General features: G+C 73.9%; 52 protein-coding genes and 1 riboswitch. Of the genes, 20 read left to right on the top strand and 32 right to left on the bottom strand.

Going from position 1 to position 55991, the window contains the following annotated elements:
• Nucleotides 1-55 precede the first annotated feature (55 nt).
• The 5 genes from AQJ30_RS19800 to AQJ30_RS19780 are packed head-to-tail and all read left to right on the top strand — an operon-like array spanning nucleotide 56 to nucleotide 4461.
• Nucleotides 56-1351, top strand: coding sequence for an MFS transporter (locus tag AQJ30_RS19800; RefSeq protein ID WP_067235685.1), 1296 nt, complete (start codon nucleotides 56-58; stop codon nucleotides 1349-1351).
• On the top strand, nucleotides 1348-2169 hold the full coding sequence (locus AQJ30_RS19795; RefSeq protein WP_067235682.1) for a putative hydro-lyase: 822 nt from the start codon (nucleotides 1348-1350) through the stop codon (nucleotides 2167-2169). The genes AQJ30_RS19800 and AQJ30_RS19795 overlap by 4 nt, the downstream gene beginning before the upstream one ends.
• A 20-nt stretch (nucleotides 2170-2189) precedes the next feature.
• On the top strand, nucleotides 2190-2948 hold the full coding sequence (locus AQJ30_RS19790) for a LamB/YcsF family protein (RefSeq protein WP_067235678.1): 759 nt from the start codon (nucleotides 2190-2192) through the stop codon (nucleotides 2946-2948).
• A 2-nt stretch (nucleotides 2949-2950) separates the two neighbouring features.
• Nucleotides 2951-3595: a 5-oxoprolinase subunit PxpB gene (pxpB, locus tag AQJ30_RS19785; RefSeq protein WP_067235676.1), complete on the top strand. Its 645-nt coding sequence runs from the start codon at nucleotides 2951-2953 to the stop codon at nucleotides 3593-3595.
• Nucleotides 3592-4461 (top strand): 5-oxoprolinase subunit C family protein, encoded by an 870-nt coding sequence (locus tag AQJ30_RS19780; RefSeq protein ID WP_067235673.1) that lies wholly within the window; start codon nucleotides 3592-3594, stop codon nucleotides 4459-4461. The genes pxpB and AQJ30_RS19780 overlap by 4 nt, the downstream gene beginning before the upstream one ends.
• A 91-nt stretch (nucleotides 4462-4552) precedes the next feature.
• On the opposite strand, the gene AQJ30_RS19775 is transcribed toward AQJ30_RS19780, so the two are convergent.
• The 5 genes from AQJ30_RS19775 to AQJ30_RS19755 all read right to left on the bottom strand — a co-directional run bounded on the left by AQJ30_RS19775 (nucleotide 4553) and on the right by AQJ30_RS19755 (nucleotide 10106).
• On the bottom strand, nucleotides 4553-5434 hold the full coding sequence (locus AQJ30_RS19775) for an SGNH/GDSL hydrolase family protein (RefSeq protein ID WP_067235671.1): 882 nt from the start codon (nucleotides 5432-5434) through the stop codon (nucleotides 4553-4555).
• Complete coding sequence (locus tag AQJ30_RS19770; RefSeq protein WP_067235668.1) at nucleotides 5431-6603, bottom strand: glycosyltransferase; 1173 nt, start codon at nucleotides 6601-6603, stop codon at nucleotides 5431-5433. The genes AQJ30_RS19775 and AQJ30_RS19770 overlap by 4 nt, the downstream gene beginning before the upstream one ends.
• Nucleotides 6600-7727, bottom strand: coding sequence for a glycosyltransferase family 4 protein (locus AQJ30_RS19765; protein ID WP_067235665.1), 1128 nt, complete (start codon nucleotides 7725-7727; stop codon nucleotides 6600-6602). The genes AQJ30_RS19770 and AQJ30_RS19765 overlap by 4 nt, the downstream gene beginning before the upstream one ends.
• Nucleotides 7728-7933: 206 nt before the next feature.
• Entirely contained in the window at nucleotides 7934-9352 is a 1419-nt protein-coding gene (locus AQJ30_RS19760) for a hypothetical protein (RefSeq protein ID WP_067235663.1), read from the bottom strand.
• Nucleotides 9353-9713: 361 nt separating this feature from the next.
• The gene (locus AQJ30_RS19755) at nucleotides 9714-10106 is read right to left on the bottom strand and encodes an ankyrin repeat domain-containing protein (RefSeq protein ID WP_067235661.1); all 393 of its coding nucleotides are present in this window, start codon (nucleotides 10104-10106) and stop codon (nucleotides 9714-9716) included.
• Between the two features lie 266 nt (nucleotides 10107-10372).
• Here AQJ30_RS19755 and AQJ30_RS19750 point away from each other — a divergent pair, with 266 nt between their 5' ends.
• Both AQJ30_RS19750 and AQJ30_RS19745 read left to right on the top strand, forming a co-directional pair.
• Nucleotides 10373-10567 carry a hypothetical protein gene (locus AQJ30_RS19750; protein WP_007380617.1) on the top strand — a complete coding sequence of 65 codons (195 nt, stop codon included), beginning with the start codon at nucleotides 10373-10375 and terminating at the stop codon, nucleotides 10565-10567.
• A gap of 64 nt (nucleotides 10568-10631) precedes the next feature.
• On the top strand, nucleotides 10632-12323 hold the full coding sequence (locus AQJ30_RS19745) for a hypothetical protein (RefSeq protein ID WP_067235658.1): 1692 nt from the start codon (nucleotides 10632-10634) through the stop codon (nucleotides 12321-12323).
• A 123-nt stretch (nucleotides 12324-12446) separates the two neighbouring features.
• Here the strand turns inward: AQJ30_RS19745 and AQJ30_RS19740 are convergent, their stop codons facing one another.
• On the bottom strand, nucleotides 12447-13949 hold the full coding sequence (locus AQJ30_RS19740) for an SCO1417 family PLP biosynthesis transcription factor (RefSeq protein ID WP_067235656.1): 1503 nt from the start codon (nucleotides 13947-13949) through the stop codon (nucleotides 12447-12449).
• A 99-nt stretch (nucleotides 13950-14048) separates the two neighbouring features.
• On the opposite strand from AQJ30_RS19740, the gene yczE reads away from it, so the two are divergent.
• The 4 genes from yczE to AQJ30_RS19720 all read left to right on the top strand — a co-directional run bounded on the left by yczE (nucleotide 14049) and on the right by AQJ30_RS19720 (nucleotide 17560).
• On the top strand, nucleotides 14049-14714 hold the full coding sequence (gene yczE / locus AQJ30_RS19735; protein ID WP_067235653.1) for a membrane protein YczE: 666 nt from the start codon (nucleotides 14049-14051) through the stop codon (nucleotides 14712-14714).
• A complete protein-coding gene (locus tag AQJ30_RS19730) occupies nucleotides 14711-15478 on the top strand; it encodes a glycerophosphodiester phosphodiesterase family protein (RefSeq protein ID WP_067235650.1) in 768 nt (255 codons plus the stop codon). Before yczE ends, AQJ30_RS19730 begins: the two co-directional genes overlap by 4 nt.
• 64 nt (nucleotides 15479-15542) lie before the next feature.
• Complete coding sequence (locus tag AQJ30_RS19725; protein ID WP_067235648.1) at nucleotides 15543-16907, top strand: MFS transporter; 1365 nt, start codon at nucleotides 15543-15545, stop codon at nucleotides 16905-16907.
• Nucleotides 16908-17185: 278 nt separating this feature from the next.
• Nucleotides 17186-17560 (top strand): RNA polymerase-binding protein RbpA, encoded by a 375-nt coding sequence (locus AQJ30_RS19720; protein ID WP_020128921.1) that lies wholly within the window; start codon nucleotides 17186-17188, stop codon nucleotides 17558-17560.
• Nucleotides 17561-17737: 177 nt separating this feature from the next.
• On the opposite strand, the gene fxsA is transcribed toward AQJ30_RS19720, so the two are convergent.
• The 4 genes from fxsA to AQJ30_RS19700 all read right to left on the bottom strand — a co-directional run bounded on the left by fxsA (nucleotide 17738) and on the right by AQJ30_RS19700 (nucleotide 21912).
• A complete protein-coding gene (gene fxsA / locus AQJ30_RS19715; RefSeq protein WP_067235645.1) occupies nucleotides 17738-18313 on the bottom strand; it encodes an FxsA family membrane protein in 576 nt (191 codons plus the stop codon).
• Between the two features lie 104 nt (nucleotides 18314-18417).
• Nucleotides 18418-19221, bottom strand: a complete 804-nt coding sequence (locus AQJ30_RS19710; RefSeq protein ID WP_067235643.1) for a polyprenol monophosphomannose synthase — start codon at nucleotides 19219-19221, stop codon at nucleotides 18418-18420.
• Between the two features lie 598 nt (nucleotides 19222-19819).
• Entirely contained in the window at nucleotides 19820-21421 is a 1602-nt protein-coding gene (locus AQJ30_RS19705) for an amidohydrolase (RefSeq protein WP_067235641.1), read from the bottom strand.
• A gap of 50 nt (nucleotides 21422-21471) precedes the next feature.
• Nucleotides 21472-21912, bottom strand: a complete 441-nt coding sequence (locus AQJ30_RS19700; RefSeq protein ID WP_067235638.1) for an Lrp/AsnC family transcriptional regulator — start codon at nucleotides 21910-21912, stop codon at nucleotides 21472-21474.
• 264 nt (nucleotides 21913-22176) lie between these two features.
• On the opposite strand from AQJ30_RS19700, the gene AQJ30_RS19695 reads away from it, so the two are divergent.
• From AQJ30_RS19695 to AQJ30_RS19685, 3 genes are all read left to right on the top strand, one after another.
• Nucleotides 22177-22632: a hypothetical protein gene (locus AQJ30_RS19695; protein ID WP_067235635.1), complete on the top strand. Its 456-nt coding sequence runs from the start codon at nucleotides 22177-22179 to the stop codon at nucleotides 22630-22632.
• 222 nt (nucleotides 22633-22854) lie between these two features.
• On the top strand, nucleotides 22855-23118 hold the full coding sequence (locus tag AQJ30_RS19690) for a hypothetical protein (protein WP_067235632.1): 264 nt from the start codon (nucleotides 22855-22857) through the stop codon (nucleotides 23116-23118).
• A gap of 160 nt (nucleotides 23119-23278) precedes the next feature.
• Nucleotides 23279-24517: a glycoside hydrolase family 18 protein gene (locus AQJ30_RS19685; RefSeq protein WP_067235630.1), complete on the top strand. Its 1239-nt coding sequence runs from the start codon at nucleotides 23279-23281 to the stop codon at nucleotides 24515-24517.
• Nucleotides 24518-24632: 115 nt separating this feature from the next.
• On the opposite strand, the gene AQJ30_RS19680 is transcribed toward AQJ30_RS19685, so the two are convergent.
• The 3 genes from AQJ30_RS19680 to AQJ30_RS19670 form a co-directional block, all read right to left on the bottom strand.
• The gene (locus AQJ30_RS19680) at nucleotides 24633-25292 is read right to left on the bottom strand and encodes a TetR/AcrR family transcriptional regulator (protein WP_107119628.1); all 660 of its coding nucleotides are present in this window, start codon (nucleotides 25290-25292) and stop codon (nucleotides 24633-24635) included.
• Nucleotides 25293-25353: 61 nt separating this feature from the next.
• On the bottom strand, nucleotides 25354-25497 hold the full coding sequence (locus AQJ30_RS37985; protein WP_107119636.1) for an SCO1431 family membrane protein: 144 nt from the start codon (nucleotides 25495-25497) through the stop codon (nucleotides 25354-25356).
• A gap of 163 nt (nucleotides 25498-25660) precedes the next feature.
• Nucleotides 25661-27064 carry a peptidase C39 family protein gene (locus AQJ30_RS19670; protein WP_079084151.1) on the bottom strand — a complete coding sequence of 468 codons (1404 nt, stop codon included), beginning with the start codon at nucleotides 27062-27064 and terminating at the stop codon, nucleotides 25661-25663.
• 254 nt (nucleotides 27065-27318) lie between these two features.
• On the opposite strand from AQJ30_RS19670, the gene AQJ30_RS19665 reads away from it, so the two are divergent.
• Entirely contained in the window at nucleotides 27319-27927 is a 609-nt protein-coding gene (locus tag AQJ30_RS19665; protein WP_079084150.1) for a uridine kinase family protein, read from the top strand.
• Nucleotides 27928-28372: 445 nt separating this feature from the next.
• Entirely contained in the window at nucleotides 28373-30241 is a 1869-nt protein-coding gene (locus tag AQJ30_RS19660) for an AAA family ATPase (protein ID WP_067235623.1), read from the top strand.
• A gap of 38 nt (nucleotides 30242-30279) precedes the next feature.
• On the opposite strand, the gene AQJ30_RS19655 is transcribed toward AQJ30_RS19660, so the two are convergent.
• From AQJ30_RS19655 to AQJ30_RS19615, 9 genes are all read right to left on the bottom strand, one after another.
• Complete coding sequence (locus tag AQJ30_RS19655; RefSeq protein ID WP_067235620.1) at nucleotides 30280-31371, bottom strand: hemolysin family protein; 1092 nt, start codon at nucleotides 31369-31371, stop codon at nucleotides 30280-30282.
• Entirely contained in the window at nucleotides 31368-32693 is a 1326-nt protein-coding gene (locus AQJ30_RS19650; protein ID WP_067235617.1) for a hemolysin family protein, read from the bottom strand. The genes AQJ30_RS19655 and AQJ30_RS19650 overlap by 4 nt, the downstream gene beginning before the upstream one ends.
• 220 nt (nucleotides 32694-32913) lie before the next feature.
• Complete coding sequence (locus AQJ30_RS19645; RefSeq protein ID WP_067235615.1) at nucleotides 32914-33378, bottom strand: PH domain-containing protein; 465 nt, start codon at nucleotides 33376-33378, stop codon at nucleotides 32914-32916.
• Nucleotides 33379-33426: 48 nt separating this feature from the next.
• A complete protein-coding gene (hisG, locus tag AQJ30_RS19640) occupies nucleotides 33427-34275 on the bottom strand; it encodes an ATP phosphoribosyltransferase (protein ID WP_067235612.1) in 849 nt (282 codons plus the stop codon).
• Between the two features lie 70 nt (nucleotides 34276-34345).
• Complete coding sequence (locus AQJ30_RS19635) at nucleotides 34346-34618, bottom strand: phosphoribosyl-ATP diphosphatase (protein WP_019983911.1); 273 nt, start codon at nucleotides 34616-34618, stop codon at nucleotides 34346-34348.
• A gap of 34 nt (nucleotides 34619-34652) precedes the next feature.
• On the bottom strand, nucleotides 34653-35138 hold the full coding sequence (gene ribH / locus AQJ30_RS19630) for a 6,7-dimethyl-8-ribityllumazine synthase (protein ID WP_067235609.1): 486 nt from the start codon (nucleotides 35136-35138) through the stop codon (nucleotides 34653-34655).
• Nucleotides 35139-35193: 55 nt separating this feature from the next.
• Complete coding sequence (locus tag AQJ30_RS19625) at nucleotides 35194-36483, bottom strand: bifunctional 3,4-dihydroxy-2-butanone-4-phosphate synthase/GTP cyclohydrolase II (RefSeq protein ID WP_067235607.1); 1290 nt, start codon at nucleotides 36481-36483, stop codon at nucleotides 35194-35196.
• On the bottom strand, nucleotides 36480-37127 hold the full coding sequence (locus AQJ30_RS19620) for a nicotinamide mononucleotide transporter family protein (protein WP_067235604.1): 648 nt from the start codon (nucleotides 37125-37127) through the stop codon (nucleotides 36480-36482). The genes AQJ30_RS19625 and AQJ30_RS19620 overlap by 4 nt, the downstream gene beginning before the upstream one ends.
• A complete protein-coding gene (locus tag AQJ30_RS19615) occupies nucleotides 37124-37756 on the bottom strand; it encodes a riboflavin synthase (protein ID WP_067235602.1) in 633 nt (210 codons plus the stop codon). The genes AQJ30_RS19620 and AQJ30_RS19615 overlap by 4 nt, the downstream gene beginning before the upstream one ends.
• 144 nt (nucleotides 37757-37900) lie before the next feature.
• Nucleotides 37901-38031: riboswitch (FMN riboswitch) on the bottom strand.
• Between the two features lie 232 nt (nucleotides 38032-38263).
• Here AQJ30_RS19615 and AQJ30_RS19610 point away from each other — a divergent pair.
• Nucleotides 38264-40681: a chitinase C-terminal domain-containing protein gene (locus tag AQJ30_RS19610; RefSeq protein ID WP_067235599.1), complete on the top strand. Its 2418-nt coding sequence runs from the start codon at nucleotides 38264-38266 to the stop codon at nucleotides 40679-40681.
• A gap of 116 nt (nucleotides 40682-40797) precedes the next feature.
• Here the strand turns inward: AQJ30_RS19610 and AQJ30_RS19605 are convergent, their stop codons facing one another.
• Nucleotides 40798-42123 (bottom strand): ROK family transcriptional regulator, encoded by a 1326-nt coding sequence (locus tag AQJ30_RS19605; RefSeq protein WP_067235596.1) that lies wholly within the window; start codon nucleotides 42121-42123, stop codon nucleotides 40798-40800.
• Between the two features lie 137 nt (nucleotides 42124-42260).
• On the opposite strand from AQJ30_RS19605, the gene AQJ30_RS19600 reads away from it, so the two are divergent.
• The gene (locus tag AQJ30_RS19600; protein WP_067235595.1) at nucleotides 42261-43472 is read left to right on the top strand and encodes an MFS transporter; all 1212 of its coding nucleotides are present in this window, start codon (nucleotides 42261-42263) and stop codon (nucleotides 43470-43472) included.
• Here the strand turns inward: AQJ30_RS19600 and AQJ30_RS19595 are convergent.
• The gene (locus AQJ30_RS19595; RefSeq protein ID WP_067235592.1) at nucleotides 43432-43890 is read right to left on the bottom strand and encodes an acyl-CoA thioesterase; all 459 of its coding nucleotides are present in this window, start codon (nucleotides 43888-43890) and stop codon (nucleotides 43432-43434) included. The two genes, AQJ30_RS19600 and AQJ30_RS19595, sit on opposite strands and share 41 nt — an antisense overlap.
• Nucleotides 43891-44015: 125 nt before the next feature.
• Between AQJ30_RS19595 and AQJ30_RS19590 the strand changes: the two genes are divergently transcribed.
• Both AQJ30_RS19590 and AQJ30_RS19585 read left to right on the top strand, forming a co-directional pair.
• The gene (locus AQJ30_RS19590; protein ID WP_067235588.1) at nucleotides 44016-45428 is read left to right on the top strand and encodes a uracil-xanthine permease family protein; all 1413 of its coding nucleotides are present in this window, start codon (nucleotides 44016-44018) and stop codon (nucleotides 45426-45428) included.
• Between the two features lie 92 nt (nucleotides 45429-45520).
• Nucleotides 45521-46207, top strand: a complete 687-nt coding sequence (locus AQJ30_RS19585) for a DUF5995 family protein (RefSeq protein WP_067235586.1) — start codon at nucleotides 45521-45523, stop codon at nucleotides 46205-46207.
• A 39-nt stretch (nucleotides 46208-46246) separates the two neighbouring features.
• Here the strand turns inward: AQJ30_RS19585 and AQJ30_RS19580 are convergent, their stop codons facing one another.
• The 8 genes from AQJ30_RS19580 to rpe form a co-directional block, all read right to left on the bottom strand.
• Nucleotides 46247-47944 carry a flavin monoamine oxidase family protein gene (locus AQJ30_RS19580; protein ID WP_067235584.1) on the bottom strand — a complete coding sequence of 566 codons (1698 nt, stop codon included), beginning with the start codon at nucleotides 47942-47944 and terminating at the stop codon, nucleotides 46247-46249.
• Between the two features lie 55 nt (nucleotides 47945-47999).
• Nucleotides 48000-48788, bottom strand: a complete 789-nt coding sequence (locus tag AQJ30_RS19575) for a carbon-nitrogen hydrolase family protein (RefSeq protein ID WP_067235581.1) — start codon at nucleotides 48786-48788, stop codon at nucleotides 48000-48002.
• Nucleotides 48789-48898: 110 nt separating this feature from the next.
• The gene (locus AQJ30_RS19570; protein WP_067235580.1) at nucleotides 48899-50083 is read right to left on the bottom strand and encodes an MFS transporter; all 1185 of its coding nucleotides are present in this window, start codon (nucleotides 50081-50083) and stop codon (nucleotides 48899-48901) included.
• Nucleotides 50084-50205: 122 nt separating this feature from the next.
• A complete protein-coding gene (locus tag AQJ30_RS19565) occupies nucleotides 50206-50658 on the bottom strand; it encodes an Lrp/AsnC family transcriptional regulator (RefSeq protein ID WP_067235577.1) in 453 nt (150 codons plus the stop codon).
• Nucleotides 50659-50668: 10 nt separating this feature from the next.
• The gene (locus AQJ30_RS19560) at nucleotides 50669-52144 is read right to left on the bottom strand and encodes an amino acid permease (RefSeq protein WP_067235574.1); all 1476 of its coding nucleotides are present in this window, start codon (nucleotides 52142-52144) and stop codon (nucleotides 50669-50671) included.
• Nucleotides 52145-52396: 252 nt separating this feature from the next.
• Complete coding sequence (locus tag AQJ30_RS19555) at nucleotides 52397-53848, bottom strand: GuaB1 family IMP dehydrogenase-related protein (RefSeq protein WP_079084149.1); 1452 nt, start codon at nucleotides 53846-53848, stop codon at nucleotides 52397-52399.
• Nucleotides 53849-54103: 255 nt separating this feature from the next.
• Nucleotides 54104-55147, bottom strand: a complete 1044-nt coding sequence (locus AQJ30_RS19550; RefSeq protein ID WP_079084148.1) for a sugar-binding transcriptional regulator — start codon at nucleotides 55145-55147, stop codon at nucleotides 54104-54106.
• Between the two features lie 92 nt (nucleotides 55148-55239).
• Entirely contained in the window at nucleotides 55240-55926 is a 687-nt protein-coding gene (gene rpe, locus AQJ30_RS19545; RefSeq protein ID WP_067235568.1) for a ribulose-phosphate 3-epimerase, read from the bottom strand.
• Nucleotides 55927-55991: the final 65 nt, after the last annotated feature.

Raw genomic sequence — 55991 nt, 5'->3', positions numbered from 1 at the left:
CTGCACGGCCCGGCTCACTCCCGCACCCTCCGTCATCCCTCTGCGAGGTGCTTCCATGAGCACGACCCCTCCGTCCCCGACCGTGACCTCCCACCCACCGGCTGGCGAACACGCCGACGCACCAGGCGCGTTCGGCTGGCTGCGCGCCCTCGGTCCGCGCGGCCGGCGCGCCTTCGCCGGCGCGTTCGGCGGCTATGCGCTGGACTCGTACGACTACTTCACCCTGCCGTTGAGCATGGTCGCCCTGGCGGCCCACTTCGGGCTCGACAGCGGTCAGACCGGCCTGTTCACCACCGTGACCCTCGTCGTCTCGGCGATCGGCGGCGCCCTCGCCGGTGTGGTGGCCGACCGGATCGGCCGGGTGCGGGCCCTGATGATCACGGTGGTGACCTACGCCGTCTTCACCGTGGCCTGCGGCTTCGCCCCCACCTACGAGACCCTGCTGGTCTTCCGCGCCCTTCAGGGCCTCGGCTTCGGCGGCGAGTGGGCGGTCGGCGCGATCCTGGTCGCCGAGTACGCGAGCGCGCGCCACCGCGGCCGTACCCTCGGGGCGATCCAGAGCTCCTGGGCCGTCGGCTGGGGGCTCGCGGCGATCGTGTACACGCTGGTCTTCTCGTTCTGCGGCGACGACCTCGCCTGGCGGGTGATGTTCTGGACGGGCGCGCTGCCCGCGCTGCTCGTCGTGTGGGTCCGACGGCGCGTCGAGGACGCGCCGGAGGCCACCGCCGCGCGCGAACGGAGCGCGGAGAAGGGCTCGTTCACGGCGATCTTCCGCGGGCCGCTGCTGCGCACGACCGTGTTCGCGGGACTGCTCTCCACCGGCGTCCAGGGCGGCTACTACACGCTCGCGACCTGGGTGCCGACGTACCTGAAGTCCGAGCGCGGCCTGTCCGTGGTGGGCACCGGCGGCTACCTCACGTTCCTGATCTCGGGCGCCTTCCTCGGCTACCTGACCGGCGGGTACCTCACCGACCGGCTGGGCCGGCGCCGCAACATCTGGCTGTTCGCGCTGCTGTCGGCGGTGTGCGTCCTGGCGTACGCGAACATCCCGGCCGGTGCCGACTCGCTGCTGCTGGTGCTCGGCTTCCCGCTCGGGTTCTGCATGTCGGCGATCTTCAGCGGGTTCGGGTCCTACCTGAGCGAGCTGTACCCGACCGCCGTGCGCGGCACCGGTCAGGGCTTCACCTACAACACCGGGCGCGCGGTCGGCGCCGTCTTCCCCACCACCGTCGGTTTCCTGGCCGACAGCTGGGGCGTGGGCGGCGCGCTGGTCTTCGGCGCGATCGGCTACGCGATCGCCGCACTGGCGCTGCTCGGCCTGCCCGAGACGCGCGGGAAGGAGCTGGTGTGAACCGCACGGACGACCGCCCGGTGACCCTCGTGGACGAGCACGCGCACGCGTGGAGCCCCAAGGACGCCCGGGCCCGCTTCCGGGAGGGCCTGACCGGCCCCACGGCCGGGGTGGCGGCGGGCCACACCCAGGTCAACCTGATCTCGGTGCCCCAGGACTGGGCGTACGACATGCTGCTGTTCTGCCAGCGCAACCCCAAGCCCTGTCCGGTGCTCGACGTCACCGACGCCGGTTCCTGGTCGACCGTGCTGGCCGACGACGCCGACCTGCGCACCGACCTGCCGCGCTACCGGGTGTGGCGGGACGGCCGGCTGGTGGACGAGCCGACGGACGTGCGCGCGTACTGGCGGGACGACCTGGTGACGTTCCTGCTCGGGTGCAGCTTCACGTTCGAGTGGGCCCTGGGCCGGGCCGGCGTGCCGGTCCGGCACGTCGAGCAGGGCCGCAACGTCCCGATGTACGTGACGGACCGTCAGTGCCGTGCGGCGGGGCGGCTGCACGGCCCGATGGTGGTCTCGATGCGTCCGGTGCCGCCGCGGCACCTGGAGGCGGCGATCCGGGAGAGCAGTCTGCTCCCGGCGGTGCACGGCGGCCCCGTGCACTGCGGCGACCCGTCGGCGCTGGGCATCGAGGACCTCGGCCGGCCCGACTTCGGCGACCCGGTGGACGCCGAGCCGGACGACATCCCGGTGTTCTGGGCCTGCGGTGTGACCCCGCAGGCGGCGGTCATGGCCTCCCGGCCGCCGTTCGCCCTCACGCACGCGCCGGGACAGATGTTCCTCACCGACGCCCGCGACGAGCAGTACCGCGTCGCCTGAGCAGGAGACACGATGACACCATGAGCGCGATCGATCTGAACGCCGACCTCGGTGAGGGCTTCGGCCGCTGGCGGCTCACCGACGACGAGGGGCTGCTGTCCGTCGTCACCAGTGCCAACGTGGCGTGCGGCTTCCACGCCGGGGACGCGGCCACCATGCGCCGGGTGTGCGCGCTGGCCGCCGAGCGGGGCGTGACGATCGGCGCGCAGGTCTCCTACCGGGACCTGGCCGGGTTCGGGCGGCGCGCCATGGACGTGCCGTCCGCCGAGCTGGCGGCCGAGGTGGCCTACCAGATCGGCGCCCTGGAGGTGTTCGCCCGCGCGGCCGGCGCGCGCGTGGCGTACGTCAAGCCGCACGGCGCGCTGTACAACCGGGTGGTGCGCGACGAGGAACAGGCCGCCGCCGTGGTCGAGGGCGTGCTCCTGGCCGGTCCGGCGCTGCCGGTGCTGGGGCTGCCCGGCTCCCGGCTGCTGGACCTGGCCGGGAAGGCGGGCCTGGGCGCCGTCCCGGAGGCGTTCGCGGACCGCGCGTACACCGACGCGGGGACGCTGGTGCCGCGCGGGCAGGAGGGCGCCGTCGTCGAGGACCCGGCTGCCGTGGTGGAGCGCTCGGTGGGCCTGGCGTGCCACGGCCGGGTCACCGCCCGGTCGGGCGCCCCGGTCGAGGTACGCGCGCGGTCCCTGTGCGTGCACGGCGACACGCCCGGCGCGGTGGACCTCGCGCGCCGGGTGCGGCGGCGGCTGGAGGAATCGGGCGTACGGGTCGAGGCGTTCGCATGAGCATGAGGGTGCTGCCCGTGGGCGACGACGCGCTCCTCGTGGAACTGGCCTCCGGCGCCGAGGCGCAGGCCCTCCACGCGGAGCTGGTGCGGCGCCGGGGCGAAGGCCTGCTGGCGGCCCGGGAGATCGTCCCGGCCGCGCGCACGGTCCTGCTCGACGGCGTCGCCGACCCGGCCCGCCTCGCCCGCGAACTGCTCGCCTCCGACGTACCGCCCGCCCCCGCGCGCGAGGGCGACGTGGTGGAGATTCCCGTGCGCTACGACGGACCGGACCTGGCCGAGGTCGCCGCGCACTGGGGGGTCGCCGAGGAGGAGGTGGCGCGGATCCACGCCGGTCACGAGTACCGGGTCGCCTTCTGCGGCTTCGCGCCCGGCTTCGGCTACCTGACCGGTCTGCCGCCGCGCTACGACGTGCCGCGCCGCTCGACTCCGCGCACCGCCGTGCCGGCCGGCGCGGTGGCGCTCGCCGGGCCGTACACGGGCGTCTACCCGCGCTCCTCCCCGGGCGGCTGGCAGCTGATCGGCACCACGCACGCGGTGCTGTGGGACGTCGCGCGCGTACCGGCGGCGCTGCTGTCGCCGGGCACGCGCGTGCGGTTCGTCGGCCGGGCGGCGGATTCCGCGGCGGAGCGGGGGGCGGGCGGATGACCGACCGTGCGCTCGCCGTCGTCCGCGCGGGGGCCCTCACCACCGTCCAGGACCGGGGCCGGCCCGGCCACGCGCACCTGGGCGTGCCGCGCTCCGGCGCCCTGGACGCACCGGCCGCCGCGCTGGTCAACCGGCTGGTGGGCAACCATCCCGGGGCGGCCGTCCTGGAGACCACGCTCACCGGCTGCGCCCTGCGCCCGCGGTGCGAGGTGACCGTCGCGGTGGGCGGCGCGCCCTGTCCGGTCACCGTGGACGGGCGTCCGGTGGCGTGGGGCGCGCCCGTCCGCGTGCCCGCCGGGGCGCTGCTGGACGTGGGCACGGCGACGTCCGGGGTGCGCGCTTACGTCGCCGTCGGCGGGGGCGTGGCCGTCGAGCGCGTGCTCGGCAGCCGCTCCACCGACCTGCTGTCGGGGCTCGGGCCCCCGCCGCTGTCCGACGGGGCGGTGCTCCCGCTGGGGTGCCGGGTGCCGTCCCCCGCGCGCGTGGACGTCGCACCCCAGCCCGCTCCCCCGGCCGAGCTCGTCCTGCGCGTCACCCTCGGTCCGCGCGACGACTGGTTCACGCGGCGGGCGGTGCGCGACTTCACCACGCGCGCGTACCGCGTGTCCTCCGCCGGCAACCGCATCGGGCTGCGCACCGAGGGCCCCGCGCTGGAACGGGCCCTGACCGGCGAGCTGGCCAGCGAGGGCATGGTCCTGGGCGCCGTCCAGGTGCCCCCTGACGGCCGACCCGTGGTGTTCCTCGCCGACCACCCCACGACCGGCGGCTACCCGGTGATCGGCGTGGTCCGCGCCGCCGACCTGCCCGCGGCGGCCCAGGCGGCCCCGGGCACCCCGCTCCGCTTCGTGGCGGTGCGCCACCGGTGAGCGGCCGAACGGCGAGCCCCGGGCCACCCGGCCACCCGGCCACCCGGCCACCCGGCCACGGTCCCCGCCCCGACGCGCCCCTCCGCCTCTCCTACGCCACCCCCGTCGCCGCCCCCCTCCGCCGCGCCCCCCGCTCCGGCACCGTCACCGCCGCCAGCGCGGCCGACACCGCGGCGCTCGCCCGCAGGTCCAGGTGAGCACTGGTGCCGCGGGCCCGGTGGCGCACCTCGTCGGCGGCCAGGGTGAGCAGGTTGGGCAGCAGGTCGGTGCACCGGCGCAGCACCCAGCCCGTCCCCGCCGTCGCCAGCCACCGCAGGCTCGCCGCCCGGGTCGGGACCGGGAACTCCGGCTCGGCCGACGGCGCGGCGCCGCGCGCGAGGCCCGCCTCGGCCAGGAGGGCGTGGAAGCGCAGGGCCAGTTGCCGGTGCCCGCGCTCACCGGGGTGCAGCCGGTCCGCGCTCCACAGGGCGCGGTCGGTGACCCAGGCGCCCTCCGCGGCGTGCAGGTGGACGGCGCCGTACCGCTCGGACAGGGCGTACACGACGGTGTTGACCGCCTGCTGCCGCCGGGCCAGCGGGCGGGCCAGCGCGCCCGGCAGGCCCAGGACGTCGCCCGGGTCGGGCAGACAGGCGGTGAGCAGCACCGCGCCCTGCCCGGCGAGGGCGCCGTACACGCGGTCGAGCCGGGCGGTGACGGCGTGGATGTCGAAGGTGCGGCGCAGGGTGTCGTTGACGCCGACCACCACGGCCGCGACCTCGGGGCGCAGGCCGAGCGCGGCCGGGAGCTGGCGCTCCAGCACGTCGCGCGTCTGCGCCCCGCTGACGGCGAGGTTGGTGAACCGCACCGGCGCCCCGGGGCCGGCGCCGAGTCCGCTGGCGAGCAGCGCGGCCCAGCCGCGCCACCCGTCGCCCGTGGGGTCGCCCACCCCCTCGGTCAGCGAGTCCCCGAGCGCCACGAAGCGCACGGGGCTCATCCCGGGCTCCCGGACACGATGGGGCGGGCGGGCCGGTGCGGCACGGCGGCGTCGTGCGCGGCCAGGAACGCGGCGACCGCGGTGTCCCAGCCGAAGCACTCGGCACGCGCGCGTGCGGCCTCGCGCCGGGCCCGTTCCGGGGTGTCCAGCAAGGCCTCGACGGCGTCCGCGAAGGCCCCGCCCCGGTCGACGGCGGTGGCGCCCGCGGAGCCGATCACCTCGGGCAGCGCGGAGGAGGCGCTGACCACGACGGGCGTACCGCACGCCATGGCCTCCAGCGCGGCGAGCCCGAACGTCTCCGCGGGCCCCGGGGCGAGGCAGACGTCGGCACTCGCCTGGAGCGCGCCGAGGGCCTGCCGGTCGGAGAGGTGCCCGAGGAAGGTGACCGGCAGCCGCCGCTCCCGGGCCCGCTGTTCCAGGCGCGGGCGCAGCGGCCCGTCCCCGGCGACGACCAGCACGGCCCGGGTCCCGCGGGCCAGCAGCGCCTCCAGGGCGTCGAGTGCGGTGCCGGGCCGCTTCTCGACGGACAGCCGGGTGCAGGTCACCAGCAGCACCTGGTCGGCACGCGCGTACCGCGCCCGCAGGCCCGGCTCGCGCAGCGCGGGGTGCCGCTCGACGAGGTCGACGCCGAGCGGGGCCCGCACCACGTTGCGGGCGCCGATGCGCACGAACTCCCGCTCGGCGAACTCGGTGGTGCACACCACGCGCGCGTAGGCGTGCGCCGTACGGACGTTGAGCGCGTCGGCGGCACGCCGGGCGGCGGCCTCCGGGACGCCCCAGGTGCGCAGGACGCCGTCGGCGGTCTCGTGGGAGACCATCACGGCGGGGACCCGGGCGCGCCGCGCCCAGGTGCCCGTCCAGCGCAGGGTGGTGCGGTCGGAGACCTCCAGGCGGTCCGGGGCGAGGTCGGCGAGGAGGGCGGCGACGCGCCGCCGGTCGGTCAGCACGCGGTAACCGCCGGTGCCCGGCAGCAGCGGTCCCGGCAGGGTGATGACCCGGCCCTGCTCGGTGTCGCGGTCGTCGGGGCGGTCGCCCGGCACGACGAGGACCGGCTCGTGGCCGGCGGCCCGGAAGCCCTTGCCGAGTTCCCGCAGGGCCGTGCGCAGGCCGCCCGAGGCGGGGGCGACGAAGTTGGCGAGGCGGACGATCCGCAGTCCCTCGGTCCTCATGCCGCCACCGCCGGCCGGCGCGCGCCGAGGACGTCGGCGTAGTGCTCGAGGAGCCGGTCGCCGACCGCGGCCCAGGTGCGGCCCTCGACCGCGTCCCGGGCGGCGGCTCCGTAGGCGGCGCGCCGGGCGGGGTCGGCGGCCAGGGCGCGGACCGCGTCCCGGACGGCGGACGCGTCGTGGGGCGGGACGAGCAGGCCGGTGCGCCCGTGAGCGACCAGGTCCAGCGGGCCCCCGGCGGCCGGGGCGACGACGGGCACGCCGCTCGCCATGGCCTCCTGCACGGTCTGGCAGAACGTCTCGAACGGGCCGGTGTGCACGAAGACGTCCAGCGAGGCGAAGATCCGGGCGAGCTCGTCGCCGGTGCGCCGGCCGAGGAAGGCGGCGCCGGGCAGCGCCTCGGTCAGGTGGGGCTCACTGGGCCCGTCGCCGACCACCACGACCTTCACGCCGGGCAGACCGCACACCCCGGAGAGCAGGTCGACGTGCTTCTCGGGGGCGAGCCGGCCGACGTAGCCGACGAGGAGTTCGCCGTGCGGGGCGAGGGCGCGGCGCAGGGCCCCGTCGCGGTGCCCGGGGCGGAAGCGGACGGTGTCGACCCCGCGCGGCCAGAGCTTCACGCGCGGTACGCCGTGTTCCTCCAGGTCGCGCAGGGCGGCGCTGGACGGGGCGAGGGTGAGGTCGGCGGCGGCGTGGACGGAGCGGATCCGTCGCCAGGCAGCGGCCTCGCCGACGCCCATGTAGGTGCGGGCGTACCCGCCGAGGTCGGTCTGGTAGACGGCGACGGCGGGCAGGCCGAGCCGGGCGGCGGCGGCCATGCCGCGCACGCCGAGGATGAAGGGGCTGGCCAGGTGCACCAGGTCGGCCCGGTGCTCGGCGACGGCCGCGGTGACGCGTCGGCTGGGGAGGGCGACGCGGACCTGGGGGTAGCCCGGGAGCGGCAGGGAGGGGACACGGACGACGGGGCAGGGCGCGAGGGCGTCCGGCCCGGGACCGGCCGGGGTGGCCGGCGCGACGACGAGCGGGGAGTGACCGCGGTCCACGAGGTGCCGGGCGGTCTGGAGCGCGCAGTGGGCCACGCCGTTCACGTCGGGGGGAAAGGATTCGGTCACGATGACGACACGCATACGGGTGTTGTCGCCGTACTGGACGTGCCCGCGTCAACGTGGATCTTTCCGGACGCCGAACGTCCCATGAGCGTTGCGCTGCGCACCCGGGCGGGTCGGACGGCGTCCACGCCGGCCCTGCCCACGGGTCGTCCCGCGTTCACCCGCCAGGCTCGGGTGCACCCGCCGGCCCGGGTGCACCCGGCGCCGGAGACACCCCCGGGAGGTCAGCGGGCGGTCGTGTCGGGTCCGATGCGGCTGCGGACGGCGGTCTGCACGTCGTCCTCCTCGGCGGGGTCGGCGGCGAGGCGGCGCAGGCGCTCCACCACGCGGGCGTCACCCGTCTCGGCGTGCCGGGCGGCGATCTCCCGGGTGGCCTCCTCGCAGTCCCACAGGCACTCGACGGCGAAGCCGGTGGGGAAGGAGGGGTCGGTCGCGGCGAGCGCCCGGGCGCAGCGGCCGCGCAGGTGGGAGGAGGCGGTCTCCCGGTAGATGTGGCGCAGGACGGGTGCCGCGCAGACGATGCCGAGGCGTCCGGCGCCGTCGACGAGGGTCCACAGGGTCGGTGCGTCGCAGCCCTCGCCGCGGACCGCCTCGCGCAGGGCGCCGAGGACCAGGTCGCTGTCCTTGCGGGCGCCGCGGCAGGCGAGCATCCGTCCGGCGGCGGCGCCGAGGGCGTCGCGGCGGTGGACCCAGCCGCGGGCACGGTCGACGGCGGCGAAGGAGCGCATGCGTTCGAAGGCGTCGACGGCGGCCTCCACCACGGTCGTGGTGCCCGTGGCCACGGCGGCCTCGATCAGGCCGAGGGCGTCGGGGTCGTTGCTGTCGGCGAGGTAGCGCAGGGCGGTGCACCGGGCTCCCTCGGTGCCGTCCTGCGCGGCGCGGACGATCTCCGGGCGGTCCGCGGGGCCGGCCACGGCCACGAGGCAGCGGGCGGCGGGGACGTGCAGGGCGGAGCCGCGTTCCAGGCCCTGCTGGGCCCACTCGAACACGGCCTGCACGCTCCAGCCGGGCCGGGGCCCGCCGGAGCGCATCTGCCGTTGCCACCGGTCGAAGCAGCCGGCCTCCTGGGCGGCACGCACGCGTGCCGAGACGTACTCGCGCGGGTCCTCGGCCCACAGCCGCCAGGGCCGTGGCTCGAAGGCGTCGCGGACGGCGGCGGCCAGCTCGGCCTCACCCTCGGAGTCGGTCGCGAAGCGGGCCAGCACCGGGGCGGCGAGGGCGCGCAGGCCGGCGTCGTCGTCGCGCAGGGCGAGTTCGTCGAGGGCCCACGCCCAGTTGGAGCCGGCCGCGGCATAGCGGCGCAGCAGCTCCAGGGCGTCGCGCCGGCCGTAGGAGGCCAGGTGGCCGAGCACCGCGAGGGCGAGGCCGGTGCGGCACTCCTCGGTGTCGAAGGCGTCCTCGACGTCGAACAGGTGTGCCTCGATGTCGTCGACTCCGCCGTCGAGGTCGAGGTAGAGGCGGGCGTAGTAGAGGGAGCGGTTCTCGACCTGCCAGTCGCGGCGGGGGTCGCGCAGCACACAGTGGTTCAGGGCCGCGAGCGCCTCGGCGCGCGGGGCGGTCAGCGCGTGCAGTGTGCCGTCGCCACGGCCCCGCTGGAGCAGGCCGAGCAGCGTACCGCTGGGCGCTATGAACGGATCGAACATGGGAAACAGCCTCACATCAAGCGTCGACGCAACCGGGGACGTGCATTACCTGGCCGCGTGACAACACGTCGGGGCGCCCGCCGTTTCCTGCTTGCTGCGAACCATCTCTCCCTGCCTCTCGTCGGTGGCCCATGCGGGCCGCATCACGGCCCGCGCGGTGCGGCAACACCTGCCCAGCCATCGCGTCCGTGAATCACGACGTCATGATGACTCGGCAGTTCTCCCTGCCGCGACCGAAATTTCCGGCGGCCCCGTACCGCCCTCCCCCGTGGTCGTCGTCCTGCCTGGTCCGATGCCGGGTCCGCGCCCGGCCGGCGGCGTCCGGCGGCCGCCCCGCGGGGCCGGCCCCGGCGCGCGTCGCTCAGTGGACGCCGAACCGCTCCAGGAGGTCGGTCTTGCCGAACATCCGGGCGGTGTCGACGGCCGACGGTGTGCCGGCCGCGGGGTCCGCGCCGGCCTCCAGCAGCGCTTCGATGACGTCCGTCTCCCCCTTGAAGACGGCCCCGGCGAGCGGGGTCTGGCCCCGGTCGTTGATCCGGTCCGCCTCGGCGCCGCGCGCGAGGAGCGCGCGGACGGCCCCGGCGTGGCCGTGGTAGGCGGCCAGCATCACCAGGGAGTCGCCGCGGTCGTTGGTGAGGTTCGCCGGCACGCCCGCGTCGACGTACGCCACCAGTTCCTCCGTCCGGCCCCGCCGGGCCAGGTCGAAGATCTTGGTCGCCAGCTCCACGACCTCGGGGTCGGGGGCTTCAGTCATCGGCCGGACCACCTCTCCATGCAACCGTTCGGGTGAATCGTCAGGGTACTGGCTCGTCGGGCACATGCCGGACGCCGCTCGAGGCAAAAGATCACGGACGAAGCCGTCCGCCGCAACGCGTCGGGGCGACGGTGCCGCGCGACACTGCCCCAGCAGGGTGAAATCCAGCGAATTTCACTCAGTTGCACCTTTTATCGTATAGATACATCCTGTGATCCTGGAAGTACTCATGGTGACTGTCCCCACCGAACACCAGGAGATCCCCCATGATCCTGTCCATCTCGGGCGTCGTGCTGCTCGGCATCGTCGTCTTCATCTTCTTCCGCAAGGACGGCCTGAAGGCCTCCCACGCGCTGATCTCGGCCCTGTTCGGCTTCTACCTCGCGAGCACGGCCATCGCCCCCAGCATCAAGGCCGGCGGCGAGAGCCTGGCGAGCCTCCTCGGCGGCATCAAGTTCTGACGCCGCGCACCCCGCCGTCCCACCCACCGACCGTCCCTTCCGTACGCACCTCCAGGAGACAGCAGTGGCCCGGCGCCCCCTCCCCCGCATCCTGAGCACAGGCAGCGCGCAGATCGCCCGGAGCCGGGAGCTGGCCCGGACGGCGGCGGACAGCGCCACCGACGTCCTCCACCCGCTGATCACCATCAGCCGGGGGATGCGCCGGCTGGCCGGGGCCGGCCGGCGCCGGTGGGCGGAGACCCCCAAGGACCGGCGCGGGCCACTGCTGTTCCTGCTGGCGTCGGCGGTCCTGGTGGTGGCCCTCATGCCGTACGGGCCGCTGCTCGCCGTCATCACCGTGATGGCGGCGGCGGCCTGGCACGGCCGCGACCGCGCCCCGTCGGCGCCCGAGGGCCCCGACGCGTCGCAGCTCCAGCGGCTCCAGGCGCTCTACGAGGCCCTGGTGCCGCTCTTCTCCACGACCGAGGACCCCGCTCCCCTCTACACCCACGGCGGGGAGTGGGAGAAGGCCATCCCGTCCCACGAGTTCGACGACTCCGGCCGCGTGGCGCAGCTGTCGATCCGCTACCCGGCGTACTTCCCGGACGGCGAGCCCGAGGCACGCGCCCGCGTGCAGCACCTGCTCAGCGCCAAGGCGGGCCGGGGCCGCGAGTACCTCTTCTCCTGGGACGAGGAGGGCAACGAACTCGACGTGAGCGTCCTCGCCCCGCTGCCCACCGACATCGCCGCCCAGCGCTTCGTCACCGCGCCCGGCGAGACCGTCCTCGGCTTCACCGACCCCAGCGGCGTCCCGCGCACGCTCCCGCTCACCCACGGCGAGGAGCGGCGCGACGTCCCGCCGGTCGTCTGGCGCACCGGCATCCGTTCCACCGAGCCGCACCTGCTGGTGGTCGGCCAGCCCGGCAGCGGCACCTCCACCCTGCTGCGCTCCCTCGCCCTCCAGGCCCTGCAGTACGGCGACGTCCTCATCGTCGAGGGCGGCAGCACCGGCGAGTACGCCTGCCTGACCGGCCGGGACGGCGTCCTGGGCGTCGAGGTGGGCCTGGCCGGGGCGCTGGCCGCGCTGGAGTGGGCGTCCGGCGAGACGGAGCGGCGGCTCATCGCCGCCAACCGCGCCCGGCAGGCCGGCGAGGCCCCGCCGGACGACACCAGGCGCCCCCTGTGGATCCTGCTGGACCGCCCGACCACGTTCACGCACATCGCGTCCGCCGACGGCCGCCAGGACCCGCAGTCACTCCTCCAGGCGCCGCTGCGGCACGGGCGCGCCGCGTTCGTCACGGTCGTCGTGGCCGAGCAGTTCGACGCGTTGGACGCCCTGAGCGACCCGGTGCGGCAGCACACCCGCGCGCGGGTCGTGCTGGGACCGGCGTCGGCGGAGCAACTGGAGTCCGTGCTCGGGGCTCCTCCGCACACCACGCCCGTCGACCACGTGCCACCGGGGCGGGGGTACGCCCGGCTCGGGACCGGTCCGGTGCACCGGCTCCAGGTGCCGGCCACGCCCGACCCCTACGACGACGCGACGAGCGACGCGCACCGCCAGGCGGTCCTGGACCTGCTGCCGCCCAAGAGCACCCCGGCCGACGAGGAGCCGCTGCCCGAGGCGGAGCCGGCGACGCCGGAACCTGTGCCGTCGGAGACGGCCGAGCCGGACCTGATCAAGGCGGACCTGATCAAGGCGGACCTGATCAAGCCGGAGTTGATCAAGGCCGAACCCGCGCTGGCCGCCGAGGCGGTCCCGGCGGACACGTCCTCCTGACGCGGCTCCGTTCACGAGACCGACCCCAAGGGGCGCGGGGAACTGCGCGACCAGCCACCGCGCACCCGCGCCCCGCAGACCGCACCGGCCGACACCCACCACCGCGGCACCCACCACCCCGGCCTACGCCACGAACGTCCGCGGCCCCTCCGCCGCCCCCACCGTGCCGCCCGTCTCCACGATGCGGGCCGCCGCCGACAGCCGGGCCGCCGCCTCGTCCGCCACCGCGCCTCCCACGGTGAACGGCAGCCGGACGTACCCCTCGAAGGCGCCGTCGACGCCGAAGCGGGGCCCCGAGGGCACCCGCACCCCGACCCGCTCCCCCGCCTCGGCGAGGCGGGAGCCGGACAGGCCGCCGGCCCGGACCCACAGGGTCAGGCCGCCGCGGGGCACCGAGAACTCCCAGTCGGGCAGCTCGCGCCGCAGCGCCCCGACGAGGGCGTCCCGGTTCTCCCGGGCCTGGGCGCGCCGCAGCCCGACCGCCTGCTCCCAGCCACCCGTGCTGAACAGCCAGTTCACGGCGAGCTGCTCCAGCACGGGCGTGCCGAGGTCGGCGTACGCGCGCGCGGCGACCAGGCTGCGGATGACGTCGGGGGCCGCCCGCACCCAGCCGATGCGCATGCCGGCCCAGAACGCCTTGCTGGCCGAGCCGACGGTGACCACGGTCGACCCGGCCGGGTCGAAGCCGCACACCGGCCGGGGCATCTCCACGTCGTCGTCGAGCCACAGCTCGGTCATCGTCTCGTCGGCCACCAGCACGGTGCCCGCCGAGCGGGCCGCCTCCACCAGCCGGCGCCGCTGGTCCTCGTCGGCGAGCGCGCCGGTCGGGTTGTGGAAGTCGGCGACGACGTACGCGATGCGCGGCGCGGCCTCGCGCAGCACCTGGCGCCAGCGGTCGAGGTCCCAGCCCGCGAGCCCCTCGGCCATGGCGACGGGCACCAGCCGGGCGCCGGTCTCCCGCATGAGCTGGAGGATGTTGGCGTAGGAGGGCGACTCGACGGCGATGCGCTCGCCGCGGCCGGCGAACAGGTGGCAGATCGCGTCGATGGCGCCCATCGCGCCGGTCGTCACCATGATCTGTTCGGGCATGGTCGGTATGCCGCGCGCCGTGTACCGCTCGGCGATCATCGCGCGCAGCGCGGGCAGCCCGGCCGGGTAGTCGCCGTGCGTGTGGGCGTACGGCGGCAGTTCCTCCAGGGCGCCCTGCACCGCGCGCGTGAGCCACGGCTCGGGCGCGGGCAGCGAGGCGCAGCCCAGGTCGATCACCGAACCGAGGGCGTCCGGGGGCAGCGGCTCCAGGCCGCGGGCCGGGAGCGGGTTGCCGGCCGGCACGGCCGTCCAGCTGCCGGCGCCGCGCCGGGACTCCAGGAAGCCCTCGGTGCGCAGGGCCTCGTAGGCGGCGGCGACGGTCGTACGGCTGACGGACAAGGCGAGGGCGAGTTCGCGTTCGGCGGGCAGGCGGGCGGCGACCGGGACGCGTCCCTCCAGGACGAGCAGGCGGATGCCGTCGGCGAGCGCGCGGTAGGCCGGCGGGCGCCGGGAGCCGGGCCCGGCCGGTCGGTCCTGCTGGGAGGTGAGCAACCGGGCGAGCTGCGCGGCACCCACCGCCGAGGTCCACTGCGCCATGATTACCAGTCCACCTTCCCCGAATTGGCCATGGATGGCGTGTACCGCCAAGCCACAGAGTGACATGAGCCAGTCCACGACCACCACTCAGGGGGCCCCTTGTCCACCGCACACCGTCCCGCCCGCCGGCTCACCCGGCGGCTGGTGCAGCTGTACGCCGGGCTCGCGCTGTACGGCGCCAGCTCGGCGCTCCTCGTGGAGGCGGGCCTGGGCCTGGAGCCCTGGGGCGTCCTGCACCAGGGCCTCGCCGAGCGGACCGGGTTGTCGATCGGCGTGGTGTCGATCGTGGTCGGCGCCGTCGTGCTGCTGCTGTGGATCCCGCTGCGCCAGCGGCCGGGCCTGGGCACGGTCTCCAACGTGTTCGTGGTCGGCCTCGCCATGGACGCCACGCTCGCGCTGGTGCCCGAGGCGCACGCGCTGGCCGTCCGGGTCCCGCTCCTGCTGGCCGGGATCGTCCTCAACGGCGTGGCCACCGGCCTCTACATCGCCGCCTCCTTCGGGCCCGGTCCGCGCGACGGGCTGATGACGGGGCTGCACCGCCGTACCGGCCGGTCGATCCGGCTGATGCGCACGGCGGTGGAGGTGGCGGTCGTGGTGACGGGCTTCGCGCTCGGCGGCACCCTCGGCGCGGGCACGCTGCTGTACGCGCTGTCGATCGGACCGCTCGCCCAGCTGTTCCTGCGGGTGTTCGCCGTGCGGCCGGCACCGGACGGCAGCCCGGTGGTTGCCACCGGGTCACCGCGCGGGGCGATACTGCGCGGGTGACCACCCTCATACGCCACCCCTACCTCGACCATCCGGGCCCGATCGCCTTCGCCCACCGCGGCGGTGCCGCCGACGGCCTGGAGAACACCGCGGCGCAGTTCCGGCGCGCGATGGAAGCGGGCTACCGCTACCTCGAGACGGACGTGCACGCGACGAGGGACGGCAAGCTGGTCGCCTTCCACGACGCGACGCTGGACCGGGTGACGGACGGCGCCGGCCGCATCGCCGACCTGCTGTGGTCCGACGTGCGCCACGCGCGCGTGGCGGGCCAGGAGCCGGTGCCGCTCTTCGAGGAGCTGTTGGAGGCCTTCCCCGAGGCGCGCTGGAACGTCGACCTGAAGGCCGAGCCGGCGCTGCACCCGCTGCTCAACCTGATCGGCCGGGCGAACGCCTGGGACCGGGTGTGCGTCGGGTCGTTCTCCGAGACCCGGGTGGTGCGGGCCCAGCGGCTGGCCGGGCCGCGCCTGGCGACCTCGTTCGGCACCCGGGGCGTGCTCGGGCTGCGGCTGCGCTCCTGGGGCCTGCCCGCGGCGCTGCGGCGCTCGGCGGTGGCGGCGCAGGTGCCGGAGAGCCAGTCGGGCGTGCGGGTGGTCGACGCGCGCTTCGTGCGCGCCGCCCACGCGCGCGGGCTGCAGGTGCACGTGTGGACGGTCAACGAACCGGAGCGGATGCACCGGCTCCTGGACCTGGGCGTCGATGGCATCATGACCGATCACATCGACACGTTGCGCAAGGTCATGGAGGAGCGCGGCGCCTGGGCGTGAGCGCCCCGGCCGTCCCCGCCGGACCGGGCGCGCGGCACTCTCCAGCGGGGAAGCGAGGGCACGGGTGAGCACCGACACCGTGCGGACGGCGGCGTCCGACGAGGCCGCCGGGCGGCGGCGCGAGCAGCGCGGCTGGTACTTCTACGACTGGGCGTGCTCCGTCTACTCGACGAGCGTGCTCACCGTGTTCCTCGGCCCCTACCTCACCTCGGTCGCCCGGCACGCGGCCGACGCCGACGGCTACGTCCACCCGCTGGGCGTGCCGGTACGGGCCGGGTCGTTCTTCGCGTACGCGGTGTCGCTGTCGGTGGTCGTGGCCGTCCTGGTGATGCCGCTGGTGGGTGCCGCCGCCGACCGCAGCGGCCGCAAGAAGCCGCTGCTGGGCGCGGCCGCCTACCTGGGCGCCGCGGCCACCACGGGCATGTTCTTCCTCCAGGGCGACCGCTACCTGCTGGGCGGGGCACTGCTGGTCGTGGCGAACGCGGCCCAGTCCGTGGCGATGATGCTCTACAACTCCTACCTGCCGCAGATCGCGCCGCCCGGGGAGCGCGACGCGGTGTCCTCGCGCGGCTGGGCGTTCGGGTACGCGGCGGGCTCGCTGGTGCTGGTCGTCAACCTGGTGCTCTACCTGGCCCACGACTCCTTCGGCGTCTCCGAGACGACGGCGGTGCGAATCTGCCTGGCCTCGGCGGGGCTGTGGTGGGGCGGCTTCACGCTGGTCCCGCTGCTGCGGCTGCGCGACCGGCCGGCGCCGGACCGCGTCCCGGGCGACGGCCGGGAGCCGACCGCACCGGGGTTCCGGCAGCTCGCGGCCACCGTCCGCGACATGCGCCGCCACCCGCTCACCCTGGGTTTCCTCCTCGCCTACCTCGTCTACAACGACGGCATCCAGACGGTGATCTCCCAGGCGTCGGTGTACGGCTCCGAGGAGCTGGGCCTCGGACAGTCCACCCTGATCGCGGCGGTCCTGCTGGTGCAGGTGCTGGCGGTGGCGGGCGCCCTCGGGATGGGCCGGCTGGCACGCCGCTACGGCGCCCAGCGGACCGTGCTCGGCTCCCTCATCGCCTGGACGCTCGTCCTGGCCGTCGGCTACTTCCTGCCCGCCGGGGCCCCGGCGGGGTTCTTCGCGCTGGCCGCGGCGATCGGGCTGGTGCTGGGCGGCAGCCAGGCGCTGTCCCGCTCCCTGTTCTCCCACCTGGTCCCGCCGGGCAAGGAGGCCGAGTACTTCTCCGCGTACGAGATGAGCGACCGCGGCATGAGCTGGCTGGGCCCGCTGCTGTTCGGCGTGACCTATCAGGTCACCGGCAGCTACCGGGACGCGATCGTCTCCCTGGTCGCGTTCTTCGTCATAGGGTTCGTCCTGCTGGCGCGGGTACCCGTACGGCGAGCGATCGGCGACGCGGGCAATCCCGTACCCGAGAGGATTTAGCGCCGGAGGCGAAAGGGCGGTAGTGTACGCGTTTGGCCTGCCAGGCGTACCGTTACTGCGCGTCAAAGATGCCGAAGCACTGGGTGACATCTCCTAACAGATGTGACAAACCGGGCGCCGGTGGGTACTGCACTGGTTGACAAGGCTGCGGCTACGACGGCGACGCATTGCCCGGAACGGGACTCGGAACGGGAATCTTTACCGCCGACCGGACGTTGACCGGATGACGACGACAGCGACACCTGTCCTGTGGGCGACAAGCCCGGGAGGCACGATTCATGAGTGAGCGAGCTCTTCGCGGCACGCGCCTCGTGGTGACCAGCTACGAGACGGACCGCGGCATCGACCTGGCCCCCCGCCAGGCCGTGGAGTACGCATGCGAGAAGGGGCACCGCTTCGAGATGCCCTTCTCGGTCGAGGCGGAGATCCCGCCGGAGTGGGAGTGCAAGGTCTGCGGTGCCCCTGCACTCCTCGTGGACGGCGACGGCCCTGAGGAGAAGAAGGCGAAGCCCGCGCGCACGCACTGGGACATGCTGATGGAGCGGCGCACGCGCGAGGAACTCGAAGAGGTCCTCGAGGAGCGGCTGGCCGTTCTGCGGTCCGGGGCGATGAACCTCGCGGTTCATCCCCGGGACAGCCGCAAGAGCGCGTAGCGGGCATTCGGCAACCAGCGCACCGCGCGCACAACGACCGCGGGCGCCGTACGTGAAGGTGACGTACGGCGCCCGCGGTCGTTCTGCGTCTCTCGGCGTCTTCCTCTCGGCGTCTCTGCGGGCGCCGCCCCTCCGGCCCCTCGGGGCTGCCCTGGCCGGCTCGGCGCCCCGGCCGGCTCAGCGGGTGAGCGGCGGGCGGCGGTCGTCCGACGGGTCCGTGCCGGTGTCGTGCCGGATGACCTCGCCCTGGACGACCTTGCCGTCCGGGTGGTGCATCCGCGCCTGCTGGAAGGCGTCGCCGAGGGAGCCGGGGACGGCCGCGCGGAGCTTGCGGTCGACGGTGCGTTCGGCGTAGCGGCTCACGGCCTTCTGCACCGGCGGGAGCAGCAGGAGCAGGCCGAGGACGTCGGAGATGAGGCCGGGAAGGATCAGCAGCAGCCCGCCGAGCATCATCAGGCCGTTGCCGCCGCCCCGGCTGGGGGCCGTGCCGCGGTTCAGCGCCTCGTTCAGGTTCTGGAAGGCGCGGCGGCCCGCCCGCTTGATCACGGCCGAGCCGAGGACGACCCCGGCGACGATCAGCAGCAGGACGACCAGCCCGCTCGACGCGCCCGCCACCACGGTCAGCAGCCAGACCTCCAGCACCAGCCACGCCACGACGGCCAGCGGCAGCACGGTGCGCAGCCGCGAGCGACGGGGCCGGCCGGAGGACGAAGAAGAGGACGAGGAGGAAGTGATCGGGGCGCCAGGCGTCATACGTCCAGTGTGCCTGGCCGGGGCTCAGTGCGGGATAAGCGCGATCCCCCAGGTCCGGGCCCGTCCGGCACCGGCCGGGAGGCGGCCGGCACGGACGCGGGCCCTCACTCCTGCGGGCGGCCGCCGCCCTTGCCGGTGATCTTGCCGACCCGCTCCCCCAGCCCCCAGGCGGTGACCCGCCACAGGGCCTCCACGACGATGTCGCGGTTCATCTTGGAGTCGCCGAGCGCGCGCTCGACGAAGGTGATGGGGACCTCGACCACGTGGTAGCCGGCCTTGACGGCACGGCGGGCCAGGTCGACCTGGAAGCAGTAGCCCTGGGAGGCGACGTCGCCGAGGCCGAGCCCTTCGAGGGTCTCCCGGCGGAAGGCACGGTAGCCGCCGGTGACGTCGCGCAGCGGCACGTCCAGCATGAGCCGCGAGTACGTGCTGCCGCCCCGGGAGAGGAACTCGCGGGACTTGGGCCAGTTCACCACGCGGCCGCCGGGCACCCAGCGGGAGCCGAGCACCAGGTCGGCGCCCTTCAGCGCGGTCAGCAGCCGGGGCAGCTCCTCCGGCTGGTGGGAGCCGTCGGCGTCCATCTCGACGAGCACGCCGTAGCCGTGGTCCAGGCCCCAGCGGAAGCCGGCGAGGTACGCGGCGCCCAGCCCCTCCTTGCCCTTGCGGTGCAGGACGTGGACCTGGTCGTCGTGGGCGGCCAGCTCGTCGGCGAGCTTGCCCGTGCCGTCGGGGCTGTTGTCGTCGGCCACGAGGACGTGGGCCTCGGGGACGGCCTCGCGCACCCGGCCGACGATGCCCTTGACGTTCTCCGCCTCGTTGTAGGTCGGGATGATCACCAAGGTCGTGCCGAGCGGGCCGAACTTCCTCCCTCGCTCCTGTGCCGCGGGGGTCCCGTCGCCGTCGTTCACTGCTGCCCCTTCATGTCCGTACGCAGGGGACCACCATAGTGGCCTTCGCCTGGGCCGACGTGACAGGAGGACCGCGAGGTGGTGCCGTTTCCCCCGAGGTGGGCAAGAGATCACCTTTCGGGGCCCCTCCGGCGGGGGCGGGGCGGCGGGCGCCGCGCGCCGACTACGGATGGGGGCCCGGCGCCCTTCGGGCCGACCTGGGACCCGCTGGCTGCGGATCGACCTGAAGCCGTTGTCTACTGAGCGCCCGGGCCCCACCCGGGTCACACCTCCCCGGCCGACGGAACGTTCCCTCGGCGCTGCGCTTGCGCTGAGCCTGGCTCCCAGTGGCGGTGCGCCGGTGCGGCACGCCGTCCCTGACCCAGTGGCGCGGCGGCCGAGTCGCGGAGGTTCCCCGGTGGGGCGTCCGGTGGTGGACTCCGCCGAACCTACCGGCCCGCGGCCGTCGGCTGTCAACCACCACGTGACCTGCGGATCTTCGACCCAAGCGCAGGTCAGGGCGGATGCGGCGCGGCCGGCCCCGGCACGGGCGGACGGGTGATCTTGCCGCGGCCGCGACCCCGGATCACCCGCCCGGCCGTCGCCGTTCCGGGCCCGGTCACTCGCCCGGGCGTACGTACACGGTCCGGCCCGCGACCACCGTGCGCAGGCAGACGGGCAGGTCACGGCCGGGGGTGAGGTCGGGCAGGCCGGGCGTGCCGGAGCGCGGGTCCGTGGACCAGCGGGCGACCCGGTCGTCGGGGGCCTGCACGACCAGTTCGCCGGTGCGCCACACCGCGTAGTCGGCGGGTGCGCCGGGCACCAGCACGCCGGCGTCGTCCCGGCCGACCGCCCGCCAGCCGCCCCGGGTGTGGGCGGTGAAGGCCGCCCGCACCGAGACTCGGTGCTCGGGGGTGCGGTGGAAGGCGGCCGCCCGCACGGTGCCCCAGGGGTCGAGCGGGGTGACCGGGCTGTCCGAGCCGAAGGCGAGCGGGACGCCGGCCCGCAGCAGGGCGGCGAAGGGGTTGAGCGTGCGGGCCCGCTCGGCGCCGAGGCGCTGGGCGTACATGCCGTCCTCGCCGCCCCACAGCGCGTCGAAGGCGGGCTGCACGGACGCGGTCAGGCCCAGCTCGGCGAAGGCAGCGACGGTCTCGGGCGTGAGCATCTCGGCGTGCTCGACGCGGTGCCGGGCCGCGCGGACCCGGGCGAGGCCGACCTTCTCGGCGGCCGTGCGGATGCCGTCGACGACGGCGGTGACGGCGGCGTCGCCGATGGCGTGGAAGCCCGCCTGGAGGCCGGCCTCCGTGCAGGCGACGACGTGCGCGGCGACCGCCTCGGCGTCCAGGTAGGCGGTCCCGGTGTGCTCCGCGTCGGTGTAGGGGGCGTGCAGACAGGCGGTGTGCGAGCCGAGGGCGCCGTCGACGAACAGGTCGCCCGCCGCGCCGGCCGCGCCGAGCGCGCGGGCCTTCGCCACGTCCTGCTCGGCCCAGTAGCCGACCACGCGCGGCCCCGGCTCCTCGGCGGCCAGCCCCAGCAGGCCGGTGAAGTCGTCCTCGGAGGAGATCTCCGGGCCGCCGCACTCGTGGACCGAGCCGATGCCGAGGGAGGCCGCGTGAGCGAGGGCGGTGCGCTGGGCCTCGGCGCGCTGGGCCGGCGTCACGGCCGCGAACGCCGCCGCGCGCACGGCGTGGTGGGCGTCGGCGGTCAGCGGGCCGTCGCCCGCGGCGAGGCCGGGGACCAGCTCGAGCAGGGCCGTCGTGACGACCGCCGAGTGCACGTCGATGCGGGACAGGTACAGGGGCCGGCCCCCGGTCGCCTCGTCCAGCTCCGCGCGCGTGGGCGGGCGGCCGCCGGGCCAGCGGGCGGCGTCCCAGCCGTGGCCGAGCAGCACCTTGTCCTGCGGTCGGGCGGCGGCGAACTCCCGTACGCGCGCGAGGGCCGCCTCCAGGGTGGGGGCGCCCGACAGGTCGAGGCCGGTCAGGGCGAGTCCGGTGGCGGTGGTGTGCACGTGGGCGTCGGTGAACGCCGGGGTCACCAGGGCGCCGTCGAGGTCGACCACCTCGTCGACGCCGTCCGCGAAGGCGTCGGCCGCGCCTTCCGAGCCGACCCAGGCGACCTGTCCGCGCTCGACGACCATCGCGGTCGCGAACGGATCGGCGGGACTGTGGACCTCTCCGCGGCGGAGCAGGACGGTCTTCGGCTCGGGGGTGCGCTCACTCATGGAGACAGTCTCGCGCTTCTGCGCCGCCGCCCCGTACCGGGCCCCCCTGGTCAGATGCGCGGCGGGCGCGCCTCGTACGGGGTGGACAGGACGACCGTCGTCCGGGTGGAGACGCCGGCCAGGGCCCGGAGCCGGCTCAGCAGCTCCTCCAGCTCGTGCGGCGTGGCCACGCGGACCTTGAGGATGTAGTTCTCGTCGCCGGCCACGCTGTGGCAGGCCTCGATCTCTGGCACGCCCGCGAGCCGTTCGGCGATGTCGTCGGGGGCGCTCGGGTCGAACGGTTTCACCGAGATGAAGGCGGTCAGGGGCAGCCCGACGGCCTCGGGGTCGACGACGGCCGCGTAGCCGCGGATCACGCCGCGCTGTTCCAGCCGGCGCACCCGCTGGTGCACGGCCGACGTGGACAGGCCCGTGGCCTTGCCCAGGTCGGTGTAGCTCATCCGCCCGTCCTTGACGAGCAGCTGCACGATGTGGCGGTCCAGCTCCTCCATGGCGGAGAACCTACAGTGCCGCTGATCTCCCCGTATACCTATGCAGCGCAGGTCATGGCCGGTTCGTGATGTGGCCGGGGCGTCGGGCGCGGGTCCGGGGCCGTGCGGAGGGCCCGCAACACCCGTGCAGGGCGTGTGACGAACGCCACAGGCCGCGGCCGGGCTTCGTGATGGTCCCGTGATTACCACCGGGACCCCGCGGGAAGTGCTTGCTGTGGTCGAGGCCGCAGTGCCGTCCCGGCCCAGCCCGAGGGGGAGAATCCCATGCAGAGTGTCAAGCGCCCTGGTCGATCCGCGTCCAAGCGGCTCCAGTCGGTCGTCGTCGAGCCCGAGCCGGAGGGCGTCGAACCCGACGCCTCCCTCGAACCCGACGCGTACGACGACGAGTTCGACGCCTACGACACCTTCGAGATGTACCGGGTGATCTGCCCGGACTGCGCCCAGCCCATCGCCCTCCTGGCGGACGAGGAGTCCCTGCCGGAGCACGCGCTGTGCGCCTCGCCGTGGAACCCGTTCGGGCTCACGGTGTGTGCCGGCACCGGCCGCGCGGCGTCCGACGCCCGCCCCGCCGACGAGAGCGTGGAGCCCCAGGAGCAGGACACCGCACTGCTGTTGACGCTCCCTCAGGGGCTCGACTGGCGCACGCAGCCCTTCTCCCACGTCGGCGGCCCGGGCTCGCGCCCGATGCGCGTGCCGACGATGCGCCGCCAGGCCGCCTGAGCCGGATCCGGCTCACCTCCCAGCCCTAACTGACCCGCGCCATGACCCCCGAGGCCGTGGCGTGGGCTCAGTGCGCGTCCTGACGCGTCCTCAAGTGGCGCTCGGTGAGGCAGCGATGGCGGTGCACTGCGTGAAGTGCCCGCGCGCCGGGGGCACTCCGCGAACGCACGCGCGACCCCGTGCGCCGGTGACCCCGGCGCGGCCGCACGCGTTGGCCCCGGTATGACCGCTACGTCTGCCGCTCCCGGGCGTCACCGCCAGCTGTTCGTCCCCGCTCCCCTCGGCGCGGAACCGGTCATCCGGGCCGTACCGCGTCCGGCGCCGCCCCAGGACCCGCCCATCTACCGCGATCTGATGCGGGCGTGGGCCGACCGCGGCCGCACCCTGCCGGGCCGGCACGACCCCGAGTGGGTGCGACTGTCGGCCCCGCCGGTGCGGCAGGGGCAGTTCAGCGCCTCCGTGGACCCGCTGGGCGACGTGCGCTGACCGCCCCCAGGCTCCCGTGGGAGCGGAGTGCGGCGCCGCGCAGGTGAGTTGGTACGCACCATTGACCGTACTGGTCTAGTCCTCCTACGCTCACGGTCACCGCGTTACCGCGTCCATGCCAATCGGCGTGCATTCCCCTCCCCCCCACGAGGAGCCACCGATGCAGCACACCCCCCGCCGCTCACGACTGCGCGCACTCGTCGCCGGTCTCTGTACCACCGCCCTGGGGGTCGGCCTGCTGGCCGGCGCCGGGGCGAGCAGCGCGACCGCGAGCCCCGCCCCGCGGGCCGCGGCCGCCGGCTCCAAGGTCGTCGGCTACTTCACCGAGTGGGGCACCTACGACCGCAAGTACCTGGTCAAGAACATCGAGACGTCCGGCTCCGCGGCGAAGCTGACGCACATCAACTACGCCTTCGGCAACGTCACCGGCGGCAAGTGCGCGATGGGCGACGCCTACGCGGCCACCGACCGCGCGTACACCGCCGCCGAGTCCGTCGACGGCGTGGCGGACACCTGGGACCAGGCGCTGCGCGGCAACTTCAACCAGCTGCGCAAGCTGAAGAAGAAGCACCCGGGCCTGAAGGTGCTGTGGTCCTTCGGCGGCTGGACCTGGTCGAGCGGCTTCGGCGAGGCCGCGAAGAACCCGGCCGCGTTCGCCCAGTCCTGCTACGACCTGGTCGAGAACTCCAAGTGGGCCGACGTCTTCGACGGCATCGACATCGACTGGGAGTACCCCAACGCCTGCGGCAACACCTGCGACACCAGCGGGCGGACGGCCTTCAAGACCCTGCTGGGCGCGCTGCGCGCCAAGTTCGGCAGCGGCAACCTGGTCACGGCCGCCATCACGGCCGACGCCACCGCGGGCGGCAAGATCGACGCCGCCGACTACGGGGGCGCGGCGCAGTACGTGGACTGGTACAACCCGATGACCTACGACTACTTCGGCGCCTGGGACGCGACCGGGCCGACCGCCCCGCACTCGCCGCTCACCTCCTACGCGGGGATCCCCAAGGCGGACATGTACACCTCGGCGACCATCGCCAAGCTCCGGGGCCTCGGCGTCCCCGCCGCCAAGCTGCTGCTCGGCATCGGCTTCTACGGCCGCGGCTGGACCGGCGTCACCCAGGCGGCGCCCGGCGGCACCGCGACCGGCCCGGCGAAGGGGACCTACGAGAACGGCATCGAGGACTACAAGGTGCTGAAGGGCCGCTGCCCCGCGACCGGCACCGTCGGCGGCACGGCCTACGCCAAGTGCGGCAGCGAGTGGTGGAGTTACGACACCCCCGCGACCATCGCGACCAAGACGGCGTACAAGAACCAGCAGGGGCTGGGCGGCACCTTCTTCTGGGAGCTCAGCGGCGACACGGCCAACGGTGAACTGATCAAGGCCATCGGCTAGTTCGCACCGGCGGGAACCGAGACCCCCACGGGGTGCGACGGGCGGAGTCCACGAGCCTCCGCCCTTCGCGCGTCCCCCGGGCCCCCACGGCGGCCGGACGGTGCCGGTGCGCGGCTCAGGCGTCCCGGCGGGCCGGCCGCGGTGCCGGATGGGCCGGCTCCAGCTCCTCGATGGCGCGCAGGGCACCGCCGAGGGTCTTCACCAGGTACTCCCGCAGGGTGTCGCGGGACAGCTCGGGGCGGTCGATCCAGTCGAGCGTGGCGCCCTCCACACCGCACACCCAGGCCAGCAGGCCCACCCGGGCGACCGGGGCGATGTCGCCGGAGCCGTACGCGCCCTCGGCGATGGTCGCGACGATCGCGTCCCGCACGCCGTCGCGCACGGCGTGCACCTCGGCGTCGAAGCCGACCCCGCCGCTGACGATCGTGCGGAAGGCGGCCTGGTGGTTCTCGGCGTAGCGCAGGTAGCCGTCGATGGTGCGGTGCACGCGGTCCACCGGCGGCAGTCCGGCGCCGCCCGCCGCGAAGGAGACCAGCTCGGCGACGGAGTCCTGGATGATCGCCAGGTAGTAGCCGCGCTTGGACCGGAAGTAGTAGTAGATGAGCCCCTTGGCGACGTGCGCCTGTTTCGCGATGTCGTCCATGGACAGCGCGTCGTAGGACCGGTCGGCGAACAACCTCCGCCCGATGGCGATGAGTTCGGCGCGACGCGCCACGGAGCGCTCGGTTCCGCGCACCCCGGGGAGGGCGGCGGCACGCTGCTGCGGGATGTTCAATTTCGACCCTGATTCCAACGGTCGGCGGTGACATCCGCAGTATGTCAGGTCAAGGAGGGGCCTACAGCAGTCCCAGCTGCGTCATCAGCATCGCGACGACCACGACGAGGGTCCAGCCCGCGACGTGTTCGAGGATGCGGGGGCCGTCGTCCTTCGGGCCCCCGGTGCGGGCGTGGGCGCGGGCGGTGGCGGAGTGTGCGGTCATGGTGTCTCGCTGCGGTGGTCGTGCGGTCGGGGCGGGTCGGGTCGACGCGCCCCGGTCGAGCCCGACCGGGCGGGTGCGCCGCCCGGTCGATCCGTCCACCTTGCCACCGTCCGCGCCGTTCGCGGCGGAGAGGTTGCTCACACGCGGACGCGCCCGCCCCCGCTCACCGCACGCCCACCGCGGCGAGGGCCTTGCGCTGGCGCGGGGTGGGGTGCGCCGGGAAGTACAGGTAGCAGACGCCGCCCGTGCCGCCGACGACCTTGCCGGAGGCGTTGTACCGCTTGGTCCGCAGCCAGATGTTCTCGAACTCCCGCCGCCGGTAGACCCTGCGCACCGCCTCGTCGCTGGGTGACGCCGGGTCGTTGGCGATCACGTCGCCGTCGGCGGTGAAGCCGATCACCGTCATCAGGTGCCCGGAGGTGCCGTACCCCGCGCCGGTGAGCTCGTCCTTCAGGAACGACTGGGACGTTATGGCCGGGACGCCGGCCGCGACCAGCGTCTCCAGGTCGGTGAGGGAGACGAGGCGGGTGACGACGCCCTGGAGGCCCTCGAAGGTCGCCGCGTAGGCCGCGTTGAACGGCCAGTTGCCGCAGCCCTCGTATTGGTAGTCGTAGGTGTACCGGGCCGCGTGGCAGACCTGCGGGTCGGCGTACGACGGGTCGACCCAGGCCAGTTGCTCCGGGGTGAGCCGGCCGCCCCAGTACTCGACGATCATCTGCGAGGAGGTGGGGCTGCACCAGGCCTCACCGCCGTTGTCGTACTGCGGGTACTGGCCCTTGTGGATCTCCTGCGAGTAGCGCGGGACGGCCAGTTCCCGCGCCAGGCCCGGGGTGCTGGCCGGGACGGTGAAGCGGTCGGGGATGTCGGAGCCCATCGCACCGAGCCGCCACACGGTCGGCGTGAGCTTGGTGCCGGGCCGGCGGTACAGGGTCAGGCGCAGCCGGTACGACGCCAGGCGCAGGCCGGTGGAGGCGTCGTCGATGGAGAAGGTGTCCGTCCAGATGGTGCTCCGGCCGTCGGTCTGGTCGTCGACGGAGGTGCGCCGGATGTCCTGGTCGCCGGCCGCCCAGCGGCCCATCACGTACCAGGGGGTCGCGGTGCCGTCGGAGTACGTCCCGGAGAGCTCCACCTGGAGCCAGGTGCCCTCGGGGGTGTGCGCGTTCCAGGACGCGATGGCCTCCGTGGACGGCACCGGGAGGTGGTGCACCGGCGAGGTCCAGGTCGCGTACTCCCAGGCCGCGGTGGTGCCGGTGTGCGGGTCGGTGTAGTCGACGGTGCCGTGGGCGGCGGCGATCACCAGGCCCGGCCGGGCGCCGGCCACCGGGCGGGTGCCCTGCGCGGCGCCCGAGCGCCAGTCGGCGTAGGTGGTCCAGGAGCGGTAGTCGACGGGGCGGGCCGGGGCGTCCGGGCCAGCGGGACCGGCCGGGCCGTCGGGGACGGCGGCGGAGGCCGGGGCCAGGGCGCCGGCCGTCGCGGCCGACGTCATGGCGGCGACGACCGCGGCGGTCAGGACGGTCCTGCGGGAGGGCTGCGGGGCCCTGCGGGACGGCTGTTCGGCTCTGCTCATGGGCGGGAGACCCCCAGGTGTCGGAGTCGGGGCGGGTCCGGGTGCACGGTGGTGCGCCCACTATGGCCGCCCACGCCCGCTCCTGCCAGCACTTCGGTCCACGCGCGTCACGAATCATTGGTCGAGTCCACTGGCACCACCCGCGGTCGAGTCCACCGGCAGCACCCGTGGTCGAGTCCCCTCGCAGGGCCCGCGGCGTTCGGCACTAGACTGCGGGCCGCACGCTCCCGCCCCCGCACGCCCCAGGACCCGTCATCCACGACCCCGCCGTCCACGAGCTCGTCTCCCGGCTCCGCCGGCTCCCCCCGTCCTGCGGTCCGGTCCGCCTGGTCGGCGTGGACGGACACGCGGGCTCCGGGAAGTCGACGTTCGCCGGGCGGATCGCCGCCGCGCTGGGCGGGGCGCCGGTGCTCCACCTCGACGACCTCGCCTGCCACCGCGACCTGTTCGGGTGGACCGGCCGCCTGCGGGCCCAGGTGATCGAGCCGCTGGGCCGCGGCACGGCCGCGCACTACGCGCCGTACGACTGGCGGGCCCGCCGCTACGGGCCGCCCCGGCCGCTGCCCGTGGCGCCCGTGGTGCTGGTGGAGGGCGTGGGGGCCGGGCGCCGGGCGGTGCGGCCGAGCCTGGCGTGCCTGCTGTGGATGGACCTGCCGGCCGAGGAGTCCTGGGCGCGGGGCCGCGCGCGGGACGGGGCGGAGCAGCGGGGGTTCTGGGACGGCTGGGTCGCGGCGGAGCGCGCGCACTTCGCGGCGGACCCCTCGCGGCCCCACGCGCACGCGCTGGTACGGCAGTTGGCGCAGGGGTACGAGGTGCTCCCGGGGCCGTCGGCGCCCTCCGGCACGGGGCCTTCGTCACCCTGAGTGAGGGGCCGCACGCGATGTGGTGAACCTGTGAAGACCCGTGCGGGAGAACTTCACCGAGTGCCCCAAGTGCGCTTGACCGGCGGCCCGTACAGGTCTTACGTTCTCACTGTGCGGCAGGGTAGCCGCCCGCAGACGCGAAGCCCCCGGTTGTTCCCCCGTGATCGGGGGCTTCGTTCTGCCCGAAAAGGCCCCTACGGGCCCCGGTCCGGCCGCCCGACGGTGCCGGACGCTCACCCTGGGTCACCGCGCCCGACGCGCCCCCCGTGCTCCCACCTCGCCGAACGGCTCGTGCGGCACCCTACGGCGGGCCCCTCCCCCGCAGGTACGATGCCCTCGGTGCGACCTGCGGACGGCTGCTCCGCGCACTCAACTCCGTTCCGCGGCACAGCGGTTCGACCACGGCAGCCGACGGGCGACGGGGGCACTGTTTGTGGGGGACGTGATGGACTTCGGCACCCAGGGCCCTCAGGCCCCGGCCGACCTCGCCTGGCTGCGAGGCGTGGACGCCTACACCATGGGCGCCTATCCGCAGGCGGAGGAGGAGTTCCGCACGGCGGTGCGGATCGACCCGGGGATGGCCGACGGCTGGCTCGGGCTGCACGCGCTGCGGGTGGACACGACGACCGCGCTGCTGCGGATGTTCCGGCACCGCGAACGCTTCGGCGAACAGCGCGCCCGGCACCGCCGTACGCTCAACTCCTGGTACTGGCTCGGCTGGTGGGTCCAGCCTGTGCTGGAGAGCCCCCGCGACCTGCTCCTCGCGCACGCCTCCCACTGGCTCGACGGCCGCCACGTGCCGGAGCTGGACCGGGCGCTCGCCGGGCTGCCCCCGGTCGACACCGACCACCAGGTGCGCTTCCTGCACGCCTGCCGCGCCTACCTGGTCAAGGACTGGGAACAGCTGGTCCGGCACACCGACCCGCTGCTCGACGACGCCCTGCTCGGCATCGAGGCCGGGCTGTTCGGCGGCATGGCCCGGGTGCGGCTGGAGATGTACGGCCAGGCCGAGCCGCTGCTGTCGACGGCGCTGATGCGGTGCCGCAGCGAGCAGCCGCAGCGCAAGGAGCTGCGGTACTGGCTGGCGCGGGCCCACGAGGGGACGGGACGGTCGGCCGCCGCGCTCCCCCTGTACCGGGCGGTGCACCGGGTCGATCCGGCGTTCATGGACACCTCCGCCCGGCTCGCGGCGATCGCCGAGGGCGACGGGTACGACGACGACCCGGCCGACCTCGCCGCCATCGCGCTGGGCGGCTTCGGCCAGGACAGCGTGGACGGGCCGGACGTGCTGGACCCGCTGTTCGGCACCGAGGGCCGGGACCTGCGGCTGGGCGAGCCCGCCGACCTGCCCCCGGTCGGCGCGCCCCCGGCGTCCGGCGGGGCCGCACGCCACAAGACCGCCGTCCCGACGCCGTCGCTGCCGGCGGGCCCCACCGATCCCGCCCTGCTCGAGGAGGCTTTGGCCGAGCTCGAGCGGATGGTGGGCCTGGAGCCCGTGAAACGTCAGGTCAAGGCGCTGTCCGCGCAGCTGAACATGGCCCGGCTGCGCGCCGGGCAGGGCCTGCCGGTCCAGCCGCCCAAGCGGCACTTCGTCTTCTCCGGGCCCTCCGGCACCGGCAAGACCACCGTGGCCCGCATCCTCGGCCGGGTCTTCTACGCCCTCGGGCTGCTCGGCGGCGACCACCTCGTGGAGGCGCAGCGAGCCGACCTGGTGGGCGAGTACCTCGGCCAGACGGCCGTGAAGGCCAACGAGCTCATCGACTCCGCGCTCGGCGGTGTCCTCTTCGTCGACGAGGCCTACTCGCTGTCCAACACCGGCTACGGCAAGGGCGACGCGTACGGCGACGAGGCGCTGCAGGTGCTGCTCAAGCGCGCCGAGGACAACCGGGACCACCTCGTGGTCATCCTCGCGGGCTACCCCGAGGGGATGGACCGGCTGCTCGCCGCCAACCCGGGACTGTCCTCGCGGTTCACCACCCGGGTGGACTTCCCCTCCTACCGGCCGCTCGAACTCACCGAGATCGGCAAGGTGCTCGCGGCGGAGAACGGCGACCTCTGGGACGAGGAGGCCCTGGACGAGCTGCGGTCGATCGCCGGGCACGTGGTGGACCAGGGGTGGATCGACGAGCTGGGCAACGGGCGGTTCCTGCGGACACTGTACGAGAAGAGCTGCGCCTACCGGGACCTCAGGCTGTCCACGTACCCCGGGGCGCTGACCCGCGCGGACCTGGCCACCCTGCGGCTGCCGGACCTGATGCAGGCCTACGGCGAGGTGCTGTCGGGGCGGGGACCACAGGACCCCTCGGCCCTGTAGTCCCCCTCGAGTCCCCTCGTCACGCCCCTCGGTGCTCCCTAGGCGAGCGCCTCCTCCGGCTCCCCGCTCACCCGCGGCGACGTCAGCCTGACGTTGCGCGTCTCGCGGTGCGCCGGGTCCCGCACCTCGCCGACCAGCAGTTCCAGGACGTCCTCCAGGGCTACGAGGCCCAGCACCCGTCCGCCGGCGTCGGCGACCTGCGCGAGGTGGGTCGCCGCCCGCCGCATGACGGTCAGGGCGTCGTCCAGCGGGAGTTCCGGCCGGAGCGTCGTCATGGGCCGCCACACCTGCTGCGGCACCGCGCGGTCCGACTCCTCCAGGTCGAGGACGTCCTTGACGTGCAGGTAGCCCATGAAGGTGCCCTTGGCGCTCTTCTCCGCGGCGATCGGGAAGCGCGAGTAGCCGGTGCGCGCGGTGAGCTCCACGATCTGCCCTGGGGTGACCGAGGGCGGCACCGTGATCAGCGACTCCCGCTTGAGGAGTACGTCCGTCACCGGGCGGGAGCCCAGCTCCAGGGCGTCCTCCAGCCGCTCCTGCTCCTCGGGATCGAGCAGTCCTGCCTGGCCGGAGTCCTCCAGCAGCCGGTTGAGCTGCTCGCTGGTGACGACCGCCTCCACCTCGTCCTTGAGCTCGACGCGGAAGAGCCGCAGGATGCCCTGGGCGCAGGCGCCGAGGGCGACCGTGATCGGCCGGCACAGCCGGGCGAACCAGACCAGGCCGGGGCTGAGCCACAGCGCGGCCTTCTCGGGCGCGGCCATGGCGAGGTTCTTCGGGACCATCTCGCCGATGACGAGGTGGAAGAAGACCACCGCGGCCAGGGCGATGACGTAGCCCAGCGGGTGGATCACGCCGTGCGGCAGGTGGACCGCCTCGAACAGCGGCTCCAGCAGCCGGGCCACGGTCGGCTCGGCGACCGCGCCCAGGGTCAGCGAACAGACCGTGATGCCGAACTGGGCCGCGGCCATCATCTGCGGCAGGTGCTCCAGGCCGTAGAGGACCTGGCGGGCGCGGGCCGTGCCGAGCGGTTCGATCTGGCTGCGCCGCACGGAGACCAGCGCGAACTCGGCGCCGACGAAGAAGCCGTTGGCGAGCACGAGCAGCCCGGCGAACAGCAGTTGCAGCAGGGTCATCGGGCCGCCTCCACGACGGTCCCGGTGCGCACGAGGCGGATCCGCTCGGCGCGGTAGTGCCCGACCCGGCGCACGGACAGCCGCCAGCCGGGCAGCTCGGTCCGGTCGCCCACGGCCGGGATGCGGCCGAGCAGGTCGGCGACGAGGCCGGCGACCGTCTCGTACGGCCCCTCGGGGACGGCGAGGCCGATGCGCAGCAGGGCGTCGACGCGGCAGCTGCCGTCGACGTCCCAGGCGGGCCGGCCGTCCTCCGGCGGGGCGGGGGCCAGCTCGGGCGTGTCCTGGCCGTCGTGCTCGTCGCGGACCTCGCCGACGATCTCCTCGACGATGTCCTCCAGGGTCACCACGCCCGCCGTGCCGCCGTACTCGTCGACGACGACGGCGATGGGCTGCTCGCTGCGCAGCCGGGCCAGCAGCGGCTGCACCGGCAGGGTCTCGGGGACCAGCAGGGCCGGGCGGGCGATGCGGCCCACGGGGGTGCGCAGCCGGTCGTGGACCGGGACGGCCAGGGCGTCCTTGAGGTGGACCATGCCGACGACCTCGTCGATCTTCTCTCGGTAGACGGGGAAGCGGGACAGGCCGGTGGCGCGGGTCAGGTTGACCACGTCCTCGGCGGTGGCCGTCGACTGCAGGGCGCTGACCTTCACGCGCGGGGTCATCACGTGCTGCGCGGTCAGCTCGCCCAGGGACAGCGTGCGCACGAACAGGTCGGCCGTGTCCTGTTCGAGGGCGCCCGCCTGGGCCGAGTGCCGGGCCAGCGACACCAGTTCGCCCGGGGTGCGGGCGGACGCCAGCTCGTCGGCGGGCTCGACGCCGAGGGCGCGCACCAGACGGTTGGCGACGGTGTTCAGGCCGGCGATGACCGGCCGGAACAGCCGCGCGAAGGCGTGCTGGGGGCCCGCCACGAAGCGGGCCACCTGCAACGGCCGGGAGACGGCCCAGTTCTTGGGCACGAGCTCCCCGACCACCATCTGCACGGCGGAGGCCAGCAGCATGCCGACGACCACGGCGACACCGGAGACGGCGCCGGCCGGGATGCCGATCGCGGCGAACGGGCCGCGCAGCAGCTCCGCGAGCGCGGGCTCGGCGAGCATGCCGACGACGAGGGAGGTGATGGTGATGCCGAGCTGGGTGCCGGAGAGCTGGAAGGACAGCTGCCGCAGCGACGCGACGACCGTGCGGGCGCGCGGGTCGCCCTCGGCGGCGGCCTTCTCGGCCTCCGGGCGCTCGACCGTGACGAGACCGAACTCGGCGGCGACGAAGAAGCCGTTGGCCAGGATGAGCAGGAAGGCCGCCGCGAGCAGGAGCAGGGGGATGGTCATGGGGCCGCCGCCTCGTGAGGTCGCTCGGGGGCGGCGCAGGTACTACAGGACGATCCGTCCATCGCTGGAGGGAGTCACTCCTCGGGTAGTCGGGAACCTCTGAGTCCGGGTGGTACGTCAGTGGCGGAGGCACGACAACGCCTCCGCCACCAGGTTAATCGGGACGGGCCCGCTTCGGGCAGGGTGAACCACCCGGAGCCGTCCCGGATCCGGGGCGCGGTCAGCCCTGGGGCCGCCCCGGGTCGTGGACCGAGCGGGCCTCGGCCAGCGCCCGCAGGGTGCGGGTGTGGGCGATGGCCTGCTGCTTGTCGACGCCGGGCTGGATGCCGAGCGCGGGCAGGCTGGTGCCGTCGCTGAGGTCGAGGAACACCCAGGGATCACCCGGACGCAGGTTCACCCGGAGGATCTGCGCCCACTCCAGGCGCCGTCGGCTCGCGATGTTGACCACGGTCACCCCGGAGTCCTCGGCGACGACCCGCACCCGGGCCAGCAGCGCGAGCACGCCGAAGATCAGCGCGCCGGTGAGGATGAAGCTGAGCCGCTCCCCCGGGCCGAGCTGTTCCAGGAGCATCGCGATCGTCGTGATCACCACGAAGATGGCGAGGCCCGCGGTGAGCAGGATCACGCGGGTGCGGCCCGGCCGGAAGGTGACCGGGAGGTCGGGCAGCGGGGTCGGGTCGGACATCGGGGGGTGGTCCCTCACAGGCGACGGGTGCGGTGGCCGCGGTCGGGGTCAGAGGCGGCAGGCGTGGATGGCCGTGGTCAGGATGGCCCGGGCGCCGATCGCGTACAGGTCGTCCATGATCCGCTGGGCCTCCTTCGAGGGGACCATGGCGCGGACGGCGACCCAGCCCTCGTTGTGCAGCGGGGAGACCGTCGGCGACTCCAGGCCCGGGGTGAGCGCGACGGCCTTCTCGAGCTGCTCGACACGGCAGTCGTAGTCCATCATCACGTAGGTCCGGGCGACCAGGACGCCCTGGAGGCGGCGCAGGAACTGCTGCACCTTGGGCTCCTCGGCGTCGGCGCCGGTGCGGCGGACGACGATGGCCTCGGACGTCATGATCGGCTCGCCGAAGACCTCGAGGCCGGCGTTGCGCAGGCTGGTGCCCGTCTCGACGACGTCCGCGATGACCTCGGCCACGCCCAGCTCGATCGCCGTCTCCACGGCGCCGTCGAGGTGGACGACCGAGGCGTCGACGCCGCTGTCCGCGAGGTGCTTGGCGACGATGCCCTCGTAGGAGGTGGCGACCGTCTTGCCCGCCAGGTCGCCGATGGCGTCCGCGGTGCCCGGCTTGGCGGCGAAGCGGAAGGTGGAGCGGGCGAAGCCGAGCGGGAGGATCTCCTCGGCGTTGGCGCCGGAGTCGATCAGCAGGTCGCGGCCGGTGATGCCGATGTCGAGGCGGCCGGAGGAGACGTAGATCGCGATGTCGCGGGGGCGGAGGTAGAAGAACTCGACCTCGTTCTCCGGGTCGACGATGCGCAGTTCCTTGGACTCCCGGCGCTGCTGGTAGCCGGCCTCATGCAGCATGTCCGCCGCAGGGCCGGAGAGGGAACCCTTGTTGGGGACGGCGATGCGCAGCATGAGGTCGGCTTCCTTCGTTCGTTCGCTGGTGGGTGCGCTGGGACGCGCTGGACGGGGCGGGCGGTACGGCTCAGAGGTGGGCGTAGACGTCGTCCAGGGAGATCCCGCGGGCGACCATCATCACCTGGACGTGGTAGAGCAGCTGCGAGATCTCCTCGGCGGCCGCCTCCTTGCCCTCGTACTCGGCGGCCATCCAGACCTCGGCGGCCTCTTCGACGACCTTCTTGCCGATGGCATGGACCCCCTTGCCGACCAGCTCGGCGGTGCGGGAGGTGGCGGGGTCGCCCTGGGCGGCCTTGTGCTGGAGCTCGGTGAAGAGCTCCTCGAACGTCTTCTTGGACATGGTGGCGCCCACTTTACGCGCTGTGCCGCGGGACCTAGTGCCACGGTTCGGATACTGAGCGGAGCGTGGCCGCCGTGGCCACCGCGGCGGTCACCGCCTCGTGCCCCTTGTCCTCGTTCGAGCCCGGCAGGCCCGCGCGGTCCAGGGCCTGCTCCTCGGTGTCGCAGGTGAGCAGGCCGAAGCCGACGGGCACGCCGGTGTCCACGGAGACCTGGGTCAGGCCCTGGGTGACGCCCTGGCACACGAAGTCGAAGTGGGGGGTGCCGCCGCGGATGACGACGCCGAGGGCGACGATCGCGTCGTAGCCCCGGCCGGCCAGCGCCTTGGCCACCACCGGCAGTTCCCAGCTGCCGGGCACGCGCAGCAGGGTCGGCTCGTCGATCCCCAGCTCGTGCAGGGCGCGCAGGGCGCCGTCCACCAGGCCGTCCATCACCTTCTCGTGCCACTGCGCCGCGATGACGGCGACCCGCAGGTCGCCCACATTGCGTACGGACAGCTCCGGTGCACCCTTGCCGCTCACGTGTCTCCTTCAGTGCCTGTGCGGGTGTTGCTCCGCGCTCGGGGTGTTGCTGGTGTCACTGGGTGCCGCAGGGGGACACGGGGGCCGTGTCCAGCCAGGGCAGGTCGTGACCCATCCGGTCCCGCTTGGTGCGCAGGTAGCGGATGTTGTGCTCGTCGGCCTGGACGGGCATCGGCTCCCTGGCGGAGACGGTGATGCCGTGGTGGGCCAGCGCGTCGGACTTGTCGGGGTTGTTGGTCATCAGGCGCACGCTGCGCACGCCGAGGTCCGTGAGGATCTGCGCGCCGGCGCCGTAGTCGCGGGCGTCGGCCGGCAGGCCGAGCTCCAGGTTGGCGTCCAGGGTGTCGTGGCCGCGCTCCTGGAGTTCGTAGGCGCGCAGCTTGGACAGCAGGCCGATGCCGCGCCCCTCGTGTCCGCGCAGGTAGACGACGACCCCGCGGCCGGCGGCGCGGACGCGCTCCAGGGCCGCGTCGAGCTGCGGGCCGCAGTCGCAGCGCAGGGAGCCGAAGACGTCGCCGGTCAGGCACTCGGAGTGCATGCGGACCAGGACGTCCTCGCCGTCGCCGAGGTCGCCGTGGACCAGGGCGACGTGCTCGACGCCGTCGACGGTGGAGCGGTAGCCGTACGCCGTGAAGGTGCCGTGCGTGGTGGGCAGGTGGACCTCGGCCTCGCGGCGGACGGTGGGCTCGGCGTCGCGGCGGTAGGCGATCAGGTCCTCGATGGAGATGATCGTCAGGCCGTGCTTGCGGGCGAAGGGGATCAGCTCGGGCAGGCGCAGCATGCGGCCGTCCTCGCCGGCGATCTCCACGATGGCGCCGGCCGGGCGCAGCCCCGCGAGGCGGGCGAGGTCGACGGCGGCCTCGGTGTGGCCGTTGCGCACCAGGACGCCGCCGGGGCGGGCGCGCAGCGGGAAGACGTGGCCGGGGCGGACGAAGTCGCCCGGTCCCGCGTCGCCGCCGGCGAGGAGCCGCAGGGTGGTGGCGCGGTCGGCGGCGGAGATGCCGGTGGTGACGCCGTGGGCGCCGGAGGCGTCGACGGAGACGGTGAAGGCGGTCTTCATCGACTCGGTGTTGTCCTGGACCATCTGCGGCAGCTGCAGCCGGTCCAGTTCGTCGCCCTCCATGGGGGCGCAGATCAGGCCCCGGCACTCGCTCATCATGAAGGCGACGATCTCGGGCGTGGCCATCTCGGCGGCGATGACGAGGTCGCCCTCGTTCTCGCGGTCCTCGTCGTCGACGACCACGACCGGGCGGCCGGCCGCGATGTCGGCGACGGCCTGTTCGACCGGGTCGAGCGCGAAGTCCTCGATGCCGTCGGTGCTGTAGAGGATCGGTGCCGTGCTCATGCCGGTGCTCCCTCCAGAGTGGGCCGCGCGTCCCGGCGGGAGCGCAGCCACCAGTCGCGCATGCCCCACAGGACGAGCGCGCCGTAGATGACGTAGACGAAGCCGGAGAAGGCGTAGCCGTTCGCGAAGTTCAGCGGGACGCCGACGACGTCGACGAGCAGCCAGGCGATCCAGAACTCGACCATGCCCTTGGCCTGGGCGTACATGGCGACGACGGTGCCGACGAAGATGTAGGCGTCGGGCCAGGGGTCCCAGGACAGGCTGGGGTACGCCTTGAACAGCAGGGCCACCGCGACGGTGCCGGCGGCGGCCGTGGCCAGCATCGCGCCGCGCTCGCGCCAGGTGGCGAAGCGGACGGTGATCCGGCCGTCGTCGGCCCGGCCCCGGCCGCGCTGCCACTGCCACTGCCACCAGCCGTAGAGCGCGACGACCATGACGACGACCTGCTTGCCGGCGCTGCCGGCGAGGTGGCCGTAGAAGGCGGTGAACAGCACCAGGCCGGACAGGAACTGCACGGGCCAGGTCATGAGGGACCGGCGCCAGCCGAGGCCGAGGGTGATGAGGCCCAGGATGTTGCCGATCATGTCGGACCAGATGATGTGCTGGTCGAGGAGGACGAACGCCTCGGAGTTCAGCCAGTTCACCGTGCCGCCCCCTGTCCCGCCTGGCCCGCCTGGTCGGCCCGGCCCGCGGCGAGCAGGCGCTCGACGTACTTGGCGACGACGTCCACCTCGAGGTTGACCGGGTCGCCGGGCTGCTTGCGGCCGAGCGTGGTCAGGGCGAGCGTGGTGGGGATGAGGCTGACGGTGAAGCGGTCGGTGCCCGCCTCGACGACCGTGAGGCTGATGCCGTCGACGGTGATGGAGCCCTTCTCCACGACGTACCGGGACAGGTGCGCGGGCAGCGAGATCTCCACGATCTCCCAGTGCTCGGACGGCGTGCGGGCGACGATCTCGCCGGTGCCGTCGACGTGTCCCTGGACGATGTGCCCGCCGAGGCGCGCGCCCACGGCGGTGGGGCGCTCGAGGTTGACGCGGGAGCCGACGGTGAGGGCGCCGAGGCTGGACCGGTGGAGGGTCTCCGCCATGACGTCGGCGGTGAACTCGTCGCCCTCGTGCTCGACGACCGTGAGGCAGACGCCGTTGACGGCGATGGAGTCTCCGTGCTTCGCGCCGTCGGTGACGACGGGGCCGCGCAGCCGGAAGCGACACGCGTCATCGAGGGTCTCGACGGCCGTGACCTCGCCCAGCTCTTCGACGATTCCGGTGAACACTTCCCGGGTCCTCCTGCCTCTTCGGGCACGGACTCCGGGGCCTGTCGAGACGACAGAAGGAACGCGCGAGAACGCCGGGAGCGACGCCGGACGGACTCGTCCCAGGGGACGAGCGGATCGGCGGCGCGCACGCATGCTCGCCCGCCGCGCACTGCCTCCCATCCGGACTTTAACCGTCGGTCCAGGAATTCCACCTGGTCAACCGGCCGCTGGAAGCGACCGGGTCGCGGACTGTAACCGCCGGTTCGGACTTTCACCGACCCCGGAGTGCGCTGCTGTTGGTACAGGGCCAGTGTGCCACGACCGCCCGGCGCCCACGCGGGTGGGCCGTGTGGGCTGGCTCACAAGCGACGGGTGGGGACTTCTCCGGATCCTCCCGTGACGCCCCCTGCGTCCCGGTGGCCAACTCCCCGCCCACGCCGATCCCTTGGGATTGGTCCATACCTATTGACGCAGTGGTCTAGTCCTCTCTAGGGTCTGCGCAACTTCCGTGGAGAGGAACCGACCGTGCCGTCCCCCTCACGTCATCCCCGCCGCCGCCCGGGCCCCGCGCTGTACGCGGGCCTCGCGGCGCTCGCCGGCCTGCTGCTCGCCGGACTCCCGGCGACCGCCTCGCAGGCCGCCGACCAGGAGGCCTGCCGACCCGACGGGCTCTACGAGACCCCCGGCGTCCAGGTCCCGTACTGCTCGGTCTACGACTCGGCCGGCCGGGAGAAGATGGGCCCCGACCACCAGCGCCGGGTGATCGGCTACTTCACCGGCTGGCGCACCGGCAAGGACGGCACGCCCGCCTACCTGGCCTCCGACATCCCGTGGGACAAGGTCACCCACGTCAACTACGCCTTCGCGCACGTCGACGGCGGCAACCGGATCTCCGTGGGCGCCGACGGCGCGGCCAACGCGGCGACCGGGACGACCTGGCCGGGCGTGGCGGGGGCCGAGATGGACCCGGCGCTGCCCTACCAGGGCCACTTCAACCTGCTGAACAAGTTCAAGAAGCAGCACCCGAACGTCAAGACGCTGATCTCGGTGGGCGGCTGGGCCGAGACCGGGGGCTACTTCGACGACAGCGGGGCCCGGGTGAACTCCGGCGGCTTCTACTCCCTGGCCACGAACGCGGACGGCTCGGTCAACCAGGCCGGCATCGACACGTTCGCGAACTCGGCCGTGGACTTCGTGCGGAAGTACGGCTTCAACGGCGTCGACATCGACTACGAGTACCCGACGACCATGAAGGACTCGGGCAACCCGCTCGACTGGTCCCTGTCCAACGCCCGCCGGGCCGGTCTGGTCAAGGGCTACGCGGCGCTGATGAAGACGCTGCGCGAGAAGCTGGACCGCGCGGGCGCGTCGGACGGCCGGCACTACCTGCTGTCGGTCGCCGCCCCCTCCTCCGGCTACCTCCTGCGCGGCATGGAGACCTTCCAGGTCCAGAAGTACCTGGACTACGTCAACATCATGTCCTACGACCTGCACGGCGCCTGGAACGAGTACGTGGGGCCGAACGCCTCGCTCTTCGACGACGGCAAGGACGCCGAGCTCGCGGCGGCGGGCGTCTACTCCACCTCCCAGTACGGCGGCACCGGCTACCTGAACACCGACTGGGCCTACCACTACTTCCGCGGGTCGATGCCGGCCGGCCGGATTAACATCGGACTGCCGTACTACACCCGGGGCTTCAAGAACGTCACCGGCGGCACCGACGGCCTGTGGGGCAAGGCGGCCACCACCACCTGCCCGGCCGGGTCGGGCCTGACCAAGTGCGGTGACGGCGCCGTCGGCATCGACAACCTCTGGCACGACCAGGACACGGCCGGCCGGGAGGCGCCCGCCGGGTCCAACCCGATGTGGCACGCGAAGAACCTGGAGAAGGGCGTCGTCGGCGACTACGTCACCCGCTACGGCTTCCCGGCCGGCACCAGGCTGACCGGGACCTACGCCCGCAAGTACGACGCCACGCTGGTGGCGCCCTGGCTGTGGAACGCCGAGAAGAAGGTGTTCCTGTCCACCGAGGACGAGCAGTCGGTGAACGCCAAGGCCGACTACGTGGTCTCCCACGGCATCGGCGGCACGATGGTGTGGGAGCTGGCCGGGGACTACGGCTGGAACGCGGCCAAGGGGCAGTACGAGCCCGGCTCCACGCTGACCTCCGCGATGTACGAGAAGTTCAAGTCGGCCTCCCCGTACGGCGCGAAGCGGGCCACCACCGACCTGCCGACCCAGGCGCTGGACATCGGCGTGGACTTCGGGCAGTTCCCGCTCGGCGACTCCAACTACCCGATCAGCCCCAAGCTGAAGATCACCAACAACACCCAGGTGACGCTGCCGGGCGGCACGGAGTTCCAGTTCGACTACGGCACCTCCGCGCCCGGCAACGCCAAGGACCAGTCCGGCTGGGGCACCTCGGTGATCCGCAGCGACCACACCGGGAACAACGTCGGCGGCCTCAAGGGCGACTACCACCGCGTGTCGCTGAAGCTGCCGAGCTGGCAGACGCTGGCGCCCGGGGCGTCGGTGGAGCTGGACTTCGTGTACTACCTGCCCGTGTCGACCCCGTCCAACTGGACGGTGACCTTCGGCGGCCGGACGTACGCGCTGGCCGGGGACCTGGCCCGCGGGACCACGGTGGTGAGCCCGGGCACGAGCCCGAGCCCCTCCCCCACGGCCAGCACCTCCCCCTCGCCCTCTCCCTCGGCGTCCCCCTCGACCAGCCCCAGCCCCTCCGGCAGCCCCTCACCCTCCGGCAGCCCGTCCCCGTCCAACGGCGCCTGCACGGCGGCCGCGTGGAACGCCACCGGCGAGTACCTCGGGGGGACTGTCGTCTCCCACAAGGGGCACTCGTGGAAGGCCAAGTGGTGGACCAAGGGCGAGGAGCCCGGCACCACGGGTGAGTGGGGGGTCTGGCAGGACCTCGGAGCCTGCTGACCCGCGAAGCGGGCCCGGCGGCGGTGACGACGGCCCTTGCCCGCCGCCGGGCCTCCCAACACGGCGACGTCCAGCGACCGCGCCCCTGAGCCCGCCGGGGCCCAGGGGCGCGGTGCTCAGCGGTCGAGGGGCGAGAACAGTTCCTCCTGGGCCGCCTCCCGGGCCGTGAGCAGCGCCCCGCGCAGCACCGCCGCACCGCCGAGGACACCGGCGCGCACCTCGGTCGGCAGGGGCGCCATCCGCCGGATCCGCTCCTCCACCCGGCCGGCGAGCTCCTCCCCGCCCGCCCGGCCGACCTCCCCGCCGAGGACCACGCACCCGGGGTCCAGCACGGCCACCACGGAGGCCACCCCGAGGGCGACCCGGTCGGCGAGGGCGTCGAGGAAGGCCCCGGCCCCGCCCTCGGCATCCCCGGCCCCGCCGCCCTCGGCACCTTCGGCACTCCCGGCGCCCGCCGACCCGACGTCCGCTCCCCCGGTCCGGGCCCCGCCACCGGGCCCGGCACCCGCGTCCCCGGCCCCCGTCCCGGCCCCGCCCGCCGCCACGGCCTCCACCGCCGCCCGCACCAGCCCCGCCCCCAGCGGCTCCTCCGTGCCGGCCGGCGCCGTCACACCGTGCCGCTCGGCCAGTTCCGCGATCGCCGCCGAGCTGGCCAGGGAGTGGAAGCCGCCCTCGCAGTCCGTCGCCGACGGCAGGCCCCGCGTCCACGGCACCGGCAGGAAGCCGATCTCGCCCGTGCCGCCGGAGGCGCCCCGGCGCAGATGGCCGTCGAGGACGACGGCGGCGCCGGTGCCGATGCCCAGCCACAGCAGGACGAAGGTGTCGCGGTCGCGGGCCGCGCCGTCGCGCTGCTCGGCCAGGGCGGCGAGGTTGGTCTCGTTCTCCACGGTGACGCGGGCCGCGGGCAGCCGCTCCTGGAGGGCGGCCACCAGCCGCCGGTGCCAGGCGGGCAGGCCCCCGGAGTCGCGCAGTTCGCCGGTGGCCGGGTCGATGAGCCCGGGCGCGCCGATCCCGACGGTGTGCAGGCGGTCGGCGCCCGCCTCCTTCGCCACCCGCTCCACGAGCGCCACCGCCTGTTCGACGGCGTGCCCGGTGCCCGTGTCGCCACCGATCGGCACCGACGCCTCGCCGAGCACCCGTCCGACCAGGTCGGAGACCAGCACCGAGACGCCCTCGGTGCGCACGTCCAGGGCGGCCAGGTGGGCGCGGTCGGCGACGATGCCGTAGAGCTTGGCGTTGGGGCCGCGGCGCTCTGCGCCGGCCTCGCCGACGACCTCGATGAGCCCGGACGCGGCGAGCCGGTCGACGAGGTCGGCGACGGTCGGCCGGGACAGGCCGGTGTGCTGCTTGAGCTGTGTCGCCGTGAGCGGGCCCTGCTGCTGGAGGAGGCGCAGCGCGAGCCGGTCGTTCATGGCCCGGGCGGTGCTCGGGGATGCGGGCATGCCGGGGATCCTCCCAGATCGGCGCGGCCGCCGGGGCCGCGGTCGGAGTAACCGCTCTCTCCCCGCTATCTATCAGGCAGGGTTCCTGATAGTTTACGTCGGCACGACTGGGAGACGTATGTCGGGGAGGGTCCGGGATGACGGAAGTGGTGGACGAGCAGCGCGCGGTACGGCACGCCCGGTACGCGGTGGCGGCCGTGTTCGCGGTGCACGGCGCCGTGACGGGCACCTTCGCGACCCGGGTGCCCTGGGTCCAGGACCACGCCTCGCTGAGCGCGGGCCAGTTGGGGTTCGCGCTGGCGTTCACGGCGTTCGGCGCCTCCTGCGCGATGCCGCTGGCCGGCGGGATCACGCACCGCTTCGGCAGCCGTACGTCCCTGCGCGCCCTGCTCGCGATGTGGACCGTGTCCCTGGTGCTGCCGGCCCTGGCGCCGAACCTGCTCACGCTGTGCCTGGCGATGTTCGTCTACGGCGCGAGCGCGGGGATGGCGGACGTGGCGATGAACGCCCTGGGCGTGGAGGTGGAGCACCGGCTCGGCAAGTCGATCATGTCCGGGCTGCACGGCATGTGGAGCGCGGGCGCGCTGGTCGGCTCGGCGGCGGGCACCCTCGCCGCCCACCTGGGTTCGGACGCACGGGTGCACTTCGCGCTGGCGGCGGCCGTGCTGACCGTGCTGGGCCTGGTGGTCTGCCGCTGGGTGCCGGACCTGCGGGCGGCCGAGGAGGACGAGGCACCGCCGCGGTTCGCGCTGCCGCCCCGGTCGGCGCTGCTCATCGGCGCGGTGGGGTTCTGCGCGGTGTTCGCGGAGGGCGCGAGCCTGGACTGGTCCGCGGTGTACCTGCGGGACCGGCTGGAGTCCTCGGCGGGGCTGGCCGCGGCCTGCACGACCGGTTTCATGCTCACCATGGCGGTGGCCCGGATCGCGGGGGACGCGGTGGTCAACCGGTTCGGCTCGGTGGGGACCGTGCGGGCCGGCGGTGTGCTCGCCGCGTTCGGCGGGCTGCTGATCGTGCTCGCCGGGCACCCGGCCGTGGCCATGACCGGCTTCGCCCTGATGGGCCTCGGGATCGCCGTGGTCGTCCCGCTGTGCTTCGCGGCCGCGGGCCACAGCGGCCCCAACCCGAGCCAGGCCATCGCGGGTGTCGCCACGATCACCTACACCTCGGGGCTGGTCGCCCCGAGCCTGATCGGCGGGGTGGCGCAGGCGGCGAACCTGACGGTGTCGTTCGTGGTGGTCACGGTGCTGGCGTGCGGGCTCGCCGCCTTCGCGGGCGTGCTGCGCTCCGGTGAGCGCAACCGGCCGAAGCTCAGCCGGCCGGCCGCAGCAGTTCCCGACCGGCACTCCTGAGGGTGTCGCTCCACGGCGCCGGCCGCAGGGTGTGCGGGTCCAGCCGGACCAGGACGCGGGTGCCGCGGGCGTAGGTGGTGGCCCCGTCGGCCGAGCAGAAGCGGAAGCCGTACGTCAGCCCGGTGGTGCCCAGGCGGTCCAGCCACAGGTGCACGGCGTAGGTGCCGGGCCGGGTGACGGGGGCCTCGTAGGTGAGGCGGAGTTCCTTGACCGCGTTGCAGGCGTCCCCGGCCGCCGCCCAGTCGCCCTCGAACCGCACCCCGTGCTGCTGCCAGAGCTCCGTCCACGCGCGCTCCACGAGCAGCGGGTAGCGCGCGTTGTGCAGCAGGCCGAGCGCGTCCAGGTCGTCGAAGTGGACGGTGACGGGGATCAGCCGGCCGTACGACGGGGCGGGGGCGGTCGGTGCTTCGGCGGTCACGGGTGGCGCTCCTGGGGGAACTCGGTGCAGTGGGCAGACATCCCATCCTAAGCGGACGCTCACCCTCCCGTGACACGTGACAATGGTCCGGACAACCGCACGGTACGACGAAAGCGACCCGCACCATGGATCTTGGCGTCCGCTGGACACTGCACGGCGACGGACGCACCCCGGCGCCCGGGGCGGTGGTCCGCCCCGACGAGCGGCTCACCTGGCCCCGCACGGTCGGACTGGGCGCACAGCACGTGGTGGCCATGTTCGGGGCCTCCTTCGTGGCACCCGTCCTGATGGGCCTGGACCCCAACCTGGCGATCATGATGTCGGGCGTCGCGACCGTGATCTTCCTGTTGGCGACGCGCGGCAGGGTGCCCAGCTACCTCGGCTGCTCGCTGTCCTTCGTCGGCGTCGCGGCGGTGATCCGCGCCCAGGGCGGCACCAGCGCCACGGTGACCGGCGCGGTGTTCGTGGTCGGCGTGGCCCTGTTCGTCGTCGGCCTCGCCGTGCAGCGCTTCGGGGCGCGGATCATCCACGCGGTGATGCCGCCCGTGGTGACCGGCGCGGTGGTCATGCTGATCGGCTTCAACCTGGCACCGGTCACCGCGTCGACGTACTGGCCGCAGGACCAGTGGACCGCCCTGCTGGTGATGCTGTTCACCGGTCTGGCCGTGGTCTGCCTGCGCGGCTTCTGGTCGCGCGTCGCCATCTTCCTGGGTCTGGTCTTCGGCTACGTCCTGTCCTGGGCCTGCGACCGGGTCTTCGGCCGGATCCACTCGGCCGACGCGAGCGGCAAGGTCACCGACCACTGGCGCCTGGACCTGTCGGGCGTGGCCCACGCCGACTGGATCGGCCTGCCGTCCTTCCACGGACCGTCGTTCCAGTGGTCGGCGGTGCTGGTCGCGCTGCCCGTGGTGATCGCGCTGGTCGCGGAGAACGCCGGGCACGTCAAGGCGGTCGGCGAGATGACCGGCGACCCGCTGGACGACAAGCTCGGCACGGCGATCTCCGCCGACGGCCTCGGCTCGATGCTGTCCACCGCGCTGGGCGGCCCGCCCAACACCACCTACTCCGAGAACATCGGGGTCATGGCCGCGACCCGGGTCTACTCCACGGCCGCGTACTGGGCCGCCGCGGGCTTCGCCCTGCTGTTCGGCCTGTGCCCGAAGTTCGGCGCGGTGGTCGCCGCCGTCCCCGGCGGGGTGCTCGGCGGCATCACGGTCATCCTCTACGGCATGATCGGCCTGCTCGGCGCCCAGATCTGGCTCAACGCCGGGGTGGACCTGCGCAACCCGCTCAACCTGGTCCCGGCCGCCGCGGGCGTCGTCATCGGCGTCGGCAACGTCACCATGAAGATCAGCGACAACTTCTCGCTGAGCGGCATCGCGCTCGGCACGCTGGTCGTCATCACCGGCTACCACGCCCTGCGCGCCTTCGCCCCGGCCCACCTCAAGACCCAGCGGCCCCTGCTGGACGAGGGCACCAGTTCCTACGACGCGGACACCGGCCCCGCCGCCGCACGGGACCCGCACACCCGGCCGTAGTCCCGGGCGGCATCGGACGGGGTTCCCCCGTTCCGGCGAAGTCCCCGGCCGGTCGGCCACCGGCACGGCCCGGGACTGCCACCCTTCGTCCCATGCCGCCTTCGGAACAGCTCACCACCGGGGTGGACACCGTCCTCTCCCGCATGCGCGCCCTGGCCGCGACACTCCCCGCCCGGGACGGGGTCGCGGTGTTCAACCGCGTCTACCTGGCCGTGACCCAGGAGGTCGACCGGCAGCTCGACGCGGGCCGGTTCGCGGACCCGCGCGCGGCGAGCACGCTGGACGTGCGGTTCGCCGAGCGCTACCTGGCGGCCGTGGACGCGGCCGGCTCCGACCGCCGCCCGCCCGCCTGCTGGCGCCCGCTGTTCCAGTGGCGCCGCCATCCCGGCGTACGGCCGCTGCAGTTCGCGCTCGCCGGGATCAACGCCCACATCGGCCACGACCTGGCGCTCGCCGTGGTCGACGCCTGTCAGGCGCTCGGCTGCGAACCCGGCGAGCTGGAGGACGAGTTCGACCGGGTGGGCGACCTGCTGATCGCGCTGGAGGAGCACATCCGCGAGGAGCTGATGCCGGGCCCGGACCTGCTGCAGATCGCGGACCCGCTCACCCACCTGCTCGGCGCGTGGAGCCTGGAGCGGGCCCGCGAGGCCACCTGGGCGGCGGCCCGCGCGCTGTGGGCGCTGCGCGGACTGCCCGACGTGGCGCAGGGGTTCACCGACCGCCTGGACGCGGCGGTCGGTTTCGCGAGCCGGATGCTGCTGACCCCGCTGGCCGACTGACGCGGCGCCGCGGACCGCGTCCCGCGCGCCGCGACCCGGTCAGTCCTCGGGCAGTTCGACCGGGGCGATCTCGTCGTACACGTCGCCGGGGCCGGGGTTGGACGGGTCGGTGGCGCCGCCGAGGTGGTGCATGACGCCCCAGACCGCGTTCAGGGCGGTCTGCACCGCGCCCTCGGCCCAGCCGGCCGTCCAGGAGATGTCGTCCCCGGCGAGGAAGATGCCCCGTTTGTCCTCGGGCAGCCGGTCCTGCACGAAGTGCGTGAACAGGCGCCGCTGGTAGCGGTAGTGGCCGGGCAGGTTGGCCTTGAACGCGCCCATGAAGTAGGGCTCGTTCTCCCAGGAGACGGTCACCGGGCTGCCGATGATGTGCTTCCTGATGTCGACCTTGGGGTAGATCTCGCCGAGGGACTTCAGCATGACCTCCATCCGCTCGTTCGCGGACAGCGGCAGCCACTTCAGGCTGTCGTCGCACCAGGTGTAGGACAGGCAGATGACGGCGGGCCGGTCCGGGCCGTTGTCCAGCAGGTAGGTGCCGCGGGTCATGCGGTCGGTGAGCGTCATCGACATGACGTCCCGCCCGGTGTCCTCGTCCTTGTCCAGCCAGAACGGCCGGTCGACCGGCACGAACAGCTTGCTGGACTCCATGTAGTGGGTGCGCTCGATCGCGGTCCAGTGGTCGATCGGGAACAGCGAGTCGTCGCACTGGATCTTCGACAGCAGCATCCAGGACTGGGCGGTGAAGATCGCCGCGCGGTAGGTGCGGATGTCGCCGTGCGCGTCCGTCACGGTGATCCGGTTGCCCGCGGTGCGGTGCAGCCGGGTCACGGCCGGCCGGGGCTCGCCGTCCGCGTGCAGGGACTTCAGCGAGGTGCCGTACGGCCAGTGGACGATCTTCTCCGGCTCGCGCTCCCACAGGCGCAGCGGCAGCTGCTGCGAGCCGCCGACGATGCCGCGGTGGTGGTCGTCGGCCTCGGTGTAGACGACCCGCAGGATCTCCAGGATGGAGTTGGGGAAGTCGGTGTCCCAGCCGCCGGTGCCGAAGCCGACCTGGCCGAAGATCTCGCGGTGGCGGAAGGAGCGGAACGCCTCCGAGTCGCAGAGGAAGCCGTAGAAGGTCTGGTTGTCGAGCTCCTCGACCAGCCGGGACCAGATCTCGCGGATGCGCGGTACGTCGCGCTCCCGCATGGCCCGGTTCATGTCGGAGAAGTCGGCGCCTTCTTCCAGGCACGTGCCCCAGGCGGCGGCGACGTCCCGGTACACCTGCGGCAGGTCGTCGATCGTCTCGGCGTAGTGGGACTCGCCCTTGAGGTCGACGACCGTGGAGGGGGTCGCCTCGGCCAGCGGGTTGGGGAAGGGCTGGGTGTGCAGGCCCACCAGGTCGATGTAGTGCTGCAGGGCCGTGGAGGACGGCGGGAAGCGCATCGCGCCGAGTTCGCAGTTGAGCGACTCGTCGCAGCCGTCGAAGCCCACCGTGCGCAGCCGGCCGCCGAGCTGGTCGGCCTCGTAGACGACCGGCTTCAGGCCCATCTTCATCAGCTCGTACGCCGCCACGAGACCGGACAGGCCGCCGCCGATGACGGCGACCTCCGTGCCGTGCTCGGTCGCCGGCACCTGCCCGAGGCCCGCCGGGTGGGCGAGGAAGTCGTCGTAGGCGTACGGGAAGTCCGGGCCGAACATGGTGATCGGCGGCTGCTGCTCGTCGGTGTGCTCGACGGCGTTGGGCACCGTGGACGTCATGGGGTACGGACTCCTTGCACAAGTGGGACTGCGTGGGGGTGTCGGACCGGCGGGGTCAGACCAGGGACCCGTACAGACCGGGACGGCGGTCCTCCAGGTACGGGTTGGCCTCGCGGGAGGCGGCCAGGAAGACGGGGTCGGCGTCGGCGAACACCAGCTGCTCGGCGCGTCCGGCGCGGGCCCGGGCCACCCCGTCGGGGCCGGCCAGGGTGGACAGCCCGACGAACTCGAACGCGCCCTCCGGGCCGACCCGGTTGACGTAGGCGACGTACATCTGGCTCTCGAAGGCCCGCACCGGGATCATCGACTCGGCCACGAACTGGTACGGGTGCATCTGCGCCGTCGGCACGACCAGCAGGTCGGTGCCCGCGAGGGCGTGGGCCCGCACGTTCTCCGGGAACTCGACGTCGTAGCAGATGAGCAGGCCGACGGTGAGGCCGTTCAGCTCGGCCTGGACGACCTGCTGGTCGCCCGGCGTGAAGTGGTCGCGCTCGAAGCAGCCGAACAGGTGGGTCTTGCGGTAGCCGGCGAGCCGGACGCCGTCGGCGGAGATCAGCTGCACGGCGTTGTACACGCCCTCCCCCGCCCGCTCGGGGTAGCCGTAGGCGACGGCCAGGCCGTGCCGGCCGGCCACCTCGGCGACCGCGTCCGCCGAGTCGCCGTCGGCGGGCTCGGCGAGGCGGGCGATGTCGTCACCGATCGCGTAGCCGGTCAGGAACATCTCCGGGGTGATGAGCAGTCCGGCTCCCGCGTCGGCGGCACGGCCCGCGGCCTCGTCGAGGACCTTGAGGTTCTCGGCGACCGAGCCCGGGCGGCCGGAGCTCTGGAGCAGGGCTGTGCGCATGCGTGTTCCTCACCGTGCGGAGGGGGTCGGGGGGCCACGTAGACCGTACGGTCGGCCGCGCGAACCGGACAAGGCGGAGCCGTTGCGCGCTGGTGCACGGTTCGTTGCGCTCATCGGCCGCCGCGCGGCGATTCGTTGCGCCGCCGCCGGACGATCTCGCGCGGCCTGCGGGCCAGGGCCAGGCACAGGGCCGTGACCAGGTACGGGACCGCGCAGAGCGCGAACACCGTGCCGTGCGCGGCGGTGGTGCCGAGGACGGCGTACAGGCCGTGGACGGTGAGGGTGACGGCCTCGGTGCCGAGGCCCGCGATCGAGGTGAGGGTGGCCCGGCCGGTGCCCTCGATGCGCTCCTGGAGGCGGGCGTCGGCGACGACGGTGGCGAGCTGGAAGCCGCCGAAGGCCACGGCGACCAGGGCGATGCCCGCCGGGACGCCGCTGAGCGCGCCGGCGGCCAGGGCGAGCGCCGAGAGCGCCAGCAGCGCGGCGAGGCCCCGGCGGCCGAGCCGGCCGCCCGGTCCGGCCAGCAGGCTGCCCGTGGTCACCCCGGTCCAGATGAGCACCAGGGCGTACGGCACCGTGCTGTCCGGGACCCCGGTGCCACGGACCAACAGGGGCGTGTACTCGTCGAGCGCGCCCCACACCGCCGCCACCGCCGGGACCAGCAGCAGGGCTCCGCGCACGGAGCGGTCGCGGCGGGCCGCGGCGAGCCCGGAGCGCATGCTCGCGGCCCCGTGCTCGGGTGCCGGGTCGCCGGTGCGGTGCTCGGGGAGGCGGCCCGCCACCAGCGCGGTCAGCAGACAGGCCGCGACGCTCGCCGCGCCGACGGCCGGGTAGCCGCCCCACGCCAGCACCGGCCCGGCCAGCGCCATCGCTGAGACCACGGCGACCTGCCCGGCCGCGTGGGCCCGGCCCATGGCGCGGGCGTAGCGGTCGGCGGAGCCGAGGCGGTCCAGCTCCTCGTAGACCAGCGCCTCCAGGGCACCCGAGCCGAGCGCGCCGCGGGCGCCCCACAGCACGAAACCGGCCGCGAAGGCCGCGTACGAGGGCACGGCGACCCACAGGGCGAAGCCCACGGCGCCCAGCAGGGGGCCGAGCCGCAGCAGGGCCCGGCGGGAGGAGGCGTCGGCCCACACGCCCGAGGGGACCTCCAGGGCCAGCCCCGTCAGCGACCAGAGCACGAACAGCGAGGAGATCTGCCAGAGGGACAGCCCGGTGTCGGCGAACAGCAGCGCGTACACCGGGTACAGCAGGACGAACTCGTCGAGGAACGCGTACGCGTACAGGGTGCGCGTCAGCCGGGTCTCGGATGATCTCGTGGAGGATCAATGTCGTCGGGTCATGTCCCGATCGTAGGGCGGGGCGGGACGGGGGCACCAGTGGTTTCCGGGGCCCCCGGCGGCCGGGGCAGGGCTTCCCCTCAGGTCGGCGAGCCCGCCGAGTGGCGCCGCAGCAGGGGGGAGAGCACCAGCACGGACTTGGTGCGCTCCACGAACGGTTCCCCGGCGATCCGCTCCAGCACGCGCTCGAAGTGGCGCATGTCGGCGGCGAAGACCTGCGCGACGGCGTCCGCGTCACCGGTGACGGTGGAGGCGGACACCACCTCCTGGTAGCGCTCCAGACCGCGCTGGATGGTCTCCGGGGAGGTGTGGCGCCGGCAGTAGATCTCGACGAACCCCTCGGTCTGCCAGCCGAGGGCCGCCGGGTCGACCCGAACGGTGAAGCCGGTGATGGCTCCGGTGGCCCGCAGCCGGTCCACGCGCCGCTTGACGGCGGGCGCGGACAGGCCGACCAGGGACCCGATGTCCGCGTAGGAGCGGCGGGCGTCCTCGGCGAGGGCGTGCACGATGCGTTCGTCGAGATCGTTCAGCACGGTCGGTCGATCACTTCTCGGATGGCGCGGGCGGGGCAAGACGGGAGCGGCGGTGGCCGTACAGGAAGTAGACCACGAGCCCGACCGCCATCCAGACGCCGAAGACCACCCAGGTGACGGTGGACAGGCTGCCCATCATCCACACGCAGAAGGCGAAGCCCAGCGCGGGCAGCAGCGGCGAGAGCGGGACCCGGAACGTGCGGTTCATCTGCGGGCGGGTCCGGCGCAGCACCACGACGGCCACGTTGACCAGCGCGAAGGCGAACAGCGTGCCGATGCTGGTGGCGTCGGCGAGCTGGCCCAGCGGGACGGCCGCGGCGAGGACACCGCAGAACAGGGACACGATCACCGTGTTGGCGCGGGGGGCGCCGGTCTTCGGGTGGACCCGGGAGAAGACCTTGGGCACGAGCCCGTCGCGGGACATCGCGAAGAGGATGCGGGTCTGGCCGTAGAGCACGGTCAGCACGACGCTGGCGATGGCGATGACCGCGCAGGCCGCGAGCAGCGTGGCCCAGAAGCCCTGGCCGGTGACGTCGCGCATGATCTGGGCGAGCGCGGCCTCGGAGTCGTTGAACTGCCGCCAGGGCTTGGCGCCCACGGCGACGGCCGCGACCAGGACGTACAGCGCGGTGACGATGACCAGCGACAGCATGATGGCGCGGGGCAGGTCGCGCTGGGCGTCCTTGGCCTCCTCGCCCGCGGTGGAGGCGGCGTCGAAGCCGATGTACGAGAAGAACAGCGTGGCCCCGGCCGCGCTGACGCCGCTCATGCCGAGCGGCATGAAGTGCTCGTAGTTGCCGCTGCGCAGCCCCTGCACGCCGATCGCGCAGAACAGCACCAGCGCGGCGATCTTCACGGCCACCATGACGGTGTTGGCGCGGGCCGACTCGCGGGCCCCGCCGAGCAGGAACGCCATGGCCAGCAGGACGACGATCAGGGCGGGCAGGTTGAACACGCCGCCGTCGCCGGGCGGGGCGGACAGGGCGTCCGGCAGGGTCACGCCGATCGTGCCGTCGAGCAGCTCGTTGAGGTACTCGCCCCAGCCGACGGCCACGGCGGCGACCGAGACGCCGTACTCCAGCACCAGGCACCAGCCGCACACCCAGGCGATCAGCTCGCCCATCGTTGCGTAAGCGTACGAGTACGAGGAGCCGGCGACCGGGATGGTGCCCGCCAGTTCGGCGTAGGACAGGGCCGAGAACAGGGCGGTGAGACCGGCGATCACGAACGAGAGGGTGACCGCGGGACCGGCCTTGGGGACCGCCTCGCCGAGCACGACGAAGATGCCGGTGCCGAGGGTGGCACCGATGCTGATCATGGTGAGCTGCCACAGTCCCAGCGAGCGCCGCAGGGTTCCGCCCTCGCCCTGGCCGCCCTCGGCGACCAGCACTTCCACGGGCTTGCGGCGCATGAGGCGCGCACCGAGCCCGGGGGTCCGGGCGACGGTCTGGCCGCGCTCCTGCGGGGGTGCGCCTTGGTCGATCACGCATGACTCCTTCGTCGCTGCCGTCCGGGCGGCGGGGGAACCGGCAGCGGCCCTGCGCCAGCAGGGACCCACCGAGCGGGGTCCCCGCCGAGCTGTGTACAGCCCAGAACCCTACGAGCCCGGGCGTTGCTGGTGAAATGCAGCAACCTTGCGCCTCGCCGAACGATCGTTGCGTTCATCGGGACGGGGCGCGTGTTCGTTGCGCGGGCCCCCGGCGGCGTTGCGCGCCACGGGCCCGCGCGGGCGGCGGGGTCAGCTCCAGCTGGCGTGCAGCGGCTTGCCCTCGGCGTAGCCGGCCGCGCTCTGGATGCCGACGACGGCCTTGTCGGCGAACTCCTCCAGGGAGGCGGCGCCGGCGTAGGTGCAGGAGGAGCGGACGCCCGCGATGATCGAGTCGATCAGGTCCTCGACGCCCGGGCGCGCCGGGTCGAGGAACATGCGCGAGGTGGAGATGCCCTCCTCGAACAGCGCCTTGCGGGCGCGGTCGTACGCCGACTCCTCCGAGGTCCGGTTGGCCACCGCCCGCGCGGAGGCCATGCCGAAGGACTCCTTGTAGGGGCGCCCGGAGGCGTCGTGCTGAAGGTCGCCCGGCGACTCGTAGGTGCCGGCGAACCAGGAGCCGATCATCACGTTGGACGCGCCCGCCGCGAGGGCCATCGCCACGTCGCGGGGGTGGCGGACACCGCCGTCGGCCCACACGTGCTTGCCGTACTTGCGCGCCTCGGCGGCGCACTCCAGGACCGCCGAGAACTGCGGCCGGCCCACGCCCGTCATCATGCGGGTGGTGCACATGGCGCCCGGTCCCACACCGACCTTGATGATGTCGGCGCCCGCGTCGACCAGGTCCTTGACGCCCTCGGCGGAGACGATGTTGCCGGCCACGATCGGCACCTGGGGGTCGAGCGCGCGCACCAGCCGGACGGCGCTGATCATCGACTCCTGGTGGCCGTGCGCGGTGTCGATGACGAGGGTGTCCACGCCCGCGTCGAGCAGCTGCTTGGCCTTGCCTGCCACGTCGCCGTTGATGCCGACGGCCGCGGCGACGCGCAGCTTGCCGTGCGCGTCGACGGCCGGGGTGTACAGCGTGGCCCGCAGGGCGCCCTTGCGGGTGAGGATGCCGGCCAGCCGCCCGTCGGCGTCGACGGCCGGGGCGTAGCGCCGGTTGGCCGCGTCGAGCCGGTTGAACGCCTCGCGCGGGTCGATGTCCGCGTCGAGCAGCAGCAGGTCCTTGGACATGACCAGCTCGAGCTGGGTGAAGCGGTCGACGCCGGTGAGGTCCCGGTCGGTGACGACACCGACCGGCCGGCCCTCGGCGTCGACCACGACGCCCGCGTTGTGCGCGCGCTTGGGCAGCAGGGACAGCGCGTCGGCGACCGTCTGGTGCGGGGCGAGCACGATCGGGGTGTCGAGGACCAGGTGGCGGCTCTTGACCCAGCCGACGACCTCGGTGACGACGTCGATCGGGATGTCCTGCGGGATCACCACCAGACCGCCGCGCCGGGCCACGGTCTCGGCCATGCGGCGGCCGGCGATGGCGGTCATGTTGGCGACGACCAGCGGGATCGTGGTGCCGGTGCCGTCCGGGGCGGAGAGGTCGACGCCCTGCCGCGATCCGACCGCGGAGCGGCTCGGCACCATGAAGACGTCGTCGTACGTCAGGTCGTACGCGGGCCGGATGTCGTTGAGGAAACGCACGTGCTGCACATCCCAGTCGATCAGAGGTGACCCCCGGACAGGTGTGCCAGGGGGAAAAGAGCACGTACTTCATTCTCCCATGACGTCCGCCCGGTCATGCCCGGGCAGAACGTCCAGGCTGGTCAGGGGCGGTTGGGAGGATCCTCCAGGACGGGCGCGCGTGCGGAAGAGCCGCGACGGCGGGTCACCCCTGCCACCGCGGCTCCTCGCGAGTGCTGCTGTGCTGCTGTGCTGCTGTGCTGCTGTGCTGCTGTGCTGCTGTGGTCAGACCCCGTCCGGGTCCGCCCGGTTCAGCGCGGACCTGGGCGTCGGCCCCGCGGTCATCAGGTAGTCGGCCGCGGAGGTGTCCGTCACCAGGCTGGTGACGAGCCCCGACCGCAGCACCGCGTCGATCGCGGCCGCCTTGCGCTGGCCGCCCGCGATCGCCACCACCTCGGGAATGCGGCGGAGCTGGTCGGCCTTGACCGTGATGCACCGCTCCCCCAGGTCCCGTCCGACGCGCCGCCCCTCGCTGTCGAACAGGTGCGCCGACATCTCCGCGGCGACCCCGAGCGAGGCGTAGTGCGCCCGCTCCTCGTCGCTGAGCATGTCGTGCACCGTGGAGATGCCCGGCTCCCAGGAGCCGATGGAGACGCAGGCGACGGTGACCTTGTCGAAGTACTCGAAGGCCCGGGCGATCCCGGTCTGGTTGCGCAGCGCGGCCGCGGTCGCCGCGTCCGGCAGCAGCATCGGCGCGTAGATGGGGTGCGCGTCGCCGCCGGAGACCTGGGCGGCCCGGCGCACCGCCTCCACCGAGCCGCGCTCGGCGGTCCCGGCGTCGTACACACCCGTCAGCTGCACCACCGTGCACGGCGGCAGCCGGTCCAGCGCCGCCGCCATGTGGATGGTGGACCGGCCCCAGGCCAGTCCCAGTACGTCCCCCTCGTTCACCAGTTCGCCGAGCAGGTCGGCGGCCACTTCCCCCAGGTTCTCCGGGTCGGGCGTCTCCTCGGCATCGGCCGGGGACTCGACCACGACGGCGTGCCGCAGGCCGTAGCGGGCGCGGAGCGCGTCGGAGCGCTCGGCGTCCAGCTCGGCCGGCACGCGGATCTCGATGCGCACGAGATCCCGTTCGAGGGCCGTCTCCAGAACGCGGGCCACCTTGAAGCGGCTGACGCCGAACTCCTCGGCGATCTGGATCTTGGACTTCCCCTCGAGGTAGAAGCGGCGGGCCATGGCCGCCGCCTGCACCAGCTCAGCGGGTCCCATCCGCATGGCTGACCGGCCCGCCGACATACCCGACACGGCGATCTCCTCACTGCTGTTCACACTCTGGTGTTCACACTCTGGACTCGCCGTTCATCCTTGCAGATCCGGCGCGGCCGATCAGCCCGGATGGGAGTCGTTCACGTACCCGTGGCTCAGTGGTCGCACGCCCAGGACGCTCCGGCGGTGGCGGCCTCGGCCTGGGAGCGCAGGGCCCGCACCGCCTCGGCCGGGTCGTCGGCGCCGTAGACGGCGGACCCGGCGACGAAGACGTCCGCGCCCGCCTCGGCGCAGCGCTCGATCGTCGAGGCCGACACCCCGCCGTCCACCTGGAGCCACAGCTGCAGGCCGTGCTTGCTGATCAGCTCACGGGTGCGGCGGATCTTGGGGAGCATGATGTCGAGGAACGCCTGGCCGCCGAAGCCCGGTTCGACCGTCATGACCAGCAGCATGTCGAGCTCGGGCAGCAGGTCCTCGAACGGCTCGATGGGCGTCGCGGGCTTGAGCGCCATGGAGGCACGGGCGCCCTTGGCGCGGATCTCGCGGGCCAGGCGCACCGGGGCGGCCGCGGCCTCCACGTGGAAGGTGACCGAGGAAGCACCCGCCTCGACGTACTGCGGGGCCCACCGATCGGGGTCCTCGATCATCAGGTGGCAGTCCAGCGGGGTGTCCGTCGCCCGGGCCAGGGACTCCACGACCGGCACGCCGAGGGTGAGGTTGGGGACGAAATGGTTGTCCATCACGTCGACGTGGAGCCAGTCGGCTCCGTCGACCGCCCTGGCCTCGTCCGCGAGGCGGGCGAAGTCGGCGGACAGGATGCTGGGGTTGATCTGCGCGGCCATGTGCCAAGCCTGCCATGTCGCTGCGCTGGGCTGGGGCGGTGGGGGTGCGTGGGGTGGGGGCGCGG

The sequence above is a fragment of the Streptomyces longwoodensis genome (genome assembly GCF_001514125.1).
Taxonomy (GTDB): Bacteria; Actinomycetota; Actinomycetes; order Streptomycetales; family Streptomycetaceae; genus Streptomyces; species Streptomyces longwoodensis.
The sequence above is the reverse complement of the archived record's forward strand: the minus strand, read 5'-3'. Positions and strand labels throughout refer to the sequence as shown.

What these genes read in the sequence shown, in the direction of transcription:
- AQJ30_RS19800 (WP_067235685.1), top strand. Translation starts at nt 56, where the DNA reads ATGAGCACGACCCCTCCGTCCCCGACCGTGACCTCCCACCCACCGGCT.
- AQJ30_RS19790 (WP_067235678.1), top strand. Translation starts at nt 2,190, where the DNA reads ATGAGCGCGATCGATCTGAACGCCGACCTCGGTGAGGGCTTCGGCCGC.
- pxpB (WP_067235676.1), top strand. Translation starts at nt 2,951, where the DNA reads ATGAGGGTGCTGCCCGTGGGCGACGACGCGCTCCTCGTGGAACTGGCC.
- AQJ30_RS19780 (WP_067235673.1), top strand. Translation starts at nt 3,592, where the DNA reads ATGACCGACCGTGCGCTCGCCGTCGTCCGCGCGGGGGCCCTCACCACC.
- AQJ30_RS19775 (WP_067235671.1), bottom strand. Translation starts at nt 5,434, where the DNA reads ATGAGCCCCGTGCGCTTCGTGGCGCTCGGGGACTCGCTGACCGAGGGG.
- AQJ30_RS19770 (WP_067235668.1), bottom strand. Translation starts at nt 6,603, where the DNA reads ATGAGGACCGAGGGACTGCGGATCGTCCGCCTCGCCAACTTCGTCGCC.
- AQJ30_RS19765 (WP_067235665.1), bottom strand. Translation starts at nt 7,727, where the DNA reads ATGCGTGTCGTCATCGTGACCGAATCCTTTCCCCCCGACGTGAACGGC.
- AQJ30_RS19760 (WP_067235663.1), bottom strand. Translation starts at nt 9,352, where the DNA reads ATGTTCGATCCGTTCATAGCGCCCAGCGGTACGCTGCTCGGCCTGCTC.
- AQJ30_RS19755 (WP_067235661.1), bottom strand. Translation starts at nt 10,106, where the DNA reads ATGACTGAAGCCCCCGACCCCGAGGTCGTGGAGCTGGCGACCAAGATC.
- AQJ30_RS19750 (WP_007380617.1), top strand. Translation starts at nt 10,373, where the DNA reads ATGATCCTGTCCATCTCGGGCGTCGTGCTGCTCGGCATCGTCGTCTTC.
- AQJ30_RS19740 (WP_067235656.1), bottom strand. Translation starts at nt 13,949, where the DNA reads ATGGCGCAGTGGACCTCGGCGGTGGGTGCCGCGCAGCTCGCCCGGTTG.
- AQJ30_RS19720 (WP_020128921.1), top strand. Translation starts at nt 17,186, where the DNA reads ATGAGTGAGCGAGCTCTTCGCGGCACGCGCCTCGTGGTGACCAGCTAC.
- fxsA (WP_067235645.1), bottom strand. Translation starts at nt 18,313, where the DNA reads ATGACGCCTGGCGCCCCGATCACTTCCTCCTCGTCCTCTTCTTCGTCC.
- AQJ30_RS19705 (WP_067235641.1), bottom strand. Translation starts at nt 21,421, where the DNA reads ATGAGTGAGCGCACCCCCGAGCCGAAGACCGTCCTGCTCCGCCGCGGA.
- AQJ30_RS19700 (WP_067235638.1), bottom strand. Translation starts at nt 21,912, where the DNA reads ATGGAGGAGCTGGACCGCCACATCGTGCAGCTGCTCGTCAAGGACGGG.
- AQJ30_RS19695 (WP_067235635.1), top strand. Translation starts at nt 22,177, where the DNA reads ATGCAGAGTGTCAAGCGCCCTGGTCGATCCGCGTCCAAGCGGCTCCAG.
- AQJ30_RS19690 (WP_067235632.1), top strand. Translation starts at nt 22,855, where the DNA reads ATGACCGCTACGTCTGCCGCTCCCGGGCGTCACCGCCAGCTGTTCGTC.
- AQJ30_RS19685 (WP_067235630.1), top strand. Translation starts at nt 23,279, where the DNA reads ATGCAGCACACCCCCCGCCGCTCACGACTGCGCGCACTCGTCGCCGGT.
- AQJ30_RS37985 (WP_107119636.1), bottom strand. Translation starts at nt 25,497, where the DNA reads ATGACCGCACACTCCGCCACCGCCCGCGCCCACGCCCGCACCGGGGGC.
- AQJ30_RS19670 (WP_079084151.1), bottom strand. Translation starts at nt 27,064, where the DNA reads ATGAGCAGAGCCGAACAGCCGTCCCGCAGGGCCCCGCAGCCCTCCCGC.
- AQJ30_RS19660 (WP_067235623.1), top strand. Translation starts at nt 28,373, where the DNA reads ATGGACTTCGGCACCCAGGGCCCTCAGGCCCCGGCCGACCTCGCCTGG.
- AQJ30_RS19655 (WP_067235620.1), bottom strand. Translation starts at nt 31,371, where the DNA reads ATGACCCTGCTGCAACTGCTGTTCGCCGGGCTGCTCGTGCTCGCCAAC.
- AQJ30_RS19650 (WP_067235617.1), bottom strand. Translation starts at nt 32,693, where the DNA reads ATGACCATCCCCCTGCTCCTGCTCGCGGCGGCCTTCCTGCTCATCCTG.
- AQJ30_RS19645 (WP_067235615.1), bottom strand. Translation starts at nt 33,378, where the DNA reads ATGTCCGACCCGACCCCGCTGCCCGACCTCCCGGTCACCTTCCGGCCG.
- hisG (WP_067235612.1), bottom strand. Translation starts at nt 34,275, where the DNA reads ATGCTGCGCATCGCCGTCCCCAACAAGGGTTCCCTCTCCGGCCCTGCG.
- AQJ30_RS19635 (WP_019983911.1), bottom strand. Translation starts at nt 34,618, where the DNA reads ATGTCCAAGAAGACGTTCGAGGAGCTCTTCACCGAGCTCCAGCACAAG.
- AQJ30_RS19625 (WP_067235607.1), bottom strand. Translation starts at nt 36,483, where the DNA reads ATGAGCACGGCACCGATCCTCTACAGCACCGACGGCATCGAGGACTTC.
- AQJ30_RS19605 (WP_067235596.1), bottom strand. Translation starts at nt 42,123, where the DNA reads ATGCCCGCATCCCCGAGCACCGCCCGGGCCATGAACGACCGGCTCGCG.
- AQJ30_RS19600 (WP_067235595.1), top strand. Translation starts at nt 42,261, where the DNA reads ATGACGGAAGTGGTGGACGAGCAGCGCGCGGTACGGCACGCCCGGTAC.
- AQJ30_RS19590 (WP_067235588.1), top strand. Translation starts at nt 44,016, where the DNA reads ATGGATCTTGGCGTCCGCTGGACACTGCACGGCGACGGACGCACCCCG.
- AQJ30_RS19585 (WP_067235586.1), top strand. Translation starts at nt 45,521, where the DNA reads ATGCCGCCTTCGGAACAGCTCACCACCGGGGTGGACACCGTCCTCTCC.
- AQJ30_RS19580 (WP_067235584.1), bottom strand. Translation starts at nt 47,944, where the DNA reads ATGACGTCCACGGTGCCCAACGCCGTCGAGCACACCGACGAGCAGCAG.
- AQJ30_RS19575 (WP_067235581.1), bottom strand. Translation starts at nt 48,788, where the DNA reads ATGCGCACAGCCCTGCTCCAGAGCTCCGGCCGCCCGGGCTCGGTCGCC.
- rpe (WP_067235568.1), bottom strand. Translation starts at nt 55,926, where the DNA reads ATGGCCGCGCAGATCAACCCCAGCATCCTGTCCGCCGACTTCGCCCGC.